The following is a 57671-nucleotide window of genomic DNA, read 5'->3' as shown; positions in this document are numbered from 1 at the left end:
AAAGAGAGTCGCCTGCATTGGTTATCCCTACTGGGTGGATGGCCGGGCGCCATGCTGGGCCAGCAGCACCTGAGGCACAAGTCCAGCAAGCGGGCTTTTCGTTTGGTGCTCTGGTTGACCGTCATCATCAACCTCAGCCTGTTAGGCGCCGTAATTTCTCCCCAGGGACAGGCCTTGCTGACACGGCTCGGGGGGTACTAGCCTGACAGCGCCATGTTTGTGCTACGCGTTTACCCAAGGGGCGCAATTGGCTATGATGAAGGCCGCACTTTTTCAGGAAAATCAATGATGAGAATGATATTAGCAGTCGTAGTGATCGCCGGCGTGTTGTTTTACTTCTTTACCAGTATGAATAACCAGAAGGCGGCTAAGGAAAACATCGCCAAGGGCGAGGCGTTTTTAGCCCAGAACAAGACTCAGGAAGGTGTTATCGAGACCGCCTCTGGGCTCCAATATCAGGTACTGGCAGAGGGCGACGGCAGCGTTCATCCCAAGGCCAGCGATACTGTGACGGTGCATTATCATGGCACGCTGATCGACGGCACTGTGTTTGACAGCTCGGTCGAGCGCGGCGAACCCATCGCCTTCCCACTCAATCGCGTCATCAAGGGCTGGACCGAAGGGGTACAGCTGATGGTCGAAGGCGAAAAGACCCGCTTCTTTATTCCGAGCAGCCTAGCCTATGGCAATCGCAGCGCAGGTAAGATCCCCGGCGGCTCTGTGCTTGTCTTCGATGTGGAGCTGATCAGTATAGATAAATAATGCCTATACGCTGACAGCATAAAAAAACGCGCCCTAGGGCGCGTTTTTAGTTTCATACCAATCACAGTAAGTTCGTGATCAAAAATAGCGTTTTAACAAGCTAGCATGATCAATTATTTATTACGATTGCCATCAATATCCGAAGGGATTGTCGATAGAGTGAGCAGGCTGGGTAAACCATTTGGGGCCATTCTCAGTCATGTAGAAGTGATCCTCGTGACGCACCCCAAATTCGCCCGGCACACACAGCATGGGCTCGTTACTGAAACACATGCCCGGCGCCAGCGGTGTGTGATCATTCAACACCAGATAGGGCCATTCGTGAATATCTAGCCCTATGCCATGCCCCGTCCTGTGAGGCAGTCCTGGCAGCGCATAGCCGGGGCCGAAGCCCGCCTGTTCAATCACATCGCGCGCGGCGCGATCCACACTCGAGCATGGCGCGCCCACCTTGGCCGCCTCGAAGGCCGCCAGCTGGGCATCTTGTTCCAGCTGCCAAAGCTGACGCTGACGCTCGCTCGGCGTGCCGTATACATAAGTGCGGGTAACATCCGAGTTGTAACCATGGAGCTGACAGCCGGTGTCAATCAACACGGTATCGTTAAGCTCCAGCGTCTTGGGCGACTTGACCCCGTGAGGATAGGCCGAGTCTTCCCCAAAGAGTACGATGCAGAAATAGGAACCCGCCGGGGCCCCCACAGCTTTGTGAGCCTGGTGAATAAAGCTCTCCACCTCACCGACGGTGATCCCGTCACGCAGGATACGCGCGGCGGCCTTGTGCACCTCCAGAGTCATATCCTTGGCACGCTGTAGCAGTGCCAGCTCAGTCTCAGACTTGATCATGCGACAAGCCGCCGTCACCGCCTTACCATTGACAAATTCAAGAGCCGGCGCCAGTTGACGCACGCCATCGAAGATGAAAAACGCCGCCGACTCATCCATCGCCAGCTTCCCCTGGCTAATGCCTAGCTCACCCAGGCGCTTAACGAAAAGCGCATAGGGACTCTCATCCTCATGCCAGCAGTTAACCCGCCCCTCGATCACCATGTAGCCCTTGAGGGTGTCTAGCTCGAACGCCGGCGCGATATATTCCAGCTCACCCTCGGCCGGCAAAATAGCCCCCACCATACGCTCGCTGGCGTACCAACGTGTGCCGGTGAAGTAGTAGAGGTTAGTGCCCGCATTAAGATAGATAGCAGCGATCCCCTGCTGACGCATCAGCTGCTGCGCCTTGTCGATACGCGCCCTGTATTCTTGCGCCGTGATCCCTTCGACCCCTTGGGTCATATCAGACAGCTTGGCCAGCTCCAGCTCGGGGCTCGAACCGCCCACGCCCACAGTGGCAATCTCACTCGTGGTATTTACACTCATAGTTAACACCTTTGACGGCAGTCTGAGAGGCATACCCGCAACCACCGTGGAAAAGAATAATGACAGGCAGCCTTTTTAGCATAATGTATACAAAAAAGCAGTAGCTAGCAGAAAGAAAAATCTTCAAGGTGCGCCGAAACTCGCCAATCAGCTTGGCGTGAAAGTCTTTAGCGTTAAGGGAGCCCTTAGCGTTTTGGGAAGCCCTTAGCCTGATTAAGGGCCATTAGCATGTAAACAAACTTGGCGCCGCCGGGATAAGCGTTCACTCTCGATAAAACTTATTTTTACAGAGTAATAGATAAAAGTCTGGCAGGCTTATAAGGCCAAACGCTTACTCGCCGTGCAGAGCATGCTTAGCCAGCAGCACCTTGAGGCCACGACACACCAGAGTCTCCATATCGTCTACCCGGGCGATATTCACATCACCGAGTGGCGAGGTTAAGGCCAGTTGTTTCAGAGACTCGACACAGCCCTTGTAATAGTCGGGTTGGTTCATCATGGAGCCCGCAAGCCAGATTCGATTTGGATTTAGCAGGTTGATGGTCCAGGCAATCCCCATTCCCAGGTAGCTGCCGGCGCGATAGAGCTCCTGCGGACTCTTGAGGCCGCGTATCCTAATCGACTCGCCACTGGCCAGCTGCTCCAGGCTGTACTCCCCCCCTTCGGTCATCACCCGGCAATGACCGAGTTCACCGGCGACGCCGCCGGCACCGAGAAAAGGCTCGCCCTTGATGGCGATCGCCATGCCTATGCCAGCGCCGCTCATCAAGAGCAGCTCACAGGCGTTTTTGGTCTCGCATACCGCCAGCATGCCGGCATCGATATCATTATGGAGCAGGCTAAAACGCGCCCGTGTCTTGAGCTGTGCCAGCGACAGGCCGTTGAGCTTAGGCGCCGCCTTACAGGCGATGAGTGTGTCTTGCTTCACCAACCCGGGCACCGCCACCCCAAGGGCATAGTCACTCAGGTCGTAGTCGGCTTCGATATCGGCGATATGGCCATTGAGATCGTCCAGGGTAAAGTGCTCACCCGTCGCTATCTTATACTGCTCGGTGCGCCCCTGGGTCTCAATTTCGAACAGGGCGGTCGTCGCGCCAATATCTATGGTCAGGGATTGCATATCGAGCTCCGTAGCCGCCTCGCTCATTGCAGCAAGACGCTTCTCGATGCCATGAGTAGAGAGAGTTGTGTATCGCTAAATTTTATCACAAAAAGTATCGGCTGATACTATATAAAATTCGACTAACACTTTGCTTTGATTGAATTTCCATCAAAGGCTATCAGGTTTCATCCACTTTCTGTTGCCCTGCCAGCTTCAGCGGCACCCTGCCCCAGGCCATCAACAGCAGATGTATCGCCAACAGAGGGATACAGGTGAGCAACATCACCTCCCAGCCTAACCAGTGCAATACCCAGCCGGCGCTCAAGGAGGCGATCGCCTGGGAGCCGAAGACGAAGGCATCGTTAAAGGCCTGAACCTTAAAACGTTCTTCGCTGTGATAATGACGAGGCAACAAGACGGTGCCGGCGACAAACAACAGGTTCCAGCCGATCCCCAAGAGCACCAGGGCCGTCCAGTAGTTAAGCAACTCGCGCCCGAGCAAGGCCACCGTGATGGTCACGCCATAGGCCGCCAGCCCCACCAGCATCATGCGGCTGGTGCCAAACTTGGCCACCAGGTATCCGCTAAACAACGAGGGAAAATACATTGCGATGATATGGCTCTGGATCACCCACTTGGTATCGGCCAGGGAATAGTGCTCCATATGATGCATGTGCAGCGGCGTCGCCGTCATGATGAAACTCATCATGCCATAGCCTATGGTGGCGGCGCCGATGGCGGTCCAGATAGCGGGCTGCAGCAAGATGTTGCCAAGGGGGCGCACGCCTTGATGCGAGGTCACATGAGCGGGCCTGTCCTGATCATTATCCTGATAGAAACAGAGCACCAGCCCCGCCATCAGGCAGACACAGATCAGAAACAGAAAGGCCCCCACGTGGGGCGTAGCGAACAGGTTCTCACCCATGACCGCAAGCTCAGGCCCCACGATGGCGGCCACCAATCCACCGACTAGGACCCGTGAGGCCGCCTTGGCGCTATCGAGCGCTTCCACCGACTCCATAGCGGCAAAGCGGTATTGCTGCACTATCGCCCCGGCGGCACCAAGCAGTAGCCCACTGAGGCAGAAAGGCACAAAAAGCTTTGCCTGGGTCGCAAAGGCCGCCAGAGCACCGGCACAGGCCCCCAGGCCCGTCCCCAGCAGAAAGATCTTCTTACGGCCGAAGCGGCGCATCAAACGGCTAACTGGCACTACTGAGACAGCCACCCCAATCACCATGATGGCTATCGGCAGGGTTGCCAGGGCGGGTGTTGGCGCAAGTTCGGCGCCAATCAGGCCACCGAGCAACATCATCATGGGGGTCGCACTCATGGCAAAGGCCTGGGCCAGGGTTAACACCCATACATTTCTAGGCATAAAATTAATCACAAATGTTTTACTTACGAGCAAAATACTGACTCATGACGAAATTTACCAGCCTTGAACGCCGTTATTGGGGATTTCATCCCTCCCCTCGCCGCTATCTGATTCAATCGCCTCAATAAATCCTCTCCCTCTGACTCTCATCCCCTCAAACGCTGGTCAGACTTTACGGTGTCGCCCCTAGGCTTTTTCGCGCTTCCCTTCCAACTCCCCCCTTGAGCTGCGATAATCGGCGACAACTCGGCCGTATCTCAATCTGTAGAGACAGAGCCAAGCCTATTCGCTTAACCCCAGAAGGCCACGATTAGATGGCCCCGCAAGTGGGTACTAAAGGAGACTTCATGACATCTGTAACCGCACAACGTCTACACGCCGTAAGAAGCGACATGCTCAGCCAAACACTCGATGCCTTCATCGTCCCGCGGGCCGACGAATATCTGGGCGAATATGTCCCCGAGCGTAATGAAAGACTCCACTGGCTCACAGGTTTTACCGGTTCGGCGGGCATGGCCATAGTGCTCAAACAGCGCGCCGCCATCTTCGTCGATGGTCGCTACACGGTCCAGGTTAAGCAGCAGGTAGACAATAGCCTGTTCGATTATCAGAGCCTGCACGATACCCCACAGATCCCCTGGCTTATCGCCGAGCTAGGTGAAGGCGCCCGCATCGGCTATGATCCACGCCTGCATACCCTGAGCTGGCAGCAGCAGGCCGAGGCTCAGTGTCAGCGCGCCGGCATCGAGCTGGTTGCCGTCCAAGAAAACCCTATCGATCGCCACTGGCAAGAGAGACCCGCCGCATCCAGCGCCCCTATTAGCCTGTTTAGCGAGCAGAGCGCCGGCGTCAGCAGCGCAGTGAAACGTGAGCAGATAGGCGAAGCCGTGGCCGCAGCGGGTGCCGATGTGGCACTGATCAGCGCACTGGACTCCTTCTGCTGGTTACTGAATATTCGCGGCAACGACGTGCCGCGCCTGCCCGTGGTGCTAGGTACCGCCCTGCTGCATAAAAATGGTGAGATGACACTCTTTACCGATCTGACCAAGCTACCAGAGGGAATTCAGGCCCATGTGGGTGACGGCGTCAGCTTCAAGGCCGAGTCTGAACTCGAAGGCGTATTATCTCAGCTCGATGGCGTCAAACTGCTGGCCGACCCTGACAGCGCAAATGCCTGGATGCAGTTAACGGCCCAACAGGCTGGTGCAAGGCTTATCGCCGGTCAAGATCCGGTTGCCCTGCCCAAGGCACAGAAAAACCCGGCTGAGCTTGCCGGGCTCAGTGCTTGCCATGTTCGTGACGGCGTTGCCGTGAGCCGTTTCCTCGCCTGGCTCGACGCTGAAGTGGCGGCAAATCGTCTCTATGACGAAGGCACCCTGGCCGATAAGCTGGAGAGCTTCCGCCTGGAAGATCCTCAGTATCGCGAGCCAAGCTTCGATACCATCTCGGCCACTGGCGCCAACGCGGCCATGTGTCACTACAACCACAACAATGGCACTCCCGCCATGATGACCATGGACAGCATCTATCTGGTGGACTCGGGCGCCCAGTATCTGGATGGCACCACAGACGTCACCCGCACCATCGCCATCGGCGAGGTCACCGACGAGCAGCGCAAGATGGTCACCCTGGTACTCAAGGGCCATATCGCCCTGGATCAGGCCAAATTCCCTAAAGGCACCACGGGTCAGCAGCTCGATGGCTTCGCTCGTCAATATCTGTGGCAACATGGCTTCGATTACGACCATGGTACGGGCCATGGCGTAGGCCACTTCCTCAGCGTACACGAGGGACCGCAGCGAATCGCCAAGAATAGCAATGGCGTCGCCTTGCTGCCGGGCATGGTGGTGTCGAACGAGCCGGGCTACTACCGCGCCGATGCCTTCGGCATCCGCATCGAAAACCTCGTCGCGGTGCAGGCCTGCGAGGCGCTGGCCGGTGCCGAGCGTGAGATCTATGAGTTTCATGCCATCACACTGATCCCCATCGACACCCGCCTGGTCGATAAACAGCTGCTTACGGACGCCGAGGTCAACTGGCTCAACGCCTACCATCAGAGAGTCAGGGAGACCCTGAGCCCGCTGATGCAGGGCGCGGAGCTAGACTGGCTGCTCAAGGCGACTGAGGCCATCTAACCCTTAAAAGCCATAAAAAGAACCATAAAAAACAGCACCCCAGGGTGCTGTTTTTTTTAGGCCTGAACCAGACGCTCCCGCGCCTTCAGCCAACGCACCAGCTCACTGTAGGGTTTAGGGCGACAGATGAGGTAACCCTGCAAGGAGATATCTTTAACCTGCTCCAGGTAGTTGAGATCATGGATATCCTCGACCCCTTCGGCCACCAGATGAATGCCGAGTTTGCCGCTGATCGCCTGCATAGAGCGCAGTATGGTCTGGGAGACGGGATCTTTGTGTATGCCATGCACCAGGCTACGGTCCAATTTCAACTCGCTGATCGGCAGGGTGCATAACTGGGACAGGTTGGTATAGCCTGTGCCGAAATCGTCGATAGCGACGCCGATACTGTTCATCCTTAGTTGGCTGATGGTCGAGTGCTGGCGCTGCTTGTCCAGCACCTGATTTTCGGTGATCTCCACCGTCAGCCGTGAGGGCGACACCAGGTTCTGCTCGCAGTACTGCAACAGCCGGGTATGCCAGCCACTCTGGTTGAGCTGCTTGGGGGTCAGATTGATCGACAGGTGGCATTGTTTGCACGACTCGAACTGGCTGATCAGCGCCCACTCTGGGATGGCATTATTGAGCAGTTTAGTCGTCAGGCTGTTGAGGGCGTTGTTGCACTCGGCGACATCGATAAACTTATCCGGGGTGATCAGCTGCAGGCGGTTGCCCTGCTGCAGGCGACAGAGCACCTCGAATCCCTTTATCTTGCCGCTGGCGATGTCCACCTGCGCCTGATAGTAGGGGATGATCTTATTGGAGTTGATGGCGCGGCGGATCTCGTCGATGCTCATCTGCCCCTTGTGACGCACCCCGCCGACCTGGAAAGACATCAGACGATAGCGCTCGACACAGACCCTGAGCTGCTCGGTAGTGACCGGCTTCATCAGGGCTCCCAGCAGCCTGAGCTTAGAGGCCTCCACCAGCTGTGAAGCCGCCTCGACGATGCGCGACTCCATACCCGACGCGATGATGATGCCTCCCTTAAACTCCATCTTGCTCAGGCGCATCAGAAACTCTATGCCATCCACCTCGGGCATATGCAGGTCCACCACCACTATCTGGTAGTCATCGCTATATTTGCTTAGGGTACGAATGGCGCTACGGGCGTCGCGGCAGAACTCGACCTTGTCCACATCCAGTAGCAAAAAGTGACGACTAAGCACCCGGCAGGCGCTCAGCGAATCATCGACGATCAAGACATTTATCGACATCTCATCCCCTCATCCAAAGCAGGTTGCTGCCTTGCAGTTGGGGCAAATAACGATACACCTAAGCCTCCATGCCTGTGACAACCTCCAAACGTTAACTTAATAAGGTTAGTTCAGCGCTCTTAGGTGTCAAATAGACCCAATAGGTTGAGAGACAAGTGAATCGCGGCAGATAAAAGTGCAGGTTTTAACCGAAAATTTTGCTATACTCCGCGCCCGCCTTTGTGACCCAGAGGCGTTATGGGTTAAGGTACGGCTCGAGTCTGGACTAAACTCAATTTGATATGTCGTTATTTTAAAAAGGTAAACAACAGGATATCCCAATGAGATTTGAATCTTTCAGTTTTGCACCCGAGATTTTGCATGCCATCTCAGAATGTGGGTACCAAAAAATGACGCCCATTCAAAAAGAGGCCATCCCGGCGATTCGCCGTGGACAGGATGTGCTGGCCAGCGCCCAGACGGGGACCGGCAAGACGGCGGCCTTCGCGCTGCCTATCCTGCAGAAGATGTTCGACACCCCAAGCGATACCCAGCGCTCCAACACCCGCGCCCTGATCTTGGCCCCCACCCGCGAACTAGTGGCTCAGGTGGCCGATAACATCAAGCAGTACAGTCGTTACCTGCCCGTCTCGGTACTCACCGTCTATGGCGGCGTCAAGATGGATACCCAGGCCGCCAAGGTCAAGAAAGGTGCCGACATCATAGTCGCCACCCCGGGACGTCTGCTGGAACACCTGCAAGCCTGTAACCTCAACCTCTCTAATGTCGACTTCCTGGTGCTGGATGAGGCCGACCGCATGTTGGACATGGGCTTCATCACCGACATTCAGAAGATCTTGCAGCAGGTGAATCGCGATCGCCAAAACCTGCTGTTTTCGGCGACCTTCTCCAGCGCAGTCAAGCAACTGGCCAACGAGATGCTGGTCAAGCCTAAGCTGATCGCCGTCGACAAGCAGAACACCACTGCGGTGACCGTCAGCCAGGTGGTCTACCCGGTAGAGCAGCGCCGCAAGCGTGAACTCCTCTCCGAACTTATCGGCAAGAAGAACTGGCAACAGGTACTGGTATTTACCGCCACCCGCGAAGCCGCCGACTCACTGGTGAAGGAGCTAAACCTAGATGGTATCCCTTCGGCCGTGGTTCACAGCGAGAAGGCCCAGGGCAATCGTCGCCGCGCGCTGCGCGAATTTAAAGAGGGTAAGGTACGCGCCCTGGTCGCCACCGAGGTCGCCGCCCGTGGTCTGGATATTCCGGAACTGGAATATGTGGTCAACTTCGACCTGCCCTTCCTGGCAGAAGACTATGTGCACCGTATCGGTCGTACCGGCCGCGCCGGACGCAGTGGTGTCGCCATCTCCCTGGTGAGCCGTGAAGAGGAGCGCACCCTGGCCGATATCGAGAAGCTGATCGGCAATAAGATCCGCCGGATCACCATCCCAGGCTACGAGGTGGGCAGTCGTGACCTCCTGATCAAACAGCTGCAGAAGCGCCGCAGCTTCGCCAAGAAGCAGCAGCGCAGCGACAACGTGGGCGCTCAGGTGATCGCCGAGAAGAACATGGGTACCCGCCGGGTGAAGGTGAAAAACTCATCCAACGCGAAAATAAAGAAGCAAAAATAATCGACGTACGGTCACAAAATTATTATCTAATCAAATAAGGCACTTAACAGTGCCTTTTTTGATCGCATCGATTAATTCTCCATCGGGGTGAAAGTTTAACGCCTCCGCCTGGGTCTGTTCGACACATAAAACAATCACGAGAAGGCCAATTGATGACCAAGACGAACAATTCCTCCACCCGCGCGCTGTTGAGCGCCCTACTTTTTACATTATTGAGCCTACTCTTATTTACGGCCAAACCTGTCATGGCCAAGGCCATCGCTGAGAGCCCAACGGCAATCTCACCGCTACTCAACGGCCAAGAGGTGCCATCGATTCAAGTCAAATCACTTAATGGTGACAACATAGATCTACAGCAGCTGATTCAGGGAAAACCCAGCGTGATCTTCTTCTATCGTGGCGGTTGGTGCCCCTTCTGTAACGCGCAGATGGGGCAACTACAAGCCATCGAAGGGGATCTACTCGAGATGGGCTTTCAGCTAATAGGCGTATCGCCGGACGCACCGGAGGAGCTGCGCGCCTCCATGACCAAGAACGACCTCAACTACACCCTGGTCTCAGATGCCAAGCTCAACGCCATGCGCGCCTTCGGCCTGGCCTATTTCACCAGCCAGGCCATATCTGATCGCTACATGGCCAAGATGCAGCTGAAAAACAAGCTGTGGAAGAATGCGGCCGGCGAGTCCCGTCTGGTACTGCCCGTGCCCGCCGTCTACATCACGGATGAGACGGGTCTTATCCATTTTCAATATATAAATCCTAACTACAAGGTGCGCGCCGAGCCTAAACTGATCCTCACCGCGGCCAGCCTCATCAGGCAGTAGCAAACAACCAACTCCAGCCATAAAGCAGGAACTAGGCTCAACAAACCACCGCATTTCAACCAACTGCGGTGGTTTTCTTTATCAGACTGATATTGATGAGGGGTGTGATAGGGTATACTCGGCGCCGCATCCCTTTATTTCTTTTGCGTGGAGACGCAATGACAGAGCAAAGCTACAATCAAGCCCTAGTGGCACTCGCCCAGGCGGGACTCGCCGCCCTGAAGGCACGCAACGACAACCCTGGCAGCATCAAGACGGCTGCGGCAGAAAGCCATTTTCTCTGCAACTGGATGGTACAGTCACTTAAGGAAAGACGCTTCTCCAAGTTGGTGGCAGAAGATCTGACCCGCTGGATAAGAGAGGGACGCAGCAAAGGCGCTGACGCGCAGTTACCCCTGTTGCTAGCGCGCATCGAAAGCCAATACCTGCCCGCGATGGAAAACGCCCAGGTGGGCCAGTCATTACGCGCGCTGATCGCCGAACTTGAAGCCCAAGACTGGCTGGTCATCCTCGACTGTGAGGTGAGCGGCAAGCTCAGGCTCGACAGCGACGGGAAAAACAGCCTGGTGATCTCGGTCGAGCAGTATGAGCAGCACCTGGTGGACGACAAGCTGGTTAAGCCCATCACCCTCTTTATTCGCGCCGACGAGCAGCTCATCGCCCAGCACGCCGTTAAACACGCCCTCCTGCTCAGCCAGGGCGATAAGAAAGCCAGCAGCATCAAGCACCACAAGGCCTATCGCCTCTATCCTGGCAACCGCCAGCCGGCGCTGGCGCTGCTGAAAGCCTAAACACGCCTTAGCTCGTCTTCTGTTACAGGCCGTCTTAATCAAGACAGCCTTGCTTATCGACACTCGTTTCCGGCCATTCTCGTGTTAGCATGTCAGCCAGATTTACTTAAGATCGACAGACACTATGGACAGAGGCTATGACAGCAGACAAGCAAGATTCGGCGACGCCGCACTACGACGCCTTGTGCGCCGCATTTAGACAGATCCACCACTTCGAACACCTAAGAGCCCTGGGCGACTGGGATCAGGCCACCATGATGCCAAGCGGCGGCAGTCAGGGCCGGGGCGAGGCGATGGCCGAACTGGCACTGCACATCCATGGGCTTAAGACGGCGCCTTCCCTGGTCGATGGGCTGGCCGCGGCAGGCGAAGAAACCTTAACGCCCGAGCAGGCGGCTAACCTCAGAGAGATGCGCTATCACACGCTGCAGGCTACCGCCCTGCCCGGCGCGCTGGTACAGCAGAAGACCGCACTCACCTATGCCTGTGAGCATGCCTGGCGTCAGCAACGCAAAGACAATGACTGGCAGGGATTTAGGCCAAACCTGGAGAAGGTGATCGCCCTGGTGCGCGAAGAGGCGCAGATCCTCGGCGAGGTCCAGCAGCTCTCACCTTACGATGCCCTGCTCAATAAGTTTGAGCCAGGCTGTCAAACGGCGGCGCTCGACAAGGTGTTTGGCGAGCTGAGAACCTGGCTGCCCGATATGATACAGCAGGTACAGGCCAGGCAGCAGAGCTGGCAAGCCGTAGCCATCCCCCACAGCAGCGCCCGCGCCCAGCAGGCCCTCAATCTCGACGTGATGCAGCTGCTAGGGTTTGATTTTAACCAGGGACGCCTGGACACCAGCAGCCACCCTTTCTCCGGCGGAGTCCCCGGCGATGTACGCATCACCACCCGCTACGATGAGGCCGACTTTGCCACCTCCCTCTATAGCACCATCCACGAGGTAGGCCATGCCCGCTACGAGCAGGGACTGCCCATCGACTGGCGCGGCCAGCCCGTAGGACTGGCTCGCTCCATGGCAATCCATGAGAGTCAGAGCCTGTTCTTCGAGATGCAGCTGGCCAGAAGCCCGGCGATGATCGCCCTGCTGACAGAGAAGATTAATCACCACCTGGGCAGCCAACTCACTCAGGAGTCCCTGACACACCTGGTGCAGCGGGTCACCCCAGGCCTCATCCGAGTCGATGCCGACGAGGTAACCTACCCTTGTCACATCATGCTGCGCTATGAGGTAGAGAAAGGCCTTATCGACCACAGCCTAGAGGTCGCCGACCTTCCCGAGTTCTGGGACAATCAGATGCAAAGCCTGCTGGGCCTCTCTACCAAGGGAGACTATCGCAACGGCTGCATGCAGGATATTCACTGGCCGGTGGGCGAGCTGGGTTATTTCCCGAGCTACAGCCTGGGCGCCATGTACGCGGCCCAGTTTAAGGCCAGTATGGTAGAGACCCTCGGCGATATCGACAGCCTGATAGCGGGCGGCAATATCGGCCGGCTAATGAACTGGCTGGAGCAGAACATCTGGTCGCAGGGCTCGCGACTGACCACAGATGAGTTGGTCACTAAGGTGACCGGCGAGGTGCTCAATCCAATTCACTTCAGACGCCATCTGGAGCAGCGTTACTTAGCTTAGTAGCCGACTGCAACAAAGACTCTCAACAAAAAAGGCTAGCGCATCGACGCTAGCCTTTTTGTTTATTACGATTGGTATTAGCTCGCGACATCGCCCTCGCGCGGCGTCTTGCCGTTTAGCGGCGAGTGTGCCCCCTGGCTTTCTTCGGCTAACTCGCCAGAACCCAGCATCTCGTTGGTGATCATATTCTGCCCCTTGAGCAGATCGTTGAGTCCACCTTTTTGGGCATCGACCATGCCGAGCTCTCTGAGCATGGCATCGACGATGGGCGCGTTGGCGCGGTAATTCAGCGCCGCCGAAGTTACCTGTTCGGCGATGCCGCCCTGGCTCAATACCGCCTCGCCGTTACCCTGGGCCGCCCCCGAGGTGCCGTAGCCCTGCAGTATCTTGATCCCTTCGATGTTCTCCAGCGGCTTGACCGCCTGGGCCACCACTTCTGGCAAGGCCTTGAGCATGGCCAACGCCTTCTGCAGCTCTATCTGTTCGCTGCTCAGCACGTTTTCCGCCTCGTGCAGCGCCTGCTTACCGGCCGCCTCGACCGCGTATACCTTCTCGTCGGCCTCGGCCTTAAGTTTCTTGGCATCCGCCGCGGCTTTCGCCTCGGTCAGAATCGCACTGGCCTTATCTTCGGCGGCGCGCTTCTCGGCTTCTGCCTCGACCGTCACGCCCACCGCATCACGCTCGGCTTCCTTGCGGGCGTCGATCACCTCAATCTCTTTGCGACGATTAGCCTCGGCCACCTGACGCACGGTAATAACCGCTTCCTCTTTCTCAACCTTAAGCTTCTCGGCCTCGGCGGCCTTGGCGCGCGCGGCTGATTCCTCTTCCGACTTCTCGGCGACCGCGATCTGCTTGTCCTGCTCGGCCACCTCGATATCGCGCTGCTGCTGAATCCGTGACTGTTCGATCGCCTTACGCTTCTCGATCTCTCGGGTCTCGATATCTTTGGTCTTCTCGATCTGCGCCGTCTCTACCGCACGTTCCTTGGCGATCTCCGCCTCTTTCTCTTCGCGGCTCTTCTGTTCCTGCTTCTTGAGGATCTCCGCCTTCTGCTCGGCACGCTTAAACTCCAGTGCCTGTTGCTGCACCAGACGCGCTTCCTCTTCGGCCTTCTCGATCTCCAGCGACTCCTTCTCGGCTTCCAGGTTACGCTGCTCTATCTTGATGCGGTTTTCCTGTTCGATATCGTTGGTCTCTTTACGCTTCTCTTCGATGATCTTCGCCAGGCGAGCACGACCCTCGGCATCGAAGGCATTATTTTCATTAAAGAATTGCAGGTCGGTCTGATCGAAGCCCGTCAGAGAGACAGACTCCAACTCGAGACCGTTCTTCTCCAGATCGTTGGCGACATTGTTCTGCACCCGCTGCACGAAGTCGGCGCGCTGCTCATGCATCTCTGTCATGGTCATCTCGGCCGCTACCGCACGCAGTACATCGACAAACTTAGACTCCATCAGCTTCTTCACCTCTTCGACCCGGGTAGTACGGGTACCTAAGGTCTGCGCGGCCATGGAGATTCCCTCCACACTCGGCGCGACACGCAGATAGAAGTCGGCGCGCACATCCACCCGCATGCGATCTTTGGTGATCAGCGCATCTTTCTGCATCTTCTCCACCTCGATACGCAGGGTGTTCATGTTCACCGCGATCGTCTCATGCAGCACAGGCAACACTATGGCGCCGCCATCTTTGATGATCTTCTCACCGCCAAAACCCGTTCTCACAAAGGCGGTCTCTTTCGAGGCCCGTCGATATAACTTGGCAAATATCAGGCCGATCACCAAGATACCTATTAATACCGCGCCTGCGGCAACAAACACAAAGCTGCCACCCAATGACACGCCTATTCCTTCCACTTCATTCATGTTTCATCCTTAATCTAAGCTTGTTGTAAGCAGGTTTTCCGGCAAACCTTAGGGCTGCCAAAGACTAAATTTCGTTGTTAAATTGCACCACAGACCAGACCTGGCCATTGCGGTTTAACAGCACCACAGAGGTGCCCTGAGAGAAGGCCTCCCCGGCCAGCTCAGGCTCGACCAACACATAGTGCTTCTGCTGATAGGCATCTTTCACCACAGCTTCGCTGGGAAATCCCTTGCGGGCACAGCCCAGGGTCACCACCCCAACCAGGCCGCTGAGGTCATCCACAGAGATCGCCGACGTTTCGTTTTTGGGCAGCAGAAGAGCGAGGCGGGCGCCGAGGAACCGACAGGAGAGCGCGCCAAGCACTATGGCCAGCGGAATGCTTAAGGAAGCCGGCAAGGCAGTATCAATCGATAGCGCCAGATAGTTGATGCTAAAGCCTGCGATGGCAAAGCTGGTCAGGGCCAGCACCAGCCAGATGAGCAAAGGCAGACGGTCAAGGCAGAGCCAGCCGGCGACACCTGTGACACCCGAGACGCCAGTGTCTACATCGGCATCCATCTCCATGGGGGTCAGATCGTCCAGCAGCCCAAACAGGCTGAGGCCAAATACCATAGAGAAGCCCTCGACCAGGCCAAGGAGGATCACTAAGGCCAGCGCCAGGCTGTAGGGTAAGTTATCGGTAAGCAGTAAAAAATCCACAGTCTCTCTCCATGAGAAAATGCCTCTTGCCCCAGGGGGATTTAAGGCCCGCTTAATGTCGCGCACGTATATTGCTATACGCCTGTTCCTATCAAAAAAATGACTCACTGGGCGGCTCAGACAAGATACGACTTGCCAAGGTAGGCGAGCCACCGAGATTAGAGAATAACAGACTGAATAATTGAGTAAATAGCCAATATTCACATTTGTTTTTACTAATCTTAACGCCCAGACTAACACCATTGATAAGGCCCGAAAGCTGTGCGAACATCTAGCCTTTGCCCCATCGACCTTTACCCTCACGACTAGAAACATTAGCGATGCAAATACGAGCAATACAGGCCCAGGACTGGCCGAGCATTTTACACATTCAGGATGAGTGTTATCCCAATATCGAGCCCGAATCCCTCGACGCCCTGCAGAGCAAGGCGCTGCTCTCCCCCGATACCTGCTATGTGGTCACCCACAACGACTCGGTGATCGGCTATTGCCTGGCCCATCCATGGCAGCGCGACCTGCCGCCGAGCCTGGAGCAGGTACTTGACCAGGCACCCTTGCAGGAAACGCTATATCTTCATGACATCGCCTTTTCCGCCAAGGCTCGGGGGCTAGGCGCTGGGGCGGCGGTGTTTAGCCGCCTCATCGAGCGGGCGCAAGACAAGGGGTTAGACAGCATCTCCCTGGTAGCGGTTGGCGGCGCCCACACATATTGGCAACGTCTGGGCTTTAAATCGCGTATAATCGACAAATCCCTGGACAGCTACCCGGAAGATGCCTGCTATATGGTGTATGCCATAGCAGCACACGCCCCCGGCGTCTCACCTCAAGAATAAGAGATTATTATGGCCCGCAGAGTCGGTTATACCTTTAAAAATCAATACAAAGAGATCAACTTCGTCTACGACAAGTTTCATGACATCTATGAAGCCGTGGCCGCAGCCGAAGGGATCGATCTGACCCGCTATCACGCCATGGAGGCTCAGGTCGCCATGACATCCAAGGGCTCCCAGGCGGTGAAAGACTATCGCCACAAGGAGTTCGCCCGCTTCGGCTTTAGCGACATCCACTTTATTCGAGATGAAAGCGCTCAGGATGAAAGCTAAGGCCAAGTTAGCTAGAATAAGCCACCCATATTCGCCTTTTACCAGATGATGTAGGCCCTAAATGTCTAATATTGAACATGCCAATTTTCCCAGAGCCGGCTTCTTTCGCCGCCTGGGCGCGATAGTGTACGACCTGCTGCTGGCCGTCGCCGTCTACATGGTGGCCGGTGCCATCGGATTCGGTGCCTTTACCGCCCTCACCAGCAGTGGCCTACTTGCCATGAATGGCTTCGAGCATGTCTCGGATCTGCTCAACGGCACCCCGCTCTACAAAGGCCTGTATCAGCTGTGGATCACCTTCTGCGTTGGCCTCTTCTATGTGCTATTTTGGAGCTACGGCGGCCAGACACTGGGCATGCGCGCCTGGCGTCTGAAGATCCAGCACCCCAACGGCCAGAGCCTGAGCATGATCACCGCCACGGCCCGCCTGGTATGGTCGCTACTTGGCATAGGCAACCTGTGGATCCTCATCAACGGCGATAAGCTGGCACTACAGGATATGATGACCCGCTCGGAAGTGGTGGTCTGTCAAAAGAAGCCAACCAGATGCGTAACTGGCACGGCGTCTAGTAATACCAATCGTAATAAATAATTGCTCATGCTAGCTCGTTAAAACGCTCGATAGCTGTACTAGGTAGACTAACGACTTATCTAAAGATCCTGCTTGGTTCTCAAGCGTTTTTCCTGCGCTATGTCTGATCAGATACTTACTGTGATGGGTATAAATCGCTAAAACTAAAAAAGGACCCCTAGGGTCCTTTTTTATTGCGCGTATTTATTTGCGCTCATTCATATTGCGCTTATCCATATTGCGCTAGCCGATAATCGGCTACGCCTGGCGCTAACGGCGTATATAGTAGATGGCCACGCTACTGAAGATAAGCGGCGGCATGACCGCCCCCAGCACGGCTGGTAGGCCGTAAACCAAGGTCATGGGGCCAAAGATCTCGTTACAGATATAGAAGCTGAAGCCCGCAACCACGCCCAGCAGCACCCGTGCGCCCATGGTCACGGTACGCAGCGGACCGAACACGAACGAGAGGGCCACCAGCATCATAACCGCCACAGTGATCGGCTGTAAGATCTTGCGCCACAGCGCCAGCTCATAGCGGCCGGAATCCTGGTTGTTCACCTTGAGGTATTCCAGATAATCCACCAAGCCTTGAATGGATAAGGCCTCGGGTTTTACCGACACCACGCTGAGCTTATCCGGCGTCAGGGTCGACTCCCAGCGATACAGGGTCAGATCCGTCAGGCTCACCTGCTCTGGCGTGATCTTGGTCTGACGCACATCCAGCAGACGCCAATGATCCTTGGAATAGACGCCGCGGCGCGCCTCTATGGTCCCCACCAGGTTCAGATGGTCATCGAACTCATAGAGCACGATATTGTGTAGGCTCTTGATATCCTCTATCTCGCCGATATTGACGAACAGATCGCCATCTTTGGCCCAGATACCGCGGCTCGACTTGAACAGGCTACCGCCCGAGAGCTTGACCGCCTGCAGCTCCTTACCGTGACGCTCGGCAACAGGTGCGCCCCACTCACCCAGCGCCATCACCAGGATCATCAGGGGCACCGCCGTCTTCATCGCCGACAGGGTGATCTGAAAGCGGGAAAGGCCCGCCGACTGCATCACCACCAGCTCAGAGTTCGACGCCAACATCCCCATGCCGATCAATGCCCCTAGGAGCACGGCCATGGGGAAAAACATCTCGATATCGCGGGGGATCAGAAACAGCACATAGATGGCGGCATCCACCATGGTATAGGTACCACGGCCGACGAGACGCAGCTGATCCACCCACTTGATGATGCCAGACAGGCCGGTTAGCACCAGCAAACACAGGGCCGAGGTGCTGACCAGGACGCGGGCGATATAGAAATCTAAGATTCTCATGCATTCACCTTCTTACGCTTGATCAAGCCAGAAAGCTTGGCACCTGTGGGACGCTCCTTACTCAGAAGCAACATTCCCAAAAACAGCGCCGAGGCATGGATCCACCACATGCCGAGATAGGCGGGGATCACCTCATCCTCCAGCGCCTTACGCCCGGCGATCATCAGACCGAAATAACCCAGATAGAGCAAGATGGCCGGGAACATCTTGGCAAACTTGCCTTGGCGAACATTGACCCGCGCCATGGGCACGGCGATCAGCGTCATGAAGGGGATCGCCAGCGGGATGGCCAGGCGCCAGTGGAACTCGGCCACCGCCTCGGGTCCCTCGGTGTCGAGCAGCTGGTCGATGGACAGGGCAGACAACTTGCGACGACGCTGATCCACCTCCTGCTCCTTGATCTGCATCTCGTAACCCGCAAACTCGACCACCTGATAGTCGAGTCGATTCGGCTTATTCTGATACTGAATCCCGTCGTTAAGTTCCAGGCGCTGCTCACCGGTATCGTCCTCGATCACCCGGCCCCCTTGGGCCACCACGATATTGGTCTGGCTGGCGCCATCTTCCGGGTCGGGCAACTGCGCCACGAATACCTTGTCCAGTTGATTGTCGCGGCCGATACGCTCCACAAAGAGTACCGCGCGGCCGTTAGGGCTGGTCTGGAAGCGCCCCTGGGTCAGCGCCGCCAATCCGGCTTCCGACTGGGCATTCTCCAGCACTCGATTTTGCGTCTCTTCCGCCCAGGGAGTGACATAAATAGATAAAAAACCGGTAAACAGCATATTGCCAAGGGCGAGCAGCAGGGTCACCCGGGTGACATACCATTCACTCACGCCGACGCTATGGAAAACCACCATCTCGCTTTCGGCGTACATACGACCATGGGCCACCAGAATCCCCAAAAACAGACTCAGGGGGACCACAAGCACGGCAAGATAGGGAAGATTGAGCCCGAGTAGGGTCATCACCAGAGAGGCGGGAAACTCGCCATCGGATGCATCAGCGAGTACACGAACAAAATGTTGGCTAATAAAAATAGCTAACAGTACTAAAAGCACTGCCATCTGCGCTTTTAAAACTTCACGAATCAAGTATCTAAATACAATCACAGGCAGGATCCAGTCCCTAAACTTATATTTATGCTGGTATCAGCCCACTTTTCATGTAGACTGTCTACTTTTGGTAGTTTTGTGACCAGCCTTTAACTAAAAATGGCAGAAAAACACCTGAAAAATTAACATTGGTGTACCAATTTTAGGTCCGTTTTGGACACAAGCAGACATTATCTAATAAATAATAATATTTGTCTTTAAGAATCTAGGAGAGCTCATGGAGTTTAGCGTTAAGAGCGGCAGCCCGGAAAAACAACGTTCGGCCTGTATTGTCGTTGGTGTCTATGAACCTAGACGCCTCTCTGGTATTGCTGAGCAACTGGATAAAATCAGTGAAGGCTACATTAGCAACTTACTTCGCCGCGGCGACTTAGAGGGTAAGCCAGGTCAGATGCTACTTTTGCATCATGTACCCAACGTGTTGAGTGAACGCGTCCTTCTTGTAGGTTGTGGCAAAGAACGAGAACTAGACGAACGCCAGTACAAGCAGATCATCACTAAGACCATCAACACCTTAAACGACACAGGTTCTATGGAGGCCGTTTGCTTCCTGACCGAGCTGCACGTTAAGGGTCGTGACACCTATTGGAAAGTACGCGAAGCCGTTGAATCGACTCAGAACAGCCTATACAGCTTCGACGCACTCAAGACCCGCAAGGGCGAAACCCGTCGTCCGCTGCGCAAGCTGGTATTCAATGTACCGACTCGCCGCGAACTCACTGTAGGCGAGCGCGCCATCGAGCACGGCATGGCCGTATCGACAGGTACCCAGCTGTGTCGCGACGTGGCCAACATGCCACCTAACATCTGTAACCCGGCTTACCTGGCCTCTCAGGCACGTCAAATTGCCGAGAACCATGAAAACCTCACCGTCACTACCGTTGGCGAAGAGCAGATGGCCAAGCTGGGCATGAACTCATACCTGGCCGTCGGCCGCGGCAGCCATAACGAGTCGGTCATGACCGTCATGGAATACAAGGGCGCGGTAGACAGCACAGAGAAGCCTATCGTACTTGTGGGTAAGGGCCTGACCTTCGACTCAGGCGGTATCTCGCTCAAGCCAGGCGAAGCCATGGATGAGATGAAATATGACATGGGCGGCGCCGCAGGCGTGATCGGTACCATGCTGGCCCTGTGCGAGCTGAAGCTGCCGATCAACGTGGTAGGTGTATTGGCGGGCTGTGAAAACATGCCGTCGAGCAACGCCTATCGTCCAGGGGATATCCTGACTACCATGTCGGGCCAGACGGTAGAAGTGCTCAACACCGACGCCGAAGGCCGCCTGGTACTGTGTGACGTGCTGACCTATGTAGAGCGTTTCGACCCTGAGCTGGTCGTCGACACGGCAACCCTTACCGGTGCCTGTGTGATCGCCCTGGGTAAACACGCCTCAGGCCTCTTCTCTTCCCACAATCCGCTGGCTCACGAGCTACTCAACGCCGGCGAGCAGAGTGGCGACCGCGCATGGCGCATGCCGCTATGGGATGAGTATCAGGAGCATCTGGAGAGCCCGTTTGCGGACATGACCAACCTGGGCGGTCGTCCTGCCGGTGCCATTACCGCAGCCTGCTTCCTGTCGCGCTTTACCAAGAAGTACAACTGGGCGCACCTGGATGTGGCCGGTACCGCATGGAACAGTGGCGCCAACAAGGGCTCGACCGGTCGCCCCGTGCCGCTGCTCACGCAGTTCCTGATCAACCGCGCTGGCGTTGAACAGGGCGAGTAATACCCCATCACCTAGCCTAAGGCTGTGATTAAACGAAAAAGGTGAAGCTAAGCTTCACCTTTTTTATGCGCCCTTATTTATGAGCGCACTTTTTAGAGGTCTTAATCAGCTACAGCACTGCGATTCTTAACCACAGCGCTCTCCACCGCACCCCTCTGAACCGCAGACCGTTTAACCACAGACCACTTAACCACAGTGCTCTTAACCTTGAGCCCCCTTACCCTTTAGCCGTCTTCCCCTTTAACACTTTTGGTCTTAAGCAGCTGCACCATCATCAGCACCACGCCGCCAAACACGCTAAAAGAAGCGACCGCCAGGAAGGGGTCCACCACCTCCAGCGCCACAAACTCGCCGTAAAGCAGAAACAGGCCGATCGCCACCCCTAGGGTGCCCAGCTGATGCAGCCAAAATTGCGCCATGACCAATCGCCCATTGTGGCACCCCGAGGATGCCTCGAGCCACAGGCGATAGCACAGTGCGTAACTAAAGGAGACCAGAAAGCCTATCATCATAATATGGGCATGGGTCACTAGTTGACCATGGTCGTGAGAAGCGGCCATGTAGAGGCCTAACATCAGCCCGAGCAGGGCGTAGCTAAAAGCCGTTAAAAGATACCGTCTATCCATCAGAATCACTCCGTCAGCGCCTAAACGCCTACCAACCTATCTACTCAGTTTAGGTCAGCCTGGCTCATCGATGACGACAGACGGCATAATTACCGCTTTGTAGCAAATTGTAACCTTTTAAAAAACATAATAAACAGTATGTTAGGAAATGCTGTAACAATAACTATTCATAGGCTATTGAGCCGAACTACACTCAGCCCATATGATTGTCACATAAGAATAACAATAGTCTACGGGCCCCAGTGAATGACCAATCTCAGCTATCAGATAGGCGGATGCGAATTAGACTGCAAGTTGATGTCGTTAAAACATGCAGACAACAGCATAAAACTCTCCTCTAAAGTCTTCGAACTCCTGATGCTCTTCATCGACAGCCCAGACAATGTGGTATCGCGCCAACAGGCGATCGACAACATCTGGCTTGGCAACGAAGGGGTCGGCAAGAAGGGCTTCACCAACGGCATCTGGGTGCTGAGAAAGACCTTTAAGGAGCTGGGCGTAGACGACGAGGTGTTTAACACCCTTCCCAAACTCGGCTATCAGCTCACCCTCGAGGTGCAGCCTATAGAAAAGCAGGTCTCCTCGGGCAAATCACGCACCTACACTCGCTATGGTGCCATTGCCGCGGTCACTGTTGCCCTGATCCTTTGGCTGTCTCTCAACCACCTCGGGACAGAGCCCCCCAAAATGAAACCTGAGGCAGACCTAAGCAGGCAGGCTAAACTCAAGGTGACCAACTACGGCGGGGTCGAGGAACATATCGCCGTCTCCCATGACGGCCAGCGAATGGCGATGCAGTGGCGAGACAACTCCCTGAGCGGCAAGATCTATATCAAGGAGCTTAACCAGGCCGACGCGCCATTGACCCTTATCTCTTTCGAGAACAACGAAGAGGCCTCGCCCGCCTGGTCCCACTCAGATGAGAAGCTCGCCTACGTGCGTATCGATCAGCAGGCTGGCTGTCAGATAAGGGTGAGAAACCTTCTGGATAACACAGACCAGCTCATCGCCTCCGACTGCTTCTACATCCCCTATAAGCGCATCGTCTCCTGGTCAGGGGTCGATGATAACCAGCTGATCTACGCCAAGAAGATGCAGGATCGTGTGGCCCTGATGGCCTACCGTTTCGACACAAATCTGCACCAGCAGGTCAGCTTTCCTAATAAGAACGAAATTGACTATGCCCCTAAATGGCTCGAAGGGGACAGACAGCTGGCCTTCATCCGCGAGCGGGCGGCGTCCAACCTGCTCAGCCTGGTGTTACAGGACGGCGCGGGGCTGGAACATGAGTTGATCCAAAACAGCCCCAGCATAGTCGACTTCGACTACTCGGCCCGGGAGCAGCTGTTTTATGTCAACAATGTCGACGGGGCGGCGGCCATCATCTCCCGGATTCGTGCCGACGGCAGCCAGCTTGCCCCGCTGGCACAACCTGGGCTCCCCAGCAGCATCAGCTTGTCTGACAACAACGCCATGCTCTACGTGACCGAGCATATCTCCAAGGAATATATCACCCAGCAGGCCTATGATGACGGCAAGCAGCTGAGGCGTATCTCCTCCTCTTCCCGCGACATGTATGGCAAATATGCCAAGACTAATGACAATATCCTGTTTCTCTCCAACCGCTCCGCGCTCTGGTCTATCTGGCGCAACAATAAGGTGAGCAGTAAAGACATTACCCACACCCTGGGCAATGTCGGTGTCGCCGCCGTCTCACCTGTGAGCACAGATTTTGCGGTCAATATCATCACAGATACCGGGCAGACCCTCTACATAGGCAACATGGAATCGGAAAGTTATCGCGCCATAGATACTCAGGGGATCGAGGCCGACAACCTAAGCTGGTCCGCCGACGGCAACTCGCTCTACTTCAAGGGCTTTGCTAAAGAAAACAATGGCATCTACAAATTGAATGTCAGATCCGGCGCCCTGGAACTGATAACTCAGCAGCAGGCCGTCTATGCCATCGAAGGCCAGGATGCCAACCATCTCTATCTGTCAAAATTTGACCAGGACGGCATCTGGCATCTGGACCGCACCATGGACAAGATGACCCTGGTCACCGACAAGTTAGCCAAGTATGACTATGGCGCCTTCTACTTTGAACAGGGTTATCTCTACTTCTTGAGCCGCGACGCCAAGCGCGATGCCGTCATGCGCATCGACCTTGCTGCCGCCGAGCAAACGCCTGAGATGGTGCAGCAATTTCCGCCAGATGCCGTACGCAAATTTTTTGGCCTCTCGCCGGCAGATGGCCACTCCTTTTTGGTCACGCTAAAGCTGGCCAACGAGGCCGATGTCTACGGCTATAAGCTCATGACAAAATAGGCTTAACTATTTGATCTAATTTAGATTAGATGTTTTTTAGAGATAAATAATACCCCCGTAGAGCAAAAAACGGCGAATAATCGAGACGCCCTTCGTTGTGCGCCTATTACCTTCACGTTATTAAATTGTGACAGTCAACATCCATTGACTCGAAGCACACAATAACAAGAAGGAAAGGACATGAAATTTACCAAATGCACCCTAGCATTGTGCGTCTCGACCGCCATTCTCTCGACGGCCCTACAGGCCAAGACAGAATCAGTCGCCGCCTTCGGTGCCGAGCAGGCACAGACCAAGGGAACCTATACTTTCTCACTAGAGCAAACTGCAAGCAGCGCAGGCCTACAGCAACTCGATGCTGATCAAGTACTCAAACAGCAAGCCCTGCTCCTGGCACAGATAAAGGCCATAGATCCACAGGCGCGCTTGGTTGGCAGCACACATCTGCTGGCCAACACCATGACCCTCGAAGTGCAAAACAGTGCCCTGGCAGAAATTCGCAAGCTAACTGGCATAGAGCATACCTTCTACGATCAAAAAGTTGAGACAATTCAAAAGACGGCTCGCAGCACAACGCAAAGCCTGGGCGTGATGGCGGACGAGGAAGTCAGCCTGATGCAGGCCTACACGGGCAAAGACACGGCTGGCACAGGCGTTAGCGTCGCCATCATCTCTACCGGCATCGACTATACCCTGCCAATCTTCGGCGGCTCGGGGGTATACGGTGAAGACAACGACCCCGAGACACCACCGCCAGCAGGCAGCTACCTCGAGGCCCTGGAAAATGGTGCCATCGAATACACTGGTTTCCCGACGGCCGTGGTCGCCGGAGGCTGGGACTTTGCTAGCGAGAATTACGGCAACGATGCCAACCCCATAGATCAAAACCTCAGCTATGAGTCTTGGAATGGCTGGGTCTACCCCACAGGCATGGGAACGGAACTGGCGAGTATCGTGCACCAACTCGCCCCGGGCGCCAAGCTACACGCCTACAAAGTCTACAACGTCTCGGATAATAACGGTTACGTATCGGCCACTGGGCCAAACATGTCAAAGATAGTTCAGGCACTCGAACATGCCCTTGACCCTAACCAAGACGGCGACACCAGCGATCATCTGGATATTGCGCTGATCGAAGCCGGCGGTGCGGCTACCTTCTTCGACATAGATGGCAACGCATCACCAAGCCTGATGCAGCTGTTGATCGAGCGGGTATCGGCTCAAGGGTTAACCGTGGTGACTCATGCGGGCGAGCTAGGACAATATTCGACCTATGGCGATGCCCAGGCTAAACATAGACACTGGATCTCCTCAGAAGGTAGCTCCACATCGGCCATCACAGTCGGCGCCGTCAATTACGGCGACGATGGCGAGACCCTGGTTGTCCCAGACTGGGCGCCTATGGGACCGGTTCGCGGCTCTGGGGCCCTCAAGCCAGAAATCGTCACCATGAGCGACAACCAAACCGTCGCCAAGATCTCTAACCCGGATGAGACAGCGCCTAGACTCGGCAGTCGCTCGGGGGCAATGACGGCGGCAGCACGTATCGCCGCGGCAGCAGCGGTGATCAAGAGCCAGCATCCAAGTTTTGGCCCGGCCGAAATCAAAGCGCTATTAGCCAACACCGCCAATCTTGAGCCTATCTTAGAAAGCGATGGCATGACCCCGGCAGAACTCTATTCTATGGGTCATGGTGTTGAAAACCTGACAAACGCCGTTGCCTCGCCGATAGTCGCCTGGGAGACCAGTAGCAATCAGCCGTATGTGCAGTTCGGCATGCACGAAGTCGCCCAGACCAAGACACTCAATAAGCGCATCACACTCAAGAATGTGTCGGACACCACTCAGACTTACCAGGTCGCCTATAAGATGACCGGCGAGAAGGCCGCCCATGAAGCCCTGAGCTTTAACTTGCCTGAGACGGTGAACATTCCCGCCCATTCGAGCGTGATTCTTCCCATCACCATCACCATCGATGGCGGCAAACTGCCCCAATGGCCACTTGTCGGTACCGGCGATCATACCGATGCCAACCTAAGAGCCACCGAGCTTAACGGCTACATCAGCCTCACCTCAGAATCAAACCCTGAGATCAACCTGGGTTGGATGGTCAAGGCACGTAACAGCACGCATATTACCAAACACCCGATTGCAACCGAATTTCCCACCTACCTAGGTTATAATCCGGACATTGGACAAACAGAGTGGAATCACCTGAACTGGGCGCGTAAACACTACCCTGATGATGAGTATGGTTCAGCGGGCTACCAAGGCTATGTCGCCTCTTTTGTCAACGAATCTGCGACCGAAACAACCTTTCAGGCTTATCCGCTCATTTTGCAGAATCGCACACTCCCCGATGACATAAAAAACCTCAAGGGCCACAAGATAAAAGCAGTCGGTGGTGGGATTTTCGATGACGCCCAATGCGCCGTAACCGGCAAAAAACTCAACATTGCCGTCAGCCTGCATGACAGGGCAGACGTCGCACTGGCGAACTATTTCGACAGAGGTGTACAACTGTTTTTCTACGACCTGTTTTACGAGTCTATGGTGTTGGAAAATGGTTGGGACAAGAGCTTTGAAGGCGCCTCTATTTGGGATGACGCGCAGCGAGTCAACCAGCCCTTCGTAACCCTGAACGACAAGGGGCAACCGACCACCTATGTCATCGATTACAACAAGGCCTACGACTATACCAACCCGACCGGGCGCTACAAAGAATCTTCGCTGCCGACCTATTTTGCCAACAATGGTAAAAATGTGGTCTCACAGGTCTGCCTAGAGGATATGTTCCATCACGAACTCGACAGCGTGGAAGACTTCGACCAAAACTTCGGTTTTCACATTCAAACCGACCGCCATACAGGCACAGAGCAATACCAGCCTATCACACAGTTTAACCCCATCAGGGGCGGCAGCTATGTGGTAGAGCAGTCCTGCTACTTCGATTGGTTCACAGGCGAAGAAATATGTAGCGAGACCGCTAATGACCGCTCTTTAAAAGTTGGCTTTGCACCTATGGCCGAGGGTAAGCCTGTGAGTGAGCTCGACTTTAGCCAAACCTACACCGCGCAGCCAGGCGAGCAGATCTATATCGCCTCGGCCGGTGCCCCCGAATCATTCGGCTTTGGCGGTCCTGCTGAAGCGCCCAAAGGCTTCATGGTGGTCAGCCTTAACGATGATTTCATGCAGATCGGCTACAACACTTACCTCGATGAGGACGGTTCCGTCGTTGCGAAAGCCGAGGCGGGACAGCAGTTTAACGTCGACGAAAATGCCGAAGTAGGCACCATTGTTGGCCAGATCGCCATGGACACCCAAGGCTTCTACACCATTGGCAGTTCCAAATACTCAACGTATGAACTGCACATCACCAACACGCTTATCGGCACACCATTTGCCATCAATCAGGAGACCTTCGAACTCTATGTCGTTAACCCTGATGCGCTGGATTTCGAAAACAACCGCGAATTCGAGCTCAAGATCACCCCGCAGCAGGGCAACAGCATAGGCGAGACCGAAACCCTAACCGTTGTGGTCAATGACGTTAACGATGTCGCGCCACAACTCAATGAAGAGGTTGCGGCATCGCTGAGTCTGGCACCACTCACCTTCAAATCGGGTCAGGCCGCCAGCTTCAGCCTGGATATTGCCGGTCTGTTCAACGATGTCGAAGGTAACAGCATAAGCTATCAGGTCGAAGGTGCTAGCTTCTCGGCGCTGTCTATCAGCGGCACCCAGATCACGGGGCAGGTGGATAGCGAAGGTCGTCATCCACTGACCATTATCGCTTCTGACGGCGTGCATCAGGTCACTCATACCATTGAGCTTGACGCCAGCCAAGAACCAGAGAGTGACGGTGGCGCCCTGAGCTGGCTATCACTCCTGCTGGGGCTGACAGCCATGGCTCGTCGCCGCCAGGCATCATCTAAGTAAACACCAGTTTGGGATAGCCGAGTGTGGCTATCCCACTTTCGCTACTATTTAGGTATTCAAATGAAATCAAGTCGTAGAAATTTGTTACTGAGTGCATTAACGGCTGCCATCGCCTGCGCAAGCTATGCCGATGACACTAAGCCGGTGCAAACCATCATTCCCGGCCAAGAAAAACTCAAACTCGAACGCGCCGACAAACAACGCAGCGACGACATGTACTTCGTCCGCTTCAAACAGAGCCCCGTCGCCAGCTATGATGGCTCGCTCAAAGGCTTTGCCGCCACTAATATTCAGATAAATAAGGCAAACAAGCAGGCATCTGGCCTGTTAAACAGCCACTCTGAGGCCAGCCTGCAGTACAGGGGGTACCTAAAACAGCAGCAGGCAGACACCATACAGAGACTCAGCGGCAAGCTCGACCGCGTGCTCAAACCCACCCACGACTACCAGCTTGTGGTCAACGCCATGGCGGTAAAACTCAAGCCGGGTGAGGCCAGCATCATTGCCAAAGACCCCTCGGTTGTGAGCGTCGAGCCCATCGATCTGCACTATATTCAGACCTCCACAGGCCCCGAGTTTATCGGTGCCAAACAGGTCTGGCTAGGTGATAGTCAAAATGCCGGGACCCAAGGCGAAGGGGTTATCGTCGGCGTCATAGACTCGGGCATTAACGCCAATCACCCCTCCTTTGCCGAGGTGGGCGCCGATGGTTATCGTCACATAAATCCGCTGGGCGACGGCCAATACCTAGGCGACTGCATCCAATACAGCCAGTTTTGTAACGGCAAGCTCATCGGCATCGTCAGTTATCCCGAGTTAGTACAACATCGTCTCGACACCGCGGATAACCTAGAGGATCCCAGCTACGACGACTTAGAGAACAAGACAAAGGTTGGCTACGACTTTAATGGTCACGGTTCTCATGTGGCCTCTACTGCGGCGGGCAACATACTGCATAACGTCAACTACTACCTCAATGTTCAGGAAGATGACAACACGGTTATTGCAGAGAAGAGCGCCTTCGAATTCGATGCCATCAGCGGCGTAGCGCCCCATGCCAACCTGGTGTCATACCAGGTCTGTGACGATAAAGGCGCCTGCTACCCCGAATTTACCATCAAGGCGATTGAGCATGCCATCGAGAACGGCGTGCAGGTACTCAACTATTCAGTGGGCGGCTCCGCAAGAGATCCCTGGTCTTCCATCGACGCCGAATCCTTCCTCAATGCTCGCGAGGCCGGTATTCATGTCGCCGTGGCCGCGGGTAACGCAGGCCCAAGCGCCAGCACCATAGGCTCGCCGGGCAACGCCCCCTGGGTCACTACGGTCGCGGCCTACACCCACGACTTAGCCTTTAAAACCAAACAGTTAACCGGCATGGTCGGTGGCGACACGCCTCCCGGCAACATGACGGGCTATGGCGTCACCCAAGGCATCACTGCACCTGTCGTCTTGGCGGCCAGTGTTGATCCTGACAATGCCATGTGCACCGAGCCCTTCGGCGAGGGGAGCTTTAACGGTGAAATTGTGGTCTGTGAGCGCGGCGAGAACGCCAGGGTCCGCAAGGGGATCAATGTTAAAGTCGGCGGCGCCGGCGGCATGATCTTGATTAATATGTCTGGTGGTGCCGACACGCTCAACCATGACAATCATGTATTACCTGCCATCCACCTGAATGCCGATGACGGTGAGCTTCTCACCCAATGGCTAGCGAGTGGTGAGGGTCATCGGGCGACCATTGAAGCCACACAGACCACCAGAGATCCGAGTCTTGGCGATATCGCAGGGGCATTTACCTCACGCGGCCCTAACCTGCCCTACACCAACATCTTCTCGCCAGATATCGCCGCCCCAGGCGTCAACATCTACGCCGCCAATGCCGAAGACAGAGTGTTTAGCGGACAAACAGGCCATATTCCTTTCGCCAGCCTGTCAGGCACTTCCATGGCAACCCCGCATGTGACGGGCGCCTTTGCCCTGCTCAAGGCCGTGCATCCAGATTGGACACCGGCCCAGGCGCAGTCGGCCATCATGAGCACAGCCCATCAAACCACCCATAAGGATGATGACTATGATGGCGTCGCGCAGCGCTCCGACTTCTTCGACCAGGGCGCGGGCAGCCTGCGTATCAACCAGGCGTTAAAGGCCGGTCTGCTGCTGGACATCAACAAGCAGGAGTACCTGGATGCCAACCCAGAAATGGGCGGCGACCCGACCCACCTCAACACCAGCTCTATGGTGCAAAACCAGTGTATCTCTAACTGCACCTGGACTCGCACCGTCACCGCAACCCAGGCAAGCAGCTGGAGCACAACGTACGAATACCTCAACCCAGGCTTCACCCTGGAGGTGACTCCGGCGAGTTTCTCACTCAACGCCGGCGAGTCTCAGGTATTGACCATCAAGGCGACCGCCAACATCAACTTGGTGGACGAGTGGGTGCACGGCTATATCAAGCTTAACAATGCTGACGCCAGCATGAGCGATACCCATCTGCAGGCCACCATAGGCTTCAAGGCCGGACAGGTTGCCGAGGAGGTGAGCGCCGAGCTTAATAATGTCGATAACAGCATAGCCATTGAAGATGTGTATACCTCAGGCAGTAAGGCCCTGCAAAGCCGAGGCTTCGGTCTGTTTAAGGCACAATCCTTTACCGGCAGCGCCATCGGCTCCTCCAACGATACCGAGCGCAACAGCCCACACTCTAACCCTGAGGTGATCTTCAGCGTGCCGACCGTGGTCAAGCCATACACCAAACGCCTGGTGGTTGAGATCACCGACAGCACCTCGCCCGACATGGATCTCTATGTGGGTATCGACGATGACAACGACGGCATGCCAAATGCCTATGAGATGTTCTACTCACTGCTTTGCATCAGCGGAGAGGTGGACTCCAAGGAGCGCTGTATCATCGACAACCCACCCTCTGGCAACTACTGGATCTTTGCCCACAACTACGAGGGTACGGTAGAAGATGAGGCCGACGAGGTGACCCTGGAGATCACCCATGTTGGCTACAGCAACCAGGCCAGCTTCGACATCGAGGCGCCAACCCAGGTGGCTCAGGACGAACGTTTCGACATCAACCTGACCGTCAACGGCTATCTGGACGACAGCCAGACGCTGCAGCCCCTGGAGCAAGATGCCACCTACTATGGTCTGCTGGAGCTAGGCACTACGCCGGATCTTAAGCGCAACATAGGCGCGACCCTGATCAAGGTAAAAGGCCTCGCCCCGGTAGAGGTACCGCTTAACACGGCGCCTGTGGTAGCCAATGCCATCGCCGATATTACGACTCAGCTCAGCCCCCAGGGCGGTGTTGTGGTCAGCGTCGATCTCAGCGAGGTATTTAGCGATCCCGAGGGCGATGCACTCACGCTGTCGGCTACGGGTGTCGAAGGCATAACCCTCTCGGGAACCCAGCTTGAGGTGAGCTTCACCAGCAGCGGCGAGTACCCAATCATAGTCACTGCCAGCGACGGCGAGTTTGAGACCAACACCCAATTCATGGTCAAAGTGGCAGCGGCGCCTTTGCCACCTGTCGAGCCACCAAGTGAGTCGACAGGTGGCGGTGCCCTTGGCCTGTACGCCTTACTGACCTTGCTGCTTCTTGGCAGAGGTCGCAGACAGTACGCATAGTCACAATGACTTGAGCTTTCCATTGGCTAACAGGGACGTTAGCCAATGTTTTTCTCCTCCCTTCCTCACTCTCCGTTTCACCTCAGGACTCTCACCTAAAAAATCATGAAAATCACAACTATACTGGTTGCATAACATCGGTGGGCGGGTCGACTCCATCTGCTTTGTCATTGGCGCTATCTTCAATTCTTACACTGATCAGCTAACAAGGAAGGTTCAATGGAAACAGTTCAATCTCAATTTACAAGTAGCGGATGTCGCCAGTGTGCCAATAATCCTGGTCTCGATTTTGATTTCACTATGGCATTCCAGCCAATCGTCGATATCGCCAAGCAAAAGGTATTTGGTTATGAAGCCCTGGTGCGCGGCCCCAATAACGAGGCCGCCTATTCGGTGATCTCAAGGGTGAATGACGACAACCGCTATGCCTTCGATCAATCCTGTCGAGTAAAGGCTATCGCACTGGCGGCCAAGCTAAATCTGCAATCCATATTAAGCATTAACTTCCTGCCCAACGCCATCTACCAACCCGAACGTTGCATTCGTACCACTCTGGCGGCCGCAAGGGAGTATGGCTTCCCGACGGAGCGGATCATGTTCGAATTTACCGAATCCGAAAAAATATCCGACAGTGGGCACGTCAAACGCGTAGTGGAATACTACCGGGAACTTGGCTTTATGACCGCCATCGACGACTTTGGCGCCGGCTATGCCGGCTTAGGTCTGCTCGCCAACTTCCAGACCGATCTCATCAAGCTGGACATGGAGCTGATCCGTAACATAGATAGAGACGACACCCGGCAGGTCATAGTGACTCACCTGCTCGGCATCTGCCACCAACTCAAGATAAGATGCCTGGCCGAAGGCATAGAGACACCAGGCGAGATGCAATGGCTTAAAGGTGCAGGCGTTGCGCTTATGCAGGGCTATCTGTTTGCTAAGCCGGGTTTCGAATGCCTACCCGAAGTGGCTTTCCCCTAGACCAACAACCAGACTAATTGACCTTTTCCGTCTGGCAATTAGATTGGCATCAAACGCCCTATGTTGTTAGTGTGACCCTAGATTAGGACGACCCACACTAAGTTAACGACCTAAATTAAAGACGGAAATCTGTTATGCCACGCTTACTTTGCCTGTTAATCGCCATTATTTCACTCGCCACGACACTCACAGTCCAGGGGGCCAACGAGGCCGAGATTGACCCGCCACAGCCCGCCTTGACCCATGCTCAGCAGCCGATTTTAGACAAGCCCCTGGTGGAGCGTTACATACTCGACGAGCTCAAGGCCCTTAGGATGGAGCAGCAAGATCTGGAGCGCCGCCTGACAATCGAGATCACCGACCGGGAGCTGGCGGTGGCCGACAAGTCCCTCAACTATGCCAACGTCACAGTCACCTACTTCTTCTACATCATCGCAGGTGTGGCCTCGCTGATCGCCTTCATCGGCTGGCAGTCCCTCAGGGAGATCAAGACCAACACCGCCAAGCTCGCCGCCGAACAGTTGCAGGCGATCACCGAGCAATATGAGGAGAAGTTCAAGGTGCTCGAGCAAGATCTCAAGCGTAAGAGCCGCATCATCACCAAGAACAATCGCGAGATCGAGATCATCAACGAGATCCACACCCTCTGGCTGCAATCCCAGAGCGCCCAAACCCCGGAGCAGAAGATCGCCGTCTATAACGAGATCCTCACCATACGCCCGGGCGATCTGGAGGCCATGACCTACAAGGCCGATGCGGCCATGGAGATGCGCGAGTTTAACTGGGCCCTCAGCCTGTGTAACCGGGTGCTTGAGGTCGACGGCAGCAACGCCCACGCCCTCTACCAGCGCGCCTGCGCCTTCGCCTGTCTGGGACAGGAAGAGCGCGCCCTGTCTGACCTCGAGCAGGCTATCGAAAACAGCGTCTCCTTCAAGGAGGTCGCCGCCAACGAGGATGACTTCGCCAACCTGAGAAACAACCCAAGGTTTGATCTCTTGATCTCCACCAGCGAGAACTAAATACAGCTAGATATCGGGCACAGCGGCGCACCAACGATAACCTTAAAGGCCTAAAGATGGACCAGAGATGTGCCTTTTCTACATCAGGGCCCATACTTAAATAAGTCATTCATGATACGCCGCCGCGATCTCTGGTCGCGGCGTGTGAGCCGGAGGCCAAGATGTCTCGCATCATCGCCTTTTGTTACGACAGTTTCATGCGCGGGCCCGAGCGGGCCTGCCTCATCGACTGGCGCCGGACGCTGCTCAGCCAAGTCAGTGGCCGCGTGCTGGAGATCGGCGCGGGTACCGGCGCAAGCCTGCCCCTCTATCCCAATGTGCCAGGGCTCGAGCTGGTGTTGACCGAACCCGATGTGGACATGAGACGCCGCCTGGAGCGCGCCGTCGCCGAGCTACCCGATAGCAATATCACAGTGCTGGACTGCCCGGCGGAAGCCCTGGCCTGCGAGGATGAGAGCATCGACTGGGTGTTTGTATCCTTGGTCTGCTGCACCGTGGTGGATCTGCCCACGACACTGGCTGAGATCTGGCGGGTGCTCAAACCTGGCGGTCACCTGCTGTTCCTCGAGCATGTCGCCGCAGAAAAGGGCACCCGCCGGCGACGCTGGCAAGACAGGGTCAACTTCATCTGGCGCCGCATCGCAGGCAACTGCCACCTCAACCGAGAGACGGAGGCGCAGATCCGCCGCGCAGGCTTTCAGATAGAATCGATCACCCGCGAGAGCATGCGTAAGGCGATGCCCCTGGCCCGGCCCACCATACGTGGCGTGGCGCTCAAACCCAAGCTGGCCGGCAACAAGCCCGAAGAGACTCAGACCTCATCGCGATGAATGCGCACCGCGATGCGCCGTGAACCGAAATCTTCCCGCCCCTTGGCAAAGCGTCCCGGCAGCGGCGCGCCGCAATAACGACAGGCCCCCTTCTCATCCAGCGCATATTGCCCCAGCTGATACCAGTCGCGCTCGATAAGGCGTTTGTGACAGCTGGCGCAGTAGGTCGCGTCCGAATCTGGGTCATGCACGTTGCCGCAATACACATAATGCAGGCCATGATTGAGGGCGATACGCCGCGCCCGTTGCAATGTACTCAGGGGCGTCACCGGCTTATCCAACAGCTTAAAGTCGGGATGAAAGGCGCTAAAATGCAGCGGCACATCCGGGCCTAAGTTTTCCACCAGCCACTGGCACATGGCGTTGAGCTCCTGGTCGCTATCGTTCTCGCCGGGGATCAACAAGGTGGTTATCTCAAACCACACCTGGGTCTCCTGCTTAAGATAGAGCAGGGTCTCCAGCACAGGTTGCAGCTGACCATGACAGATCTTGTGATAGAAGGACTCGCTAAAGGCCTTAAGGTCGATATTGGCCGCATCCATATATTGGTAAAACTCGGCACGCGGCGCCTCGCAGATATAACCCGCGCTCACCGCCACGCTCATAAGCCCCAGCTCATGGGCCGCCTGGGCGGCGTCTATGGCGTACTCCATAAACACCACGGGATCGTTATAGGTAAAGGCGAGACTCTTGCAACCATGGCGGCGGGCCGTTGCGGCCAGCTCATCTGGCATGGCGCTATCGCACAGGGTGTCCATCTGCCGCGACTTACTCATGTCCCAATTTTGGCAAAACAGGCAGCTCAGGTTACAACCCGCGGTACCAAAACTCAGCACGCTGGAGCCCGGGTAGAAATGGTTCAGGGGTTTCTTCTCGATAGGGTCGATGCAGAAGCCTGATGAGCGGCCATAACTGGTCAGCACTATCTCTCCTTGATGGTGCATGCGCACGAAACAGGCACCGCGTTTGCCCTCTCGCAGGGTGCACTTGCGCGGACAGACATCACAGCAGACACGCCCATCGTCTAAGGCATGCCAATATTGGGTGGGAAAATATCTCGGCGGCGTTTGATTCATGGCGCGATCCCCCTGCCGATGGCCTACACTGAAAGTATAGTTGAGCACCGCTCGGGAGAGAGCCATGAGGTACAGAGAACCCGCGGTTGCCGGGCGTTTTTATCCCGATAACCCTGGTGATTTAATACAGCAGATCGCCAGTTATTTTGACCAGCCGAGCCATAGCACTATCGTCCCCAAGGCCATCATCGCCCCCCATGCCGGTTATTTCTATTCCGGCGCCATTGCCGCAGCCGCCTATCGCCTGCTGGCCAACAAAAAGCCAGCCTATAACAAAGTCTTGCTACTAGGGCCGAGTCACTACGTCGGCCTCAGGGGCGCCGCCCTGCCCCGCAGCGACCGCTTTATCACCCCCATGGGCGAGGTCGCCATCGACCGCGAGTTGGTTGAGGCCCTGCTCTATCAAAGGTTAGCCATAGAATCAGATACCGCCCATCAGCAGGAACATGCGCTGGAGGTCCAGCTCCCCCTGCTGCAATACTGCCTATCAGATTTTAGCCTGATACCCGTGGTGGTCGGCGACTCTGGCAGCGAGGCGATCAGCAAGTTGATTAAGGCCACCCTGAGCTATGCCCCCGATAGGCCCGCGCCCCTGGTCGTCGTCAGCAGCGATCTCAGCCACTACCACCCCTATCCTCTGGCTAATCGCCTCGACCAGGAGACCCGCAGCACAATTCTGGCTCTAGATACCCACTTGACGTCCCAGCAGGCCTGCGGCTGTCATGCCATCAACGGCCTGCTCGACTATGGCAAACAACAGGGCTGGCAGATCCAATGTGTCAGCCACGCAAACTCGGGCGATATCATGGCGCACAATGAACATCGCGCCCCCAGAGACAACGAAGAGGTCGTCGGCTATGCCAGTTTCGTCCTCTATTGAACTCAGCACCGGCGATAAGGCCTGCCTGCTCGATCTGATATGGCAGGTGATAGACCAGGGGCTAACCCGAGGCCGCCTAGTGCTGCCACAGCCGCCGGAAAGTGAGGCCCTTCTGACGCCAGCGGCCTGCTTCGTCACCCTGCACAAAGCCGGCGAACTCAGAGGCTGCATAGGCAGGGTGGATGCCAGCGATCCCCTATGGCAATGCGCCTGCGAAAATGCCTATAGCGCCGCCTTTAAGGATCGCCGCTTTGCCCCGCTACAAGATGACGAGCGCGACGCCCTCAGCCTAGAGATCTCCATCCTCTCGCCCCTCGTCCCCATAGACAATCAGGGCGAAGGCGCACTGCGATCCACGCTACGCCCCAATGTCGATGGCTTACTGATGGATGACGGCCAGCGCCGCGCCCTGTTTCTGCCGTCGGTATGGCAGAGCCTGCCCGCCCCCAGGGACTTTGTCGATGCCCTGAAACAGAAAGGCGGCTGGCCACAGGATTATTGGCGTGACACCATCACGCTGCATAGGTTTACCACTGAGGTGATTTCGTCATGACCTTCTGCGCTGCTTTGGCCAAGCAGCAGTTGGCGTGGCCGGGGGTTAGCATCTGGCGAATTGCCTATTAGGTGAGAGGGTTGAAGGTCGCACCTTCATGGCTATCTATCGCCTGCCCGGCGGGGGAATATGGAGACACGTTGTAATTAGTGTCCGAATAATTGAATGCGGGCGCATAGCGTCACAGCCGTTAATTAAGTGGATTTGAAGGTCGAACCTTCATTGTTACTTAACGCCTGCTCAGCGGGGATGGCGGACATTGTGGTTAATGTCAGAAAAACTAAGTGTTAACGCTTCACGTCGTGGTCTTTGACGAAGTGGATTTGAAGGTCGAACCTTCGCTGCAATTTATAGCCTGCGGCTCGCTTATGTGCAGATACATCTGCTACACGCCGTAAATACTTCCCTGTAGGCTCGACGATGGCATCCCTGCCATCGACGTCCGCAGATGCATCTACACTTGGTGTCTAACGTCTCTTCGATTTGGCGTCTAGTTTGTCGATTGAGAGGCAGCATTTGGCCGGATTTGTGTTTACAAGATATTTGAAGGTCGAACCTTCGCTGTAATTTATAGCCAGCGGTGGTGATATTCAGGGATTTACGAATGTCGCGACAACAGGGATGTAATGAAGCAACCTTATGTGCAGATGCATCTACACTCGGTGTCTAACTTCTCTTCGATTTAGCCTCGTCGAGTACGGATTAAGACAAGCTATTGTTTTGATGCAAAAAGGGCACAATAAATGAGATATGACATGTTGATTGCAGCCAACCAGCTAGATAGAAATGTAACCACTTAAGCGCAGAGCTAGGCAAACTCGAATCAAACATAGAGCATACCAATCTGGGAATGAAAAGACTTAGCAGCATGTATCGATAAAAACCTTTAAAGGTTTGCTCAAGCCCCAATTATTCACCATCCCATCTATTTAGCCGGAATATCGCGTTATAAGGGAAATTAGCCCTTTCGAGTTCAGAGACAAAGACATTTAAGCCAATACTAAAGTTAACAAGTTTATTTAAAAATGTTGCACTTTTGTGTATAAGCCTGTATTTTTCTCGCTCAATTATTCTGTGCATTTTTTCTTTAAATCGATAGATATAAACACTCGGAATAATCGCAAGCGCTAATATAAGCGGCGAATAAATAGCACACTGACTAAGAGTGTGCTTTAGGAATTTTTACTATAAATGGATGTTGCCCCATATGATCACCACTAAACCTCTCTGTTGGTTGGCTGCTCTCGGCCTATTGTCTTCATTTCAATCTTACGGCGTTCTCTATAACGAAGCCCAAACAACGGCTATCACCGAAAACATGCAGCATGCACTGGCCGTTGAAAATGCAGGCGTAATTAATGAAGGTCGTATTCATGACATCTATCAAATTTATGCATCGAACAAACTAGCCGTTGGCGTAGACAATCATTACCTGCATACTTTTTTTGCCAAAGATGACAACACCATAAGCTATATGGGTAAGCAGAGCATCGGAAAAGAGGATTATTATAACAACCGCGACAACATCTCTCTGAGCCCAGACGCTAAGTTCATGTATTTAATGAATATGGAAGACAGTCACTATCAGATAGCAGTGATGACCTTAGATTCTGAGAATAAAGTGTGGGAAAACAAATTTACCTATACCAGCATAGGTACTCAGTCTATCGATTATGCTACCGAAAGCCAGATCTCTGACGATGGAAACTATCTCTTTAGCTGGAGTAATTACCAAAAAAACCTATCTATTGCCAAAAGGGATAAAGTCACCGGCGAGCTAACCCCCTTTATTCTCGTCAATAGCGATAAACTCCCCTCAAGAGTTGAAGGAGTTGAATATGATCAAGCCAGCCAAACTTTACTCATTTTTGGCCGTGGCAGCACCTATGACTCGACCTCTGCATTAATCGCGGTCAAACTCGACTCAATAAATGGATCGGCAACCGAAATTGCCCGACTCCCACAGGTCGATACCTACCAAAATATTTATGACATCCAATTCGATCCTAATACCAAGAATATATTTATAACTGAAAGTGGTAATATTAACGTCTACCACTTAGATGAGACGAATAAGACGTTCACGACCAGCTACAGTGATTCTACCTACAATACTTTCAATGCCTATGTAAGTAACAACTCAATCACACTCATTGATGGCAAGTTACTTATTCAGCAAAGTAATAGTCTTGGCAAAATTTATCGCTTCAATGACGGTGCTTCGCCCTCTTTTTCACTGGAAGACACAGTCACCACCAGTGTCTATTTGAGTCAACTAGCTGTCGCAGATGGACTCGGCTGGAGAATGATGAATGGAAAGGCCGAACTCTTTGCCAACAGCTCCACGGCTTATGACTTTGTCAAAAAAGATACCCTAGTCGATGGACAACAAAATATGCCGATTTTCGGCGATTCATGGAGCCAAATCGCCTTTATCGAGTCACTCGATATCATTGTTGCTATTGATAGACAAGGCATCTATTCAATGCTCGCCGACGCAAGCGCTCAAACCCCACTCTATGCTACGACTTGGGAACAATTGGGTTTCGATTACAATGCATCGCCGTCCATAGATAGGGTCGTTGTCAAAGGCAATCACATACTCCTCGCGGGGAGAAATTTTAACTTTACACCGAATTCGCAAAATGACCGCTTTATGGCCCTTAAGGTCGATGATAAAGGGATCATTTCGACAGAGATAAAACCACTGACCGTATCGGGAAATCCATTTTACTACCACAGTAACAATAATTCTGCCCAGTTTGCCCCTAGCAGTGGAATCGCGGCGTTTCTGTCACAAGATGGCGGCTATGCATTCTTCAGCCTGGATGCGGATAATAATCCAACCTTTATCGACACCTTGGATTCAACTCTCTTTAACACCTATTACTACTATAGGAGCATAGGCTTCGTTGACGGGAAACCCTATGTCTGGGACAGAGAAAGCACTAAATTCTATTTCGTCGATGTTGATGTTGCTAACAAGGACGTCGATCTTGGAGATGGCATAGATCTCTCGGGTTCGGTCCCCAACGACGCAGCGATCATCACAAACGGCAAGAACATCTATTTTATAAAAGACTCCGCAGTCTCGAGTTATAAGGTCAATGACGATCTCAGTCTGTCATTTATGTCGACCTCTTTTGTTTCAGAGCTTTATTCCAATGGCCTAACCTTCATATCTGAAGATTACGTCGTAAACACTAATTATAATAGTCTGAACAGCTATGCTATCGACAGGCAGAGCGGCGCTTGGAAAAAGCTAGAGACCACTAGGGCTCAGGACTTAGGAGTATCAAGCTTAGATACCAGCAAGATAGCCTATGGCGACTCGGTAAAACAAAACTTGATCTTTAACGCCAACATTAATTACTCCACCAGCGTACTGATGCGGGCCGATATCGCCACCAGTCCAATTCTGACCTCGGCACTCATGCCCCTACTAGCGAATGAAGGGGAGAAAGTAGAGCGTAATATCAGTGAGTTCGTATTTGACGCCGACAATGATGACCAGCTCATCTTCAGCTCGAGCAACCTGCCCTCTGATGCAGAGCTCTCTGAGTCGGGCGTACTCACCTATGACACGACAAGCCATGACTCTGGCGAACTCGACATTCTAGTGACCGACAGCAAAGAGATGACGCTTAACGTCAGTTTACCCTTCTTCGCTAACTCGGCCCCCGTCATTGAGGCCATCGACACTTACTGGATCAATCCAGGAGAGAACATCACCTTTAACCTCGCCGACGCAGTAAGCGATCCTGAGGATCACAACTTCAGCTTCGCAAAAGATGAAGGCTCGGCGCTTGAAGTCAATGCCCTCGGCATGGCTTACGGACAACTCAGCCAGGCGGGCGAACATCAGGTACTCGCCACGGTCACAGATACCTTAGGTGCCAAGGCTTCCCTGACTGCCAAGGTTCAGGTGAATTCGGCCCCGACAACCTCCGGCCTAGGCAGTGTTGCGCTTAAGAGCGGCGAAGCCATCTCTCGCGATTTAGCCAGCGCATTTACCGACGCCGATGGTCATGCCCTGAGCTTCAAAGCCGTTGGCCTACCAGCAGGCATTAGCCTAAGTGCACAAGGCCAACTCAGCGGTAGCAGCAAGGTCACAGGTAAATCCAGCGCCATTGTCACGGTAACCGATGAGATGGGACTTAGCACAAACGCTACCCTCTCCATCGACATCAAAGAGGAGAGTTCAGGCGGCGGTAGCCTGGGGTACCTGGTCTTGCTGCTCCTCCCATTGGCCATCCGCAGAAAATTCCATTAATGGTTAACCTTGGCCTCTAGCTCGATGGCAAGACACTCATCAGGTTAGAGGCGCTCCCTTTGCCGAGATTGAATGGCACTCAAGTCCCCCTCTCCTCGGGGGATTTTTTTTGCCGCAACACACGGCAGGGGATTTGCCGCTTATCATCGGCGTCCGCAGATGCATCTACACTCGGTATCCAACGTCTCTTCGATTTGGCGTCGATTGTTGTCGATTGGGAAGCAGCATTTGGCCACATTTGTATTTGCAGGGGATTTGAAGGTCGTACCTTCATGGCAATCTATCGCCTGCCCGGCGAGGGCTGTGGACGTACATAGTAATTAATGTCCGAATAATTAATGTCGGCGCATAGCGTTGTGCTCATTGGCTAAGTGGATATGAAGGTCGAACCTTCATTGTTACCTAACGCCTGCCCGGCGGGGGATGTGCAAACACTATTTTGGCTCGCCGCAAGCACATCCATGTGGGCTCTGCGAAATCATCCATGATTTCGAAGGCCAAAATCGTGTTTGCACTCGGTGTCTAATGTCTCTTCGATTTGGCTTCATTAGTTATCGATCGAAGAAACCAACACACTTTTGCGCGGCGGTACTGACCTAAATGGATGTAGTGAATGCCAAAAAATGTAGGGAACATTTTTCGCCATGCCGCCGAGAGCCAAAAGTATTCTTACACCCGTATCTAAACGTCTCTTCGATTTAGCTTCGTTGGGTAGCATTGAGACAAGCTATTATTTTTAAGAAAAAACGAACAGAAATGTGACCGAACATGTTGATTACCATCTAACCAATAGCTTAATGTGTAACCAACTAAGGACAGAGCTAGGCCAACTCGAATCAAACATCGACCACGCCTTTCAGGGAATGAAAAAGCCAACCACATGCGCCAATCACATCCCTTAAAAAGTTAACTCCGCCCCTTACTTATTCACTTATTTATCAACCACTTTAATCAAATTAACATTACAGTTAATCGCATGGGAATCAGATGAATCTTGGTAAATGCCATTCTCATCAATACTTCTGACTCCAACTTGATACGCTTCCCCGCCCCTTACATCAAAAATAAGCATATCGTTCGATGACACTAAAACCTCCAAATAATAATCATCATGAGGATTGCCTTTTGGAATACGCCTCTTCCACAATGGCTTATAATCTTGCAAGCAGTCATAAAAACCGGCAAAAATAATCTTCTCACTTCTATTATCATCACCAACTAGCTTCATCGACTGATATATTTCATCCCTACTAACTTCCGTGATTACATGAGTAAACTTAATATCATTCTTCATGATGACAAAATAAATAAAAAACGCTGGCGCCAGAAAGAAAAATACAACAACTAACTTTAATAAACGCAATTCGAACATCCAGTGCCACTCCTGATTATTATCCCACTACCAACGACTTGTCTCAAAAAATTCGTACCATATTCTACGTCATAATAAACTTTCGGTAACGGAAGGATACAAGATTTGAAGGTCGCACCTTCATGGCAATCTATCGGCTGCGGTGAGAGTGACTAAGCATTAACCTTGGCTTTCACTAAATACCAGCTACTGGCTTAAGCACATAACGTTACAGCTAACATTTAGCCGAGTTCTTATTTATTGAATATGTTTGAAGGTCGCACCTTCGCTGTAACCTATCGCCTGCCCGGCGGGGGTTGTGCAGATACACCTGTGAGACGCCGTGAATACGTCCGTGTAGGCTCTGCCGAAACATCCCTGTTTCGGAAGCTCTCCGGCGTATCTACACTCGGTATCCATCGTCTCTTCGATTTGGCTTGATTGGGTAGCATTAAGACAAGTTATTATTTTTAAGAAAAAAACGAACAGAAATGTGACCGAAGATGTTGATTACCATCTAACCAATAGCTTAATGTGTAACCAACCAAGGACAGAGCTAGGCCAAATCGAATCAAACATTGACTACGCCATTCAGGGAATGAAGAAGCCAACCACATGCGCCAATCAACTCCCATAGAAGTTTACTCTGCCCCCATTTATTTACATGCTTGGTCTCCTACCATACAAGGTAACGCACCTTGCAAGGTCTCAACAATAAGTTGTTAGCCTCTTAAGGGAATTTATGGAGAAATACCTTAATTCATCAAAACTTTCGCCGATTGAAATGGCAAAGCATCTGATTACATTGAAATCCTTTACTAATAAGAAAAGTGATTTCGATGAGATAAAAAAGACGCTTGTTCCAGTAGAAAGTCATGAACGAATAGATCAAATCATCTACGGCCTTGAACAAGAAGATGAATTCGCAATACTTTGTAAGTTAATGTGTACTTGTGAGTCAATATCGAAGATAGGCCAAAGCCCAATAATTGATAGTGATGAAATTGCCCCTGATTTTATTGCATCCTTTTCACCCGGGTCGGCGATTAAAGGAATTAGTAAAAGTAAGCTTGGGTTAAGGTATCAGTGCTTTATTGAGATAAAGTCGTGTAAAAAAAGCGTCTTTAAAATTTCAGCTAAAGATCTTAAAAGGAGAATGTCATACGCTAACAGGTTCAAACTACCACTGGTATTTGCAGTGAGGTTTACTATGTTCCAGGCGCATGGCGTATGGGCGATGGTAGAAGCATCGAGATTATTGAAGCAGGGTAGAAGAATTGAAATTGGGAATATATTGGATGGGGTAAAAACTGTTTTACTTGATGATTATGGAATTCTTACTGATCCTAATATGTTTGTAGCACATTACTATGATACTTCGCCCGGATTGAAAGGTATCAAGCACTTTGAATATGGTACGTTAACTAGAACTGTATTTTTGTTTCCCGATGAAGAGCCTATTTACATAGAAGATGAAGAAATGACTATGGTAAACGTTCTATTGGGTGTTTTTGAGTTCAAAGAAGCTCAAGTTGAGAGAGAAGGTAGTGTCACCTGTCAGGTTGTTGATCTGAGGTCTCAAATGAAGTTTTTGAGTGACATTGTATTTCGCATTAATCATTTAGCTAACGATGAAGATGGAAATACGGATTTTGATGCCACAAAAGTTATATCGACGCTGGACTCCACTGATAATAAGCAACCTCTCATAAATAGAGAAATAGTAGAATATGCGATTTCACTCTTAAACAGCAAAAGACAGATGTTTTATAAAATGGGGTTAGGTGAAGAGAAAGATCTTGACCGCACAATTCGCAGTCTAAAAAAGGCTAACAATTAGCTTGAGCGTTAGCTGTAAAATTATGATCACATCAGAATTCGATAAATTTAGCTTTCATGATGCCGCAGTGATTAAGATTACTAGAGGCGATGGTTCAATTTCAATTGAGTTCGAAGGTGCCTTCATGAGCAAAGAGCACTCTGAATCCAGCGATACTGATTGGATCATTGATCAGGGTGTATTGCACCTGCGCAATGTGTCGAAAGAGGTGGCGTTGTTCTGGTATGACAACATCGAAGGTAAGCCTCATCCATCACCGGAGCTGCCCTTAGATGAAATCACCAATTTGGGGTTTAATGGGGTGCTTTTTGATTTTGATGGTTTCCTTAATCGGGAACCATGGGTCCAATGGCAGGTATATGCCACAGAGTTTAAAATTGAAATCAAAGGTAAGCACTTTGCGCACAGCTAATAAGATTAGTAGGGTCAGAGTAAACATTCTGACAAATGCCAATTCCCATAATGATTTTACGGCTAGACCTTCTCACAAGGTCAAATCGAAGAGATAGATAACTCGGTGTAAACATGCTTTTGGCCTTCGAAATCATGGATGATTTCGCAGAGCATCCAAGGATGGACTTGCTGCGTGCCAAAAGAATGTTTGCACGAAAGGCCTGCTGCCAAGCAATAGATTAATCATGAAGCTATGGTTTAAAACTCACCTTACAAATACCCAAAACAGGTAGATGCTTAACCACAAAATGAAGTAATTCACTCACCACCTCAAAAGAGGGTTGACACATGACCCCACCGCAGGTGATAGGTTGCCATGAAGGTGCGACCTTCAAACACACCAAATCAATGACAATTCAGCCAAACGCTCCAACCAAAAAATATTACGCAATTTGTTATTCGACAAATCCCCTCCCCCTCTGGTTTAACAACTCACTTTTAGTGTAAAATCCTCTCTTTCGTCAACAGCTAGCCAGCCCCGAGCGACACAGAGTCAGATGATGCCTAACGCCTTGTTTTATTTGATGCCACAAGCCGCTTCTGCCGCACCTCAGGTGGCGAGTTCGCCTCGGGAGAGTATCTATCTTTTAGCCTGTCGGCTTGCCGAGCAGGCTTATCGCGGCCAACAGCTGGTGTATATCCACTGCAACGACCAGCAACAGGCCTATGAGGTTGACGAAATTTTATGGCAATTTGAACCCTCTGCCTTCGTGCCCCATAACCTCAAGGGCGAAGGGCCGACGGGTGGCGCACCGGTAGAGATTGGCTTCGATAAACTGGGCCCCAATAAAAATCGTCATCTTCTGATTAATCTTGCAGACCAAGCGCCGCAATTTGCGGTAAACTTTGGCCAGATTATCGACTTCGTTGCCGACGATGCTGCCATGAAAGCGACCGCCCGCGATCGTTATCGCCAGTATCGCGAGTTAGGGATCCCCCTAACGACCCAACAACCAAATTAATTAGTTTGAGAAGCACACGCTCCTATGGAAAAGACATACAACCCACAGTCAATCGAACAGGCTCTGTACCAGAACTGGGAAGAGAAAGGATACTTTAAGCCCCACGGCGATGAGTCAAAAGGCAATTACTGCATCATGATCCCGCCGCCAAACGTGACCGGTAGCCTGCACATGGGTCATGCCTTCCAGGACACCATCATGGATACCCTGATCCGCTACCAGCGCATGAAGGGCAAGAACACCCTTTGGCAGGTAGGTACCGACCACGCGGGTATCGCCACGCAGATGTTGGTGGAGCGCAAGGTAGAGGCCGAAGAGGGCAAGAGCCGTCACGACCTGGGCCGTGAGACCTTTATCGACCGTATTTGGGACTGGAAAAACCAGTCTGGTGGCACCATCACCAAGCAGCTGCGCCGCCTGGGCGCCTCGGTCGATTGGGACCGTGAACGTTTCACCATGGATGAAGGCATGTCGGCCGCGGTACAAGAGGTGTTTGTGCGCCTGTACAACGACGACCTCATCTACCGTGGCAAGCGCCTGGTGAACTGGGATCCTAAGCTACACACAGCGATTTCAGATCTCGAGGTCGAAAACAAAGAAAAACAGGGCAGCATGTGGCACTTCCGCTACCCGCTGGCCGACGGCGCACTGACCGCCGACGGTAAAGACTATCTTGAAGTGGCTACCACGCGTCCAGAAACCATGCTGGGCGACAGTGCGGTTGCCGTACACCCAGACGACGAGCGCTATCAGTCGCTGATCGGCAAGTTCATCCTGCTGCCTATCGTTAACCGTCGTATCCCTATCGTCGCCGACGACTATGTCGACATGGAGTTCGGTACCGGCTGTGTGAAGATCACCCCGGCTCACGACTTCAACGACTATGAGGTAGGTAAGCGTCACAACCTGCCTATGTTCAACATTCTGACCATAGACGCCGCCATCCGTAGCCAGGCAGAAGTCGTCAACTCAGACGGCACCGCCAACGACGAGCTGGACGGCAGCCTGCCAGAGCGCTTCGCCGGCATGGATCGTTTCAAGGCGCGCACCGCCATCGTCGACGAGTTCGAGTCACTCGGCCTGCTGGGTAAAATTGACCCACACGCCCTCAAGGTGCCTTATGGCGACCGCTCCGGCGTGGTGATCGAGCCCCTGCTGACCGACCAATGGTATGTGGCCGTTGCCCCTATGGCCAAGACGGCTATCGAAGCGGTTGAGAACGGTGACATCAAGTTTGTGCCACAGCAGTATGAAAACATGTACTTCTCTTGGATGCGTGACATTCAAGACTGGTGTATCTCGCGTCAGCTGTGGTGGGGTCACCGTATCCCGGCCTGGTATGACGAGGCGGGCAAGGTCTATGTCGGCCGCGACGAGGCCGAGGTACGCGCCAAGCATAACCTGGCCGACTCTGTCGTGCTGCGCCAAGACCCAGACGTACTGGATACCTGGTTCAGCTCGGCGCTGTGGACCTTCTCGACGCTAGGCTGGCCGGACGACACCGAGGCGCTCAAGACCTTCCACCCCACCGACGTGTTGGTCACAGGATTCGACATCATCTTCTTCTGGGTGGCACGCATGATCATGATGACCATGCATTTCATCAAGGATGAAGACGGCAAGCCGCAGGTGCCGTTTAAGACGGTTTATGTGACCGGCCTTATCCGCGACGAACAGGGCAACAAGATGTCCAAGTCTAAGGGTAACGTACTGGATCCACTAGACATGATCGACGGTATCGATCTCGAAGCTTTAGTTGAGAAGCGCACTGGCAACATGATGCAGCCTCAGCTGGCCGCCAAAATCGAGAAGAGCACCCGCAAAGAGTTTAGCGAAGGCATCGAGGCCCACGGCACCGACGCCCTGCGTTTCACCCTGGCTGCCATGGCCTCTACCGGCCGTGACATCAACTGGGACATGAAGCGTCTCGACGGTTACCGCAGCTTCTGTAACAAGATCTGGAACGCGTCGCGCTATGTGCTGATGAACACAGAAGATCAAGATTGTGGTCCTCAGTCGCCTAAGGGCACAGCCGATGGCGAGATGCAGCTGTCGCTGGCGGATCGCTGGATTATCGGTCTGTTCAACCAGACGGTGAAGGCGTTTGACGAGCACATGGAGAACTACCGTTTCGACCTGGCGGCCAACACCCTGTACGAGTTCACCTGGAACCAGTTCTGTGACTGGTATCTGGAGCTGACCAAGCCGGTACTGCAAAACGGCTCCGAGGCCGAGCAGCGCGGTACCCGTCATACCCTGGTTACCGTACTGGAAGCCATGCAGCGCCTGCTGCATCCTATGATGCCATACCTAACAGAGACCATCTGGCAGCGCGTTAAGCCGCTGGCGGGCGTCGAGGGTGACACCCTGATGCTAATGCCTTTCCCTGAATATCAGGCAGCCAAGGTAGACGAAGCCGCCATGGCAGATCTCGAGTGGGTTAAGCAGGTGATCGTCGCCGTACGTAACATCCGCGCCGAGCTGAATATCGCGCCGAGCAAGCCGCTTAACGCCCTGCTACGCAGCGTCAGCGAGCAAGACAAGGCCCGCGTCGAAGCCAACCAGACCTTCTTCGCGACCCTGGCCAAGCTGGAATCTATGACGATTCTTGGCGACGATGAGACGGCGCCTATGTCGACCACCCAACTGGTGGGCGAGATGGAGCTGCTGATCCCTATGGCGGGTCTTATCGATGTGGCCGCCGAGATGGCCCGTATCGACAAGCAGCTGGAGAAGCTGGTCGGCGAAGCCAAGCGCATCGAAGGCAAGCTGAACAACCAGGGCTTCGTGGCCAAGGCACCGGAAGCGGTTATCGAGAAGGAGCGCGCCAAGCTGGCCGAGTTCCAACGCGATATGGACAAGCTCAGCGAGCAGAAGACCGAGCTGGCCAAGCTGGAAGGCTAAGCTAGAAGGCCAAGCTAGAAGCGTAAGCGCTTATCTGAGCGAACGAAAAAGGCAGTCAATCGACTGCCTTTTTTATTGCCTCATTTTATTAGGCTGTAGGGACTACACCTTATAGTGGGCGATATCCGCCTCCATCGACTCCGCCAGCCTGGCGAGATCTTCGGTGGCATCGCTGCTCTGCCTGGCGCCCTCGGCGGTCTGATCCGAGATCTCACTGATGTTGGTGATATTGATGTTGATCTCCTCGGTCACCGAGCTCTGCTCCTCAGAGGCCGTAGCGATCTGTGCGTTAAGCGCGTTGATCTCCTCGATGCTGTTTAAGATCTGCTGCAGGGCGTCACGCACCATCAAGGATTTATCCACGCTCAGTTGTACCTGATCTGTGCCGCTCTGCATCATCTGCATCGAGTCTCGCGCCCCCTGTTGCAGGCGTTGAATCGTCTTCTGGATCTCCTCGGTCGAATCCTGGGTACGTTTAGCCAAGGAGCGCACCTCATCGGCCACCACCGCAAAACCTCTGCCCTGTTCGCCCGCCCGCGCCGCCTCGATGGCCGCGTTGAGCGCCAGCAGGTTAGTCTGCTCCGAGATCCCCTGGATCACATCCACCACAGTGCCTATCTCGTTAGAGTGCTGCGCCAGCAGGGTCATCGCATCACTGGCACGGCTTAGCTCCTGCGCCAGCGCCTGGATAACGGCAATACTCTCATCCACTACATCCTGAGCACCGTGGGCGGCGCCGTTGGCATCCTCTGAGGCACTGGCCGCGGCCGCGGCGCTCTGGGCGACCTCGCGTACCGTCGCGGTAAACTCATGAATGGCGGTGGCAATCAGCTGGGTCTGCTGCTGTTGATCCAGCACGTTACGCTGGGTCTGGGTCGACACCACCGCATTCCCTCGGCCGCGCTGGCGAGTCTCGAGGTAGACGCATGGGTGTTGGTTACCGCCTGCTGGAAATCCGCCGCGATGCGATTCACGTGCTCGGCGATATGGGCAAACTCGTCATGGCCGCCGAGGCGAATGCGTTTGGTGAGATCGCCCGCAGCAATATCCACCGCCGTCTCTTCGAGCTGCACCACAGACAGGCTCACCCGGCGAATGATAAACACTGAGCTGACACTGATGGCGAGCATGGCAACGCCGGAGAAGATGGCCACCAGCCAGATATAAAGAGAGACGGTTTCCTGGGAGGCCTCATAGCTCTCCTTGGCCTCACCTATCTGCATATCCAGGAAGGCCTGGGCCTGGCTGGTAATATCCTTAAACAACGGGTTGATCTTCTCCAGCAATAGCTGGTTAGAGCGCTTGTATTCCCCCTGGCTCAAGGCATCGATGGCGGGGTTAAAGCCTTGCTCTGTCACCCTATCCAGCAGTGACACTAGACGGTCGACCTGAGCACGCTCATCATCGGCAAGGTCTGATGCCAAGATCTGATTGTCGATGATCTCATGCAGCGCCTTTATTGAGGCTCGGCTGGCATCGATATGGAAACTCAAGGGGTGATTGTGCATATCGGCGAAGGCGTTGGCAGGGTCGTGCTGAAACCCGAGCAAGAGGCCGCTTCTGGCTTTTTCGAGTTCGTTGAGCACCTTGCCGGCCCTGATGCTATGCTGCATCCCCTGGCCATAGAGTTCACCTATGGCATCTCCCGCATCCAGCATGCCAGTGATCCCCTTGTAGCCGAGGAAGATAAAGGCAAAGATGATCAGAAACACGTTGAGTCTTAGTTGAAATCGTACCGACTTGATCCGCTCCATCAAGCCGGCCTGCTGCTCGGACGCTCCCGTCATCGCCAGTACCTCCTGGCGGTTTTGTTCAGACATATTCGCTTCCTTTTATGGCCAATTCACTACACTAGGTCGACAGGCATCAAAGCGCCTGGATTAAAGCGCCTGGATTAAAGTACCCAGATAAAAAAACCTGAACCAATTTGGGCTCAGGCAAAATCAGTTAAGCTGATAATACTTAAACTAATAACCCTTAATACATCAGAGTGCCAGCAGATATAATTACCTAATTAGTAGTAGATCACAATTAGCCAATCTTTTTAACCGATCTTCACATTAACGCCTCGTCCAAGAGCTCAGAAATAGCTGGAAATCGGCATTAGCGAACTACCATGGCTCGAGATGTTACTTCTCGGTCGATTCCAGGCGTTAAATCGCTTGGTCATCTCACCGTCAAAAAGTTGCAGGTGTCAAAATACCGTCTTAATCATTGTTTTTATTGAATAATTTTTTATTTTCATTTGCATTCAGCGACGATTGCTATCAGAATGTCGCAAAATGGAAATGAGGTGTTAACAATGAAACCATGGATACTCCCCGCCTGTATCGCCCTAGGGCTCACGGCCTGCGGCGGTTCAGAGGATAGCAATACGGATGCGGGTAACGGCGGCACCGTCACGCCACCCTTGGCCCAGGCCCCGAGTGTCGAACTCGGTCCGGATCAGCAAACCTGGAATCATGAAACCCTCTCCCTCAAGGCAAGCGTTACCCTGTTTAACCCGGGCGATGCCAGCTACCAGTGGCAACAGACCAAAGGCCCAGAGGTTAAACTCAGCGGTTTGAGCAGTGACACGCTCACCCTGGATGCCAGTGAGCTGCTGCAGGATGAAGAGGTCGTCCTCTCCCTCAAGGTCACCGACGGCGCCGGCCTGAGCAGCGAAGACAGCCTCACCCTCAAGCTGAAGGATAAGATCAGCGCCGCCAGCCAGAGCGGCGATGCCAGCCTGATTAAGGATCTGGAGCCTCAGGTGATCGCCCGTGGCCTCACGCTTATCCAAGACTATCGCAGCGCGCAGAAGAGCTTCTTAAACACCATCTATCAGGCTGACAGAGTCAGCTACGACTCGGGTCAACACTCACAGATGATCCAGATGCCCCTGGCCAGCAAGGGTTTTCCACTCAACCAGAGTTTCGAGCTGGTGCGAGGCAACCAGGGTCGCCTGTTTGCCGCGGCGAGTGACCTGCAGGGCCAGCGCAATGCCGCCTTCGGCACCGACATCATCGCCAGCATGCAGAGCGGCAATAACCTGGCCTTCGAGCCTAGCATGATGCGCCTGCTAGCCTGGCTGACGGGTGAAGCACAAGAAAACCTGGCGGCGACCAAGCAGGTCCGCCTGTTCCTTATCAGCGACTGGAGCAAGAGCCGGGTCACCGACTGGCTCACCAGCCACTACCCCAACTGGCAGGTGAGTCGCTGTGATGTCGCCAGCGAATTGGCGAGCTGCCTGGATGAGGCCGAGCTGGTGATCGCCGGCTCCATCGAGGCCTTCGATGATGCCGAGGTCGCGGCAAGGTTGGCGGCGCTTAAGCAAACCAAGACCCCACTGCTCTATCTTCACAGCCATAGCTGGAACAGCGTGCCGCTCACCCAAATAGTGCTGGGTACCATGGGATTTGCCATGCAGGGCCCAGGTGGCCCGGGCAATTACTTCAGCCCGGATAAGGCGGATTGGAGCGACTACCTCGCCATGCAGGCGGCTAACCCGGCGCTGAGCCAGGAGGCGCTCTGGCTGGAACTGCTGCAAAGCGAAAGCCCAAGCTTTGATCTGGCCAAGTGTAGCGATACCTGTGATCCCGTCTTTAGCGAGGAATATCGCAGCGCCCTGGCGCATATTCGCAGCAGCATTAACCGTCTGGATACAGAGAAGATGGCCATCTTTGACAGCGCCGAGTATCAGCTATATAAGTATCTGATTCTGCTTGGCGACAGCTATCGCAGCGAGATCCAATACCCTATGGACGTCAGCAGCACGGCGCCGATGAGCTACCTGAAGGCGCTCTTCGCCGACAGCAGCGTGTACAACACCCGGTCCATCAACCCAGTACCTGTCGATCTCGGCAATTTCAGCCGCACCGATTTTTCCCATGTCACCCCGGTAGACAAGACGGTATCACTCAGCAGCAAGGCGCCGTTTCGCGCCGCGGGCGTCTATGCCCTGCCGGGACAGACCTTTAGCGTGAAACGCACCGACAACAGCGCGGTGGAGACCAAGGTGTTTATCAATACCCAGCGCTCTGGCTCGACTCACGAGTATGCCAGCCAAGGCTATAACCGCCCCAAGTACCTGCAGTCGCCGGCCATATCCATTAAACCGGGGGAGACCCTCACCCTCACCTCGCCCTATGGTGGCCCGGTGCAAATTAGATTTAGCGCCAACGATCAACCGGTGGAGTTCGCCTTTAGTAAGGTTGGCCTGCACCCCTTCTGGCGCAGCGACAAGGATGACCAAAGTTTTACCCAGGCCCTAGCCAAAGGCGATTACGACTGGGCGGAGCTGGCGACCGAGCACTTTGAGGTGCACTCCAGGCTCACCAAGATGCGAGAGACCATGAGCCACGAGCCCAGATGGGACACGCCGCAGAAGATGAGCCAGGCCATTAGCCAGTATGTACACAATTATCCGCACCTGTTGGCAGGTTTTCAGGGACCGGGCATCGACAGCGTCGATGAGATCACCAGCTTCGCCGCCAGCAAGGGCTGGCAGCTAGACCAACTCGACATGGTCAAACACATGAATGCCGATCAGCCCACCTGTGGCTCGGGCTGCTCGGGCAACCCTTACGATGCCTCCTGGTCATTTAGCCCCACAGGCCACGGCGACATCCATGAGCTGGGCCATGGCCTGGAGCGGGGACGCCTGAGATTCGACGGCCACGAGGGACACGCCTCCACCAATCCTTACTCCTATTACACTAAGTCGCGCGCCTACATAGAGACGGGCAAGCTTCCTCAGTGTCAGGGCCTGTCGATTCAGGATGAGTTTGAGGTATTACAGGCCAGTCAGCGCCAGGCCGATCCCTTTGCCTACGTGCAGGCCGCCAACCTGACCAGCTGGTCGAGCGGCATGGCCACCATGTTACAAACCATGGTGGCCGCCCAGAAACAGGGGGCGCTGCAAAACGGCTGGCATCTGCTGGCGAGGCTTCACATCTTGCTGCGGGAGTTCGACCGCGCTCAGGCCGACGAGGCCAGCTGGCTGGCTAAGCGTGACCAGCTTGGCTTTGGCAGCTTCGATTTAGCCTCGGCCAAGGCGATGAGCAACAACGATTTTCTGATGATCGCCATGAGCTTCTCCACCGGGCTCGACTATCGCGACTTCTACCAGATGTGGGGACTGGCAACCTCAGATGCCGCCAAGGCACAGGTCGCCAGCTTCGCCTACCCCGCCGTGCCTAAGGCAATCTATGTCTATGCCCCTGGGGATTACTGTTTTGGTTTAGATCTGCAATCGGTTACCGTCGACGGCGAGCAGGCCTGGCCACTATAACCCTGAAAAAAACATTGTTGTCACACCCTTTTTGGCGGGCCGGAGTGCTCGCTTTTTTTTTACCTGCTGATCACACCAGTGCCACCCAATGTGAATGGTTTTGGTCTTTAGGGTCATTTTTAGGTAAAGTGTGCTGTCAAATGACGAGCTATCACCCCTATAGCGAGCGCTTGTCACTAACCAAGACGAGATGTTGCCAATAAGCAGCACAACAAAAAGATAAAATTAAGGAAGGGTATGAGCGACGCCAATGATGCTTACGCAGAAAACGATCTGCGTGAAGTTAAGCAGCTGGGAATGTGGGCCTCCATTGCTAGCCTAAGTTATATTTTCTGGATCGTCGGCGGCATGGAGCTGGTCGAACGTATCGCCTACTACGGCGTGAAAGCCAGTGCCGGCCTCTACGCCAAGGCGCCTGTATCACAGGGCGGCCTGGGGATCAGCCTGCACGACTATGGCATTATCATCTCCGTCTGGGCCTTGATGCAGACCTTTATCCCTGTATTTACCGGCGGCATCTCAGACCGTGTCGGCTACAAGGAAACCATCTTCGCCTCGACGATCATCAAGATCTCCGGCTACCTGATAATGGCCTTCTTCCCCAACTTCTGGGGCTTCCTCTTCGGCGCCATCCTGCTGGCGGGCGGCACGGGTATCTTCAAGCCTGGGATCCAGGGAACGCTGGTGCTCTCCACTGGCCGTCAAAATACCTCTATGGCCTGGGGGATCTTCTATCAGGTGGTCAACATAGGTGGCTTCCTCGGTCCACTGGTCGCCGTGCATATGCGTCAGCTCTCCTGGGACAACGTCTTCTACGCCTGCGCCGCCATCATCTCGCTCAATTTCCTCTTCCTACTGGCCTACAAGGAGCCGGGCAAGGAGGAACGTATCGAGCGCAACCGTAAGATCAAGAGCGGCGAACTCACCCAGGAAGCCCTGTGGAAAGATGCCCTGCATGAGCTGAAGAAGCCTGTGGTGATCTACTACATGCTGGTGTTCGCCGGCTTCTGGTTCCTGTTTAACTCATTGTTCGATGTCTTGCCGATCCATATCGCCGAGTGGGTCGATACCAGCGTGATCGTCACCAGCCTGTTCGGCCCGGAAGGCACCTCCAACGGCATCTTGCAGTTCTGGCTCGGCCTGGATAACTCGGGCACTAAGGTGATGCCTGAGGGGATGCTAAACCTCAACGCCGGCATGATCATGACCAGCTGCTTCCTGGTGGCGGCGCTGACCGCCAAATACCGCATCACCACCGCCATGCTAGCGGGCTGTCTGCTGAGTATCATCGCCTTCGTCCTCATCGGCGCCACCAACGCCGCCTGGATGATAGTGTTGGCGATTGCCATGTTCTCCTTCGGCGAGATGATGATCAGCCCCAAGAAGAATGAGTTTATGGGTAACATCGCCCCTAAGGGCAAGAAGGCCATGTACCTGGGCTTCGTGATGCTGCCTCAAGGGATAGGCTGGGGACTGGAAGGCTACTTTGGTCCTAAGCTATATGAGATGTTCGCCTCGAAAGAGATCTTCTCGCGCGAGCTATTGCTTGAGCGCGGCATGAGCGCCAGCGATATCGCCGCCATTCCTCAGGGGGAAGCCTTTACTACCCTGGTCAGCTTCACCGGCGAGTCGGCGCAGTCGCTAACCACCCTGCTCTATAACAGCCACAACATAGGCATGGCCTGGTATATCATCGCGGCCATAGGCACCATCTCTGCCGTGGGGATCTTCATCTACGGCAAGTGGTTGCTGACCCTGCAACGGGCACGCGCCTAATAGTGACAGAGGGAGCCTATGGCTCCCTTTTTATTTCCGCCTCGCCAGCCTCTTGGCTAGCGCGCCCTTGTAACAGGGCATACTGTCTGGCCTCATCGGCAGGCAATGCCTTGGCATATAGCCATCCCTGTACCGTCGAGACCCCAGCCGAGGCAACGAAGGCCTCCTCCTCGTGGGTTTCTACCCCTTCGGCTACCAGATTAAAACCTAGGCTGCGACACAACATGCAGGTATGGCGATAAAGCACCTGCCCCTTACGATGCTTGATGTTCTCCAGGATAGATCTATCTAGCTTGACCCCCTCTATGGTGATCTTACTCAGCAGGCTAATACTGGAAAACCCGGTACCGAAATCATCGAGCACGAAGGAGAAACCAAATTGGCGAAGGTGAGCCATGCTCGCCTCGACGGCGTTAAGGTCTGCCACAAACATAGACTCGAGCACCTCGATATCGACTCTGTCGGCGATATCCCCCAAGTGTTCGATCAACATCGACTGAATATCCTGACTCAAGACGCTGTTGGGATTGAGGTTAATGCTGACCCTGGGCCGGAAGCCTTGTCGAGCCCAGGCCTGCATATCGTCTCGCACGCGTTTAATGACAAAGGTGTCGATGAGGTTGAAGTAACCCGCCTGATCGAAGGCAGGAATGAAATAGGGGCCCTCCAGCTGACCACGCTCATTTCTCAGCCTCAGCAGCGCCTCAAAACCCACTACCTGTCGGTCACTCAGGCGCACCTTAGGTTGATAGTGAAGTAGTAACTCGCCATTGAGCACCTCCTTGATGGTCTTCTCCAGGTTGAGGTTGGCCGCCAGATCTTCAGACTGCTGGCGGGCATAGTTTCGCTCGCTGATCTTGTCGATATCCTGCTGCAGCTGCACCCGTTTAATCAGATCTCGCTCGAAGCCCTTATTGCCCACCAACAGGCTGTAGCGTCTAACGAAGGGGAGATAGACAAATACCCCAAGGCAGACCAACAAGAGTTGCACCAGGGGCAGTGCCAGACTACCACCCGCCACGTAGCCGTTGAGAAAGATGGGGGTGATCCAGGGAAAGTCATTGCCACTGAAACTGACCCAGCCGCTAACGATCAACAAGGTGCCTATCATGGTATTTAGCAGGGGCACCAACACGAAGGGCAGTATCAGCCTGGGATTAAAGATGATCGGCAGGCCGTAGATGAGGATCTCATTGATATTAAACAGGGCGAAGGGCAAGGCGAGCTTGGCCACATTGACAGCATTCTTATCTTTCGAGGCGATAAACAGGGCGATCAATAGCGAGTGTGTAGCCCCGCTGCCACCGAGCAACACAAAGAGATCGGTAAACTGCGACAACGTCAGGTTGAGTGCCACCGGCTGCAGTCCATTATCGACGCCCAGCACCAGCATATAGGCGATATCACCATGGACACCGAAACACCAAAGCAGATGGGTGGCCAACACCCTGACAAATAGCTGAAACAGGGTACTGCTAGCGGCTAGGGAGTCGATCAGCGGGCTCAGCACTAGTCCCAGGAGTTCGCCAACCCAATAGATGCCAGTGGTGACCAGAAAGAAGCATAAGATCAATGGAATAAGCAGGTTAAGGTGCAGTTTGAGGTAGCTGCTCAGGCTGCTACTCTGCAGCAGATTAAGCGCCTTAATCGCCATCAGGCGTTGCAGCAGATAGGCAACCAGGATCGGCGTG

General features: G+C 54.0%; 39 protein-coding genes and 1 pseudogene (2 of these 40 cut by a window edge). 26 read left to right on the top strand and 14 right to left on the bottom strand.

The features are described 5' to 3' along the window. On the top strand, positions 1-201 hold the 3' portion of the coding sequence (locus DB48_RS20100) for a DUF1294 domain-containing protein (protein WP_041510274.1). It extends 150 nt beyond the left edge of the window; only the last 201 of its 351 coding nucleotides appear in the window; the start codon falls outside the window, past its left edge; it ends in the stop codon at positions 199-201. An 87-nt stretch (positions 202-288) separates the two neighbouring features. Then, positions 289-762, top strand: coding sequence for an FKBP-type peptidyl-prolyl cis-trans isomerase (locus DB48_RS10710; RefSeq protein WP_041510358.1), 474 nt, complete (start codon positions 289-291; stop codon positions 760-762). Positions 763-894: 132 nt separating this feature from the next. On the opposite strand, the gene DB48_RS10705 is transcribed toward DB48_RS10710, so the two are convergent. From DB48_RS10705 to DB48_RS10695, 3 genes are all read right to left on the bottom strand, one after another. Then, positions 895-2133, bottom strand: coding sequence for a M24 family metallopeptidase (locus tag DB48_RS10705; RefSeq protein ID WP_041510273.1), 1239 nt, complete (start codon positions 2131-2133; stop codon positions 895-897). Between the two features lie 331 nt (positions 2134-2464). Further along, positions 2465-3253: an ROK family protein gene (locus DB48_RS10700; RefSeq protein WP_041510357.1), complete on the bottom strand. Its 789-nt coding sequence runs from the start codon at positions 3251-3253 to the stop codon at positions 2465-2467. Positions 3254-3413: 160 nt separating this feature from the next. Then, on the bottom strand, positions 3414-4610 hold the full coding sequence (locus tag DB48_RS10695) for an MFS transporter (protein ID WP_041510356.1): 1197 nt from the start codon (positions 4608-4610) through the stop codon (positions 3414-3416). Positions 4611-4957: 347 nt separating this feature from the next. Between DB48_RS10695 and DB48_RS10690 the strand changes: the two genes are divergently transcribed. Continuing rightward, a complete protein-coding gene (locus DB48_RS10690) occupies positions 4958-6745 on the top strand; it encodes an aminopeptidase P family protein (RefSeq protein WP_041510272.1) in 1788 nt (595 codons plus the stop codon). A 56-nt stretch (positions 6746-6801) separates the two neighbouring features. Here the strand turns inward: DB48_RS10690 and DB48_RS10685 are convergent, their stop codons facing one another. Next, entirely contained in the window at positions 6802-8001 is a 1200-nt protein-coding gene (locus DB48_RS10685) for an EAL domain-containing response regulator (protein ID WP_041510271.1), read from the bottom strand. 320 nt (positions 8002-8321) lie between these two features. On the opposite strand from DB48_RS10685, the gene DB48_RS10680 reads away from it, so the two are divergent. From DB48_RS10680 to DB48_RS10665, 4 genes are all read left to right on the top strand, one after another. Further along, entirely contained in the window at positions 8322-9620 is a 1299-nt protein-coding gene (locus DB48_RS10680; protein ID WP_041510270.1) for a DEAD/DEAH box helicase, read from the top strand. 152 nt (positions 9621-9772) lie between these two features. Then, positions 9773-10444, top strand: a complete 672-nt coding sequence (locus DB48_RS10675; RefSeq protein ID WP_152619142.1) for a peroxiredoxin-like family protein — start codon at positions 9773-9775, stop codon at positions 10442-10444. Between the two features lie 158 nt (positions 10445-10602). Next, complete coding sequence (locus DB48_RS10670; RefSeq protein WP_041510269.1) at positions 10603-11235, top strand: DUF2913 family protein; 633 nt, start codon at positions 10603-10605, stop codon at positions 11233-11235. A gap of 137 nt (positions 11236-11372) precedes the next feature. Then, positions 11373-12872, top strand: a complete 1500-nt coding sequence (locus DB48_RS10665; protein ID WP_041510268.1) for a carboxypeptidase M32 — start codon at positions 11373-11375, stop codon at positions 12870-12872. Between the two features lie 77 nt (positions 12873-12949). On the opposite strand, the gene DB48_RS10660 is transcribed toward DB48_RS10665, so the two are convergent. Beyond that, the gene (locus tag DB48_RS10660; protein ID WP_041510267.1) at positions 12950-14737 is read right to left on the bottom strand and encodes a flotillin family protein; all 1788 of its coding nucleotides are present in this window, start codon (positions 14735-14737) and stop codon (positions 12950-12952) included. A 64-nt stretch (positions 14738-14801) separates the two neighbouring features. Beyond that, on the bottom strand, positions 14802-15437 hold the full coding sequence (locus DB48_RS10655) for a YqiJ family protein (protein ID WP_041510266.1): 636 nt from the start codon (positions 15435-15437) through the stop codon (positions 14802-14804). A 320-nt stretch (positions 15438-15757) separates the two neighbouring features. Here DB48_RS10655 and DB48_RS10650 point away from each other — a divergent pair, with 320 nt between their 5' ends. The 3 genes and pseudogenes from DB48_RS10650 (at position 15758) to DB48_RS10640 (ending at position 17110) form a co-directional block, all read left to right on the top strand. Continuing rightward, the gene (locus DB48_RS10650) at positions 15758-16270 is read left to right on the top strand and encodes a GNAT family N-acetyltransferase (protein ID WP_041510265.1); all 513 of its coding nucleotides are present in this window, start codon (positions 15758-15760) and stop codon (positions 16268-16270) included. 9 nt (positions 16271-16279) lie between these two features. Further along, complete coding sequence (locus DB48_RS10645) at positions 16280-16540, top strand: DUF2960 domain-containing protein (RefSeq protein WP_041510264.1); 261 nt, start codon at positions 16280-16282, stop codon at positions 16538-16540. A 61-nt stretch (positions 16541-16601) separates the two neighbouring features. Further along, positions 16602-17110 (top strand): annotated as a pseudogene (locus tag DB48_RS10640) (RDD family protein). Between the two features lie 271 nt (positions 17111-17381). On the opposite strand, the gene lptG reads toward DB48_RS10640, so the two are convergent. Beyond that, positions 17382-18440, bottom strand: coding sequence for an LPS export ABC transporter permease LptG (lptG, locus tag DB48_RS10635; protein WP_041510263.1), 1059 nt, complete (start codon positions 18438-18440; stop codon positions 17382-17384). After that, positions 18437-19549 (bottom strand): LPS export ABC transporter permease LptF, encoded by a 1113-nt coding sequence (gene lptF / locus DB48_RS10630; protein WP_041510262.1) that lies wholly within the window; start codon positions 19547-19549, stop codon positions 18437-18439. Before lptF ends, lptG begins: the two co-directional genes overlap by 4 nt. 220 nt (positions 19550-19769) lie before the next feature. Between lptF and pepA the strand changes: the two genes are divergently transcribed. Next, positions 19770-21278 carry a leucyl aminopeptidase gene (gene pepA, locus DB48_RS10625; RefSeq protein WP_041510261.1) on the top strand — a complete coding sequence of 503 codons (1509 nt, stop codon included), beginning with the start codon at positions 19770-19772 and terminating at the stop codon, positions 21276-21278. A gap of 224 nt (positions 21279-21502) precedes the next feature. Here the strand turns inward: pepA and DB48_RS10620 are convergent, their stop codons facing one another. Then, positions 21503-21904 (bottom strand): hypothetical protein, encoded by a 402-nt coding sequence (locus DB48_RS10620; protein ID WP_041510260.1) that lies wholly within the window; start codon positions 21902-21904, stop codon positions 21503-21505. A 246-nt stretch (positions 21905-22150) separates the two neighbouring features. Here DB48_RS10620 and DB48_RS10615 point away from each other — a divergent pair, with 246 nt between their 5' ends. The 6 genes from DB48_RS10615 (at position 22151) to DB48_RS10590 (ending at position 34640) form a co-directional block, all read left to right on the top strand. Further along, on the top strand, positions 22151-24232 hold the full coding sequence (locus DB48_RS10615; RefSeq protein ID WP_041510259.1) for a winged helix-turn-helix domain-containing protein: 2082 nt from the start codon (positions 22151-22153) through the stop codon (positions 24230-24232). Between the two features lie 180 nt (positions 24233-24412). Beyond that, positions 24413-28171, top strand: a complete 3759-nt coding sequence (locus DB48_RS10610) for a S8 family serine peptidase (RefSeq protein ID WP_041510258.1) — start codon at positions 24413-24415, stop codon at positions 28169-28171. A 60-nt stretch (positions 28172-28231) separates the two neighbouring features. Next, positions 28232-31810, top strand: a complete 3579-nt coding sequence (locus DB48_RS10605) for a S8 family serine peptidase (protein ID WP_041510257.1) — start codon at positions 28232-28234, stop codon at positions 31808-31810. 219 nt (positions 31811-32029) lie between these two features. Further along, complete coding sequence (locus DB48_RS10600) at positions 32030-32791, top strand: EAL domain-containing protein (RefSeq protein WP_041510256.1); 762 nt, start codon at positions 32030-32032, stop codon at positions 32789-32791. 134 nt (positions 32792-32925) lie between these two features. Next, positions 32926-33810 (top strand): tetratricopeptide repeat protein, encoded by an 885-nt coding sequence (locus DB48_RS10595; RefSeq protein ID WP_041510255.1) that lies wholly within the window; start codon positions 32926-32928, stop codon positions 33808-33810. A gap of 161 nt (positions 33811-33971) precedes the next feature. Then, positions 33972-34640: a class I SAM-dependent methyltransferase gene (locus DB48_RS10590; protein WP_041510254.1), complete on the top strand. Its 669-nt coding sequence runs from the start codon at positions 33972-33974 to the stop codon at positions 34638-34640. On the opposite strand, the gene amrS is transcribed toward DB48_RS10590, so the two are convergent. Further along, complete coding sequence (gene amrS / locus DB48_RS10585; protein ID WP_041510253.1) at positions 34622-35716, bottom strand: AmmeMemoRadiSam system radical SAM enzyme; 1095 nt, start codon at positions 35714-35716, stop codon at positions 34622-34624. The two genes, DB48_RS10590 and amrS, sit on opposite strands and share 19 nt — an antisense overlap. Positions 35717-35780: 64 nt before the next feature. On the opposite strand from amrS, the gene amrB reads away from it, so the two are divergent. The 3 genes from amrB (at position 35781) to DB48_RS10570 (ending at position 41422) form a co-directional block, all read left to right on the top strand. Further along, entirely contained in the window at positions 35781-36596 is an 816-nt protein-coding gene (amrB, locus tag DB48_RS10580; RefSeq protein WP_041510252.1) for an AmmeMemoRadiSam system protein B, read from the top strand. Continuing rightward, a complete protein-coding gene (gene amrA, locus DB48_RS10575) occupies positions 36574-37149 on the top strand; it encodes an AmmeMemoRadiSam system protein A (RefSeq protein ID WP_041510251.1) in 576 nt (191 codons plus the stop codon). Before amrB ends, amrA begins: the two co-directional genes overlap by 23 nt. A gap of 1207 nt (positions 37150-38356) precedes the next feature. Further along, the gene (locus DB48_RS10570) at positions 38357-41422 is read left to right on the top strand and encodes a putative Ig domain-containing protein (RefSeq protein WP_041510250.1); all 3066 of its coding nucleotides are present in this window, start codon (positions 38357-38359) and stop codon (positions 41420-41422) included. Between the two features lie 931 nt (positions 41423-42353). Here the strand turns inward: DB48_RS10570 and DB48_RS10565 are convergent. Continuing rightward, complete coding sequence (locus DB48_RS10565) at positions 42354-42794, bottom strand: hypothetical protein (RefSeq protein ID WP_041510249.1); 441 nt, start codon at positions 42792-42794, stop codon at positions 42354-42356. Between the two features lie 721 nt (positions 42795-43515). Here DB48_RS10565 and DB48_RS10560 point away from each other — a divergent pair. The 4 genes from DB48_RS10560 to DB48_RS10545 all read left to right on the top strand — a co-directional run bounded on the left by DB48_RS10560 (position 43516) and on the right by DB48_RS10545 (position 48932). Then, positions 43516-44613, top strand: a complete 1098-nt coding sequence (locus DB48_RS10560) for a hypothetical protein (protein ID WP_041510248.1) — start codon at positions 43516-43518, stop codon at positions 44611-44613. A 22-nt stretch (positions 44614-44635) separates the two neighbouring features. Next, complete coding sequence (locus DB48_RS10555) at positions 44636-45025, top strand: hypothetical protein (protein WP_052813753.1); 390 nt, start codon at positions 44636-44638, stop codon at positions 45023-45025. 541 nt (positions 45026-45566) lie between these two features. After that, entirely contained in the window at positions 45567-46028 is a 462-nt protein-coding gene (locus DB48_RS10550) for a DNA polymerase III subunit chi (RefSeq protein WP_041510247.1), read from the top strand. A gap of 24 nt (positions 46029-46052) precedes the next feature. Further along, on the top strand, positions 46053-48932 hold the full coding sequence (locus tag DB48_RS10545; protein ID WP_041510246.1) for a valine--tRNA ligase: 2880 nt from the start codon (positions 46053-46055) through the stop codon (positions 48930-48932). 102 nt (positions 48933-49034) lie between these two features. On the opposite strand, the gene DB48_RS20460 is transcribed toward DB48_RS10545, so the two are convergent. Beyond that, positions 49035-49814, bottom strand: coding sequence for a methyl-accepting chemotaxis protein (locus tag DB48_RS20460; protein ID WP_235375383.1), 780 nt, complete (start codon positions 49812-49814; stop codon positions 49035-49037). Next, positions 49760-50752, bottom strand: coding sequence for a HAMP domain-containing protein (locus DB48_RS20455; RefSeq protein ID WP_235375382.1), 993 nt, complete (start codon positions 50750-50752; stop codon positions 49760-49762). The genes DB48_RS20460 and DB48_RS20455 overlap by 55 nt, the downstream gene beginning before the upstream one ends. Positions 50753-51234: 482 nt before the next feature. Between DB48_RS20455 and DB48_RS10535 the strand changes: the two genes are divergently transcribed. Further along, the gene (locus tag DB48_RS10535) at positions 51235-54204 is read left to right on the top strand and encodes an ImpA family metalloprotease (protein WP_041510245.1); all 2970 of its coding nucleotides are present in this window, start codon (positions 51235-51237) and stop codon (positions 54202-54204) included. A gap of 237 nt (positions 54205-54441) precedes the next feature. After that, positions 54442-55980, top strand: coding sequence for an MFS transporter (locus DB48_RS10530; protein WP_041510244.1), 1539 nt, complete (start codon positions 54442-54444; stop codon positions 55978-55980). A 16-nt stretch (positions 55981-55996) separates the two neighbouring features. On the opposite strand, the gene DB48_RS10525 is transcribed toward DB48_RS10530, so the two are convergent. After that, positions 55997-57671: the 3' portion of an EAL domain-containing protein gene (locus DB48_RS10525; protein ID WP_052813752.1), read on the bottom strand. The gene runs 374 nt beyond the window's last position; the window shows 1675 of its 2049 coding nt (coding positions 375-2049); the start codon falls outside the window, past its right edge; the stop codon is at positions 55997-55999.

The organism is Shewanella sp. cp20 (genome assembly GCF_000832025.1).
GTDB lineage: Bacteria > Pseudomonadota > Gammaproteobacteria > Enterobacterales > Shewanellaceae > Shewanella.
This window is presented reverse-complemented; position numbering and strand designations above follow the sequence as displayed.

Bases quoted from the DNA above. Each gene is read 5' to 3' on its own strand.
- DB48_RS10660 (WP_041510267.1), bottom strand. From the start codon at position 14,737: ATGAATGAAGTGGAAGGAATAGGCGTGTCATTGGGTGGCAGCTTTGTG.
- DB48_RS10695 (WP_041510356.1), bottom strand. From the start codon at position 4,610: ATGCCTAGAAATGTATGGGTGTTAACCCTGGCCCAGGCCTTTGCCATG.
- DB48_RS10705 (WP_041510273.1), bottom strand. From the start codon at position 2,133: ATGAGTGTAAATACCACGAGTGAGATTGCCACTGTGGGCGTGGGCGGT.
- lptG (WP_041510263.1), bottom strand. From the start codon at position 18,440: ATGAGAATCTTAGATTTCTATATCGCCCGCGTCCTGGTCAGCACCTCG.
- DB48_RS10685 (WP_041510271.1), bottom strand. From the start codon at position 8,001: ATGTCGATAAATGTCTTGATCGTCGATGATTCGCTGAGCGCCTGCCGG.
- DB48_RS10620 (WP_041510260.1), bottom strand. From the start codon at position 21,904: ATGGATAGACGGTATCTTTTAACGGCTTTTAGCTACGCCCTGCTCGGG.
- DB48_RS10530 (WP_041510244.1), top strand. From the start codon at position 54,442: ATGAGCGACGCCAATGATGCTTACGCAGAAAACGATCTGCGTGAAGTT.
- DB48_RS10560 (WP_041510248.1), top strand. From the start codon at position 43,516: ATGGAGAAATACCTTAATTCATCAAAACTTTCGCCGATTGAAATGGCA.
- DB48_RS10670 (WP_041510269.1), top strand. From the start codon at position 10,603: ATGACAGAGCAAAGCTACAATCAAGCCCTAGTGGCACTCGCCCAGGCG.
- DB48_RS10535 (WP_041510245.1), top strand. From the start codon at position 51,235: ATGAAACCATGGATACTCCCCGCCTGTATCGCCCTAGGGCTCACGGCC.
- amrS (WP_041510253.1), bottom strand. From the start codon at position 35,716: ATGAATCAAACGCCGCCGAGATATTTTCCCACCCAATATTGGCATGCC.
- DB48_RS20455 (WP_235375382.1), bottom strand. From the start codon at position 50,752: ATGTCTGAACAAAACCGCCAGGAGGTACTGGCGATGACGGGAGCGTCC.
- DB48_RS10665 (WP_041510268.1), top strand. From the start codon at position 11,373: ATGACAGCAGACAAGCAAGATTCGGCGACGCCGCACTACGACGCCTTG.
- DB48_RS10550 (WP_041510247.1), top strand. From the start codon at position 45,567: ATGCCTAACGCCTTGTTTTATTTGATGCCACAAGCCGCTTCTGCCGCA.
- DB48_RS10545 (WP_041510246.1), top strand. From the start codon at position 46,053: ATGGAAAAGACATACAACCCACAGTCAATCGAACAGGCTCTGTACCAG.
- DB48_RS10555 (WP_052813753.1), top strand. From the start codon at position 44,636: ATGATCACATCAGAATTCGATAAATTTAGCTTTCATGATGCCGCAGTG.
- DB48_RS10565 (WP_041510249.1), bottom strand. From the start codon at position 42,794: ATGTTCGAATTGCGTTTATTAAAGTTAGTTGTTGTATTTTTCTTTCTG.
- DB48_RS10610 (WP_041510258.1), top strand. From the start codon at position 24,413: ATGAAATTTACCAAATGCACCCTAGCATTGTGCGTCTCGACCGCCATT.
- pepA (WP_041510261.1), top strand. From the start codon at position 19,770: ATGGAGTTTAGCGTTAAGAGCGGCAGCCCGGAAAAACAACGTTCGGCC.
- amrA (WP_041510251.1), top strand. From the start codon at position 36,574: ATGCCAGTTTCGTCCTCTATTGAACTCAGCACCGGCGATAAGGCCTGC.
- DB48_RS10690 (WP_041510272.1), top strand. From the start codon at position 4,958: ATGACATCTGTAACCGCACAACGTCTACACGCCGTAAGAAGCGACATG.
- DB48_RS10595 (WP_041510255.1), top strand. From the start codon at position 32,926: ATGCCACGCTTACTTTGCCTGTTAATCGCCATTATTTCACTCGCCACG.
- DB48_RS10600 (WP_041510256.1), top strand. From the start codon at position 32,030: ATGGAAACAGTTCAATCTCAATTTACAAGTAGCGGATGTCGCCAGTGT.
- DB48_RS10700 (WP_041510357.1), bottom strand. From the start codon at position 3,253: ATGCAATCCCTGACCATAGATATTGGCGCGACGACCGCCCTGTTCGAA.
- DB48_RS10570 (WP_041510250.1), top strand. From the start codon at position 38,357: ATGATCACCACTAAACCTCTCTGTTGGTTGGCTGCTCTCGGCCTATTG.
- DB48_RS10645 (WP_041510264.1), top strand. From the start codon at position 16,280: ATGGCCCGCAGAGTCGGTTATACCTTTAAAAATCAATACAAAGAGATC.
- amrB (WP_041510252.1), top strand. From the start codon at position 35,781: ATGAGGTACAGAGAACCCGCGGTTGCCGGGCGTTTTTATCCCGATAAC.
- DB48_RS10590 (WP_041510254.1), top strand. From the start codon at position 33,972: ATGTCTCGCATCATCGCCTTTTGTTACGACAGTTTCATGCGCGGGCCC.
- DB48_RS10675 (WP_152619142.1), top strand. From the start codon at position 9,773: ATGACCAAGACGAACAATTCCTCCACCCGCGCGCTGTTGAGCGCCCTA.
- DB48_RS10615 (WP_041510259.1), top strand. From the start codon at position 22,151: ATGACCAATCTCAGCTATCAGATAGGCGGATGCGAATTAGACTGCAAG.
- DB48_RS10605 (WP_041510257.1), top strand. From the start codon at position 28,232: ATGAAATCAAGTCGTAGAAATTTGTTACTGAGTGCATTAACGGCTGCC.
- DB48_RS10710 (WP_041510358.1), top strand. From the start codon at position 289: ATGAGAATGATATTAGCAGTCGTAGTGATCGCCGGCGTGTTGTTTTAC.
- DB48_RS10650 (WP_041510265.1), top strand. From the start codon at position 15,758: ATGCAAATACGAGCAATACAGGCCCAGGACTGGCCGAGCATTTTACAC.
- DB48_RS10680 (WP_041510270.1), top strand. From the start codon at position 8,322: ATGAGATTTGAATCTTTCAGTTTTGCACCCGAGATTTTGCATGCCATC.